A 56,634-nucleotide genomic window follows, 5' to 3' on the forward strand; every position below is an offset into this window, starting at 1 on the left:
ACGAGATCTTCCCGGTGCTGGGCGAGAAGCGGAACGTGCTCGCGGGCGACATGTCCGGCGGGCAGCAGCAGATGCTCGCGATCGGCCAGGCGCTGATGGCGGCGCCGAAGGCGCTGATGCTGGACGAGCCGTCCGGCGGCCTCGCGCCGGTGGTCGTGGCGCAGGTCATGGAGCAGGTGGCGCGGCTCAAGGAGCACGGCATCGGCGTGCTGCTGGTGGAGCAGGCGCTCGAAGCGTCGGTCCGGGTCGCCGACCACATCGTCGTCCTCGACATGGGACGTGTGCTGGTCGGCGTCCGCAAGGACGAACTGGACGACATCGCCACGCTGCGCGAGGCGTACTTCGGCGGGCGGGCCCGGCGGCCGCCGGAGCCTTCGCCGACGGAGCCGTGAGGAAGGAACGAGAGTCGGCGTTGCAGATCGATGTCGCGGGCCGCGTGGTCCCGGTGACCGGGGGCACCCGGGCGGCACGGCCGCATCGACGTTGCCGTGAACAACGCCGGTGGAGCGCCCTTCACCGGGTTCGCCTCGGCGTCCCCCGCTTCCACCGCGGGGTCACCGATCTCAACTTCCTCGCGGGCGTCTTCGTGGCGCAGGCGGTGCACCCCGTGATGAGCGCGCAGGACTCCGGAGGCGTCGTCCTCAACGTCACCTCGATCAGCGCGCGGCGGCCGAGCCCCGGGACGGCGGTGTACGGGGCGGCGAAGGCCGCGCTGGAGAGCCTGACCCGCAGCCTCGCCGTCGAGTGAGCGCTGCGGATCCGGGTCGACGCCGTCAGGCTCGCCGCCCACATCACCGGTGCCGTCCTCAACGTGGACGGCGGCGGTGCGTGGCCGGCGTTCCTCCGGCACGCGCCGGGCACCGAGAAGCCGCCGGGATCGGCGCCCTGAGCGCGGGCGGGGGCCGGGAGCGGGCCTCAGCCGCCGTCCGTCCGGGCGGCGGCGGCCCGCTCCCGCAGCACCGTCTTGAGGATCTTGCCGGACGCGTTGCGCGGCAGGCTCGCGGTGAGGACGATCTCGCGGGGCGCCTTGAACCCGGCCAGCCGGGCCCGGCAGTGCGCGACGAGCTCGCCGGGGTCGGGCGCGGCCCCCGGACGGGCGACGACGTGCGCGACCGCGACCGAGCCCAGGCGCGCGTCGGGGCGGGCCACGACGGCGGCCTCGGCGACGCCGGGGTGCGCGGCCAGGACGTTCTCCACCTCGGCCGGGTAGACGTTGAAGCCGCCGACGGTGAACATGTCCTTCAGCCGGTCGGTGATCTTGAGGCAGCCGTGCTCGTCGAGGCGGCCGACGTCGCCGGTGCGCAGCCAGCCGTCCGGATCGACGGCGGCGCGGGTGGCCTCCTCGTCCTCGAAGTAGCCGAGCATGGTGTTGCGTCCGCGGACCAGGATCTCGCCGTCCTCGCCCGGCGCCGCCTCCGTGCCGTCGCGCCCCACCAGGCGCAGCTCCACGCCGTCGACCGGCGGCCCGGTCGTCTCCGCGACGTGGCGCGGGTCCTCGTTCGGGCGGGACCGGGTGACCATCATGCACTCGGTCAGCCCGTACGCCTGGGCCACCTGGTCGAACCCGAGCTCCTCCCGCATCCGGGTGAAGAGGGTCTCCGGGACGGTCGCCGCGCCCGCGGTGGCGAAGCGCAGCGAGGACAGGTCGTGCTCCGCCAGCCGGGGGTGCGCCAGCAGCGACAGGAACAGCGTCGGCGTCCCGGGCATCACGGTGATGCGCTCGCGCTCGATCAGCTCCAGCAACCGGTCGCCGTCGAAGACCGGAACCGGGTGGACGGACGCTCCGGCGGTGAGCGCGGTGATCACCCCCGCCTTGTACCCGAAGCCGTGGAAGAAGGGGTTGACCACGGCGTAGCGGTCGTCCGGGGACAGGTTCGCGCCCGCGGCCCAGATGCGGGCGACGTCGACCGTCTGGCGGTGGGCGCTCATGACGCCCTTCGCCCGTCCGGTCGTGCCCGACGTGTACAGGATGTCGCACAGGTCGTCGGGCCTCACCCGGTCGGCGGCCTCCCGGGCGGCCTCCGCGGGGACGCCGTCCCCGGCGGCGAGGAAGTCCTCCCAAGGCAGCGCGCCGGCGGGCGCCCGCCCAGCGGGCACGTCGATGACGGTCCGCAGGTGCGGCAAGCCCGGGACGGGGCCGGTGTCTTCTGCGGCTTCCTCGGCGGCCGCCGCCCGCAGCATGCCCACGAGGTCGAGGTCGAGGAAGCCGTTCGCGGTGACCAGCGCGCGGGCGCGGGAGCGCGCGAGGATCGCCGCGGCCTCGTGGCCCCGGTAGCGTGTGTTCATCGGCACGACGACCGCGCCGACGGACTGGGCGCCGAGCAGCGCGACGACGAACTCGTACCGGTTCGGCATCCAGATCGCGACGCGGTCGCCGGACCGGACGCCGGTCGCGAGGTAGGCGCGCGCGGCTTGTTCGACGAGTTCTGCCAGGTCGCGGTACCGCAGGCGCACGTCCCCGTCCACGACGGCCGGGCGTGCGCCGTGGTCGCGGACGGCGTCGCGGAGCATTCCGGGGACGGTCGTCGACGGGCTCACGGCGTGCATGTCACTCCAGGGGTGCGGGGCGGATGCGGTGTCCGGTCGCGCCGTGCGCGACACTGGACCACCGAACGAACAAATACTTGGTCAACCAGAGGGAGACGCAGATGGCGGTGGCGAAGGCGGGCGGCCGGGCGCCGAAGAAGGAGGCGGTCCGGGCGGACGGCATCGACAGGCGCGCCCGCCTGCTGGCCGTCGCGGCCGAGCTTTTCGCGACCAAGGGCTACGCCGCCACGACGGTGCGCGACATCGCCGACAACTCCGGCATCCTGGCCGGCAGCATCTACCACCACTTCAGCTCCAAGGAGGCCATGCTCGACGAGGTCCTCCGGGACTTCCTCTCCCGGCTGTACGAGCGGTTCTCCGAGATCGAGCGGCAGGGCGACGACCCGCGCGAGGCGCTCGGCAAACTCATCCGCGTCTCCTTCGACTGGATCCACGAGGCCCCGCACGCGGTCGCGGTGTACCAGAACGAGAGCGACAACCTGATCGGGCAGGAGGGGTTCGCCTACGTCGGCGACTACAGCCTGAAGATCGAGCACATCTGGCTGCGGGTGCTCACCGCGGGCCAGACGTCCGGGGTGTTCCGCCCGGACCTCGACATCAAGGTGTCCTACCTGTTCGTCCGCGACGCCATCTGGTCGTCGGTGCGCTGGTACCGCCCCGGCGGGCAGCTGACGCCCGAGAGGCTCGCCGACGAGTTCCTCGCCCTGGCACTGAAGGGCCTGCTCTAGGGGCGCCGGCCGGCCTCCGCTCAACCGGCGACCTCGCGCGCCCGCGCCGAGGACGGGTCGATCACCTCGCGGATCAGCCGCAGTTCCTCGGGCGTGGGCGCGCGGGTCTCCGTCGCGTCCGTCCCGTCGATCGCGAAGCCGGTGTTCCGCCGGACCTCCTCGACGGTGACGCCCGGATGCACCGACCGGATGCGCAAGGTCCCGTCGGCGGCGTAGTCCAGGACGGCGAGGTCGGTGACGACGACGCCGAGGTCGTGGAACCGCAGCGCCGCGCCCCCGGCCGCCCGCGCCCGGTCGTTGCCCACGCCGGACACGATGTCGACGCACTCGACGAAGACCTTGGGCGAGTGGCGGGCCACCCAGTAGTTCGTCCGGTGGTTCACGGTGTTGCCCGGTGCGCCCCGCACGCCGATCAGCTGCCGCTTGGGGCGGCGCCAGTCCCCGATCGCGGAGATGTTCTGGTTGCCGTACCGGTCGAGCTGGCTCGCCCCCATCATGCTCTGGCGCCGGCCCGACTGAAGGACGTCGAAGACCCCGCGGAAGGGCGTCCACGCCTCGATCACGCCGCCGTGGGCGGCGGTCCGGCCGAGCGGCGGGGGCTCGCTCATGAAGAACGCCTCGCCGTCGGACAGCACGAGGTCGGGGGAGTGGGTCAGGCGGGCGAGGCGGGCGCCGATCACCGGGACGGTGCCCACGGCGTGCGCCAGCACCTCCCCGGCGCCGCGCCACGAATCGGACGCGGCGGCGATGCAGACCTCGGCTCGGGTGAACTCCACGGTCAGGCGCTCCTCTCGTTCGCGCCGGACGCGGCGGCGGCCGCGCGGCTCTCGACGGCGGCGCGGTAGCCGTCCTCGCCGGTGCTCAGGTACGTCTCCTGGAAAGCCCGCCAGGCGTCGGGGTCCTTGGCGGCGGTGGCGTACTCCTTCTGGAACGCCTCGTCGCGCTCGTAGGCGGGGGCGCAGGACGTGAAGTGGGCGCCGCCCGGCGCCTCGATCACGCCCGTCACGTACATGCGGCCGACGAGGAGCGACTGCACCGGTGCGGCGCGCCCGTCCGCGCCGGGCGCGAGCAGCCGCTCGGTCGGCACGACCTCCTCGCAGCTCAGGTAGCAGCGGTCCGCGCCCATGGCGTACAGGTCGTCGAAGTAGGGGTCCGGGCCGAGGTACTGCCCGTTGCCCGCGGCGTCCGCCCGGTCGAGGTGGATCAGCGCGGCGTCCGTCCGCAGCGCGGGCATCGCGACGTACTCCTCGTCGGAGTAGGGGGAGGCGACGGTGCGCAGGTCCGGGTTCATGGTGAGGACGTCGGAGGCCAGGCCGGCGCGCGTCGGCAGGAAGTCGAGGCGCTGCGCGGCGGCCCGCAGGCCCGCCACGTACATGCCCTCGTCGTACTCGGCGACCTCGACGGCGCCGCTCTCGCGGGCGGCGCGGAAGTGCGGGTCGAGGGGGATGCTGTCCAGCGACACGAAGCCGTAGACCAGCTTGCGCACCTTGCCGGCCGCGCAGAGCAGACCGACATCGGGGCCGCCCAGGGTCACGACCGTGAGGTCGCGCACGTCCGTCCGCAGCAGTGCGCGGACGAGCGCCATGGGCTTGCGGCGGGAGCCCCAGCCCCCGATGCCGATGGTCATCCCCGATTCGATCGTCCCGGCGAAGTCGTCCAGGGACATCGTCTTGTCCGTCAACGTGGTCGGTCCTCCTCGGTCTTCGGGGGCGCCCGGTGCTTGCCGGTGCACGTCGCGTCCCGCATACTCGTCGGACAGTATCAAAACAAACATTTGTTAGAGAGGGAAGGCCCCGCATGGCACAGCAGCCCGCCACGGCCTCGCCGACGCCCGACGAGAACGGCTCCGGGACGCGGAGGCACCCCGCGCTGAGAACCCGGGCGACGGAGCTGTTCGGCGTCGAGTACCCGATCGTCCAGACCGGCATGGGATACGTCTCGGACGCCCGCCTCACCGCGGCGACCGCCGAGGCCGGGGGCCTCGGCGTCCTCAGCGCCGGGCTGCTGTCCTACGAGGAGCTGTCGCGGGCCATCGACGGTGTGCGGTCGCGCACCGACCGGCCGTTCGGCGTCAACCTCCGCGCCGACCAGCCGGACGTCGTCAAGCGCGTCGACCTGCTGATCCGCAAGCAGGTGAAGGTCGCCTCCTTCGCGCTCGCCCCGCGCGAGGACCTGATCAAGCGGTGCAAGGACGGCGGGCTGGTGGTGATGCCCTCCACCGGCGCCCGCCGGCACGTCGAGAAGGTCGCGGCCTGGGGAGCGGACGCCGTCGTCGTGCAGGGCGGGGAGGGCGGCGGGCACACCGGACAGGTCCCGACCAGCCTGCTGCTGCCCCAGGCCCGCGACGCGGCCGGCGACGTCGTCGTCCTCGGCGCGGGCGGCTTCTTCGACGGCCGCGGCCTGGTCTCGGCCCTCGCCTACGGGGCCGACGGGATCGCGATGGGCACCCGCTTCCTCCTCACCACGGACTCGCCGGTGGCGCAGGTCGTCAAGGAGGAGTACCTCCGCCGCGGCGTCGACGACACCGTCCTCACGCGGCAGATCGACGGGGTGCCGCAGCGGGTCGTCCGCGGCCGCACCATCGACCGGCTCGAGCGCGGCACCGCCCCCGGCCGCCTGCTGCGGGCGGCCGGGAACGCCGTCGCTTTCCAGCGGATGTCCCGGACGCCCTGGAAGGAGATCGTCCGCGAGGGCCTGGCGATGAAGCGCAACCACGGCCTGAGCTGGAGCCAGGTCGTCATGGCGGCCAACGCCCCCATGCTCTACCGGACGGCGCTGCTGGACGGACGTCCCGACATCGGCGTCATGGCCACGGGTCAGGTCGTCGGCCTCATCGACGACCTGCCGAGCTGCCGCGAGCTGATCGCGCGCATCGTCGACGAGGCCGTCGACGTCCTCGAACGTTTCGAGCGCGGCGGGCGCTAGGGTCCCGCCGGGGCGGCCCCGGCCGCCCCGGCGGAGGCGGGCGGCAGCCGGCGGCGGTGCTCGTGCGGCTGCCCGAACAGCTGCGACGTCGCGTGCGCCCGCTTGAACAGCATCTGCGCGTCGTGCTCCCAGGTGATGGCGATTCCGCCGTGCAACTGGACGGTCTCCGCGGCCACCGCGTTCAGCGCGTCCGAGCACCACGCCTTCGCCATCGCCGCCCGTTCCCCGAAGTCCGGTGCGTCCCGGGACGCGGACCAGGCCGCCGCCCAGGACAGCGTCCGGGACGTCTCCACGTGCACGAGCATGTCGGCCATCCGGTGCTTGAGCGCCTGGAACGAGCCGATCGGACGGCCGAACTGCTCGCGCTCCTTGGCGTAGGCGACCGTCATGTCGAGACCGCGCTGGGCCGCGCCGACCTGCAGCGCGGTGACGGCGACGGCCGCGACGTCGCGCAGCCCGGCGAGCAGGCCGCGCGCGTCCGCGCACAGCGGGCGCGCGGGAACCGCGTCGAAGTCGATCCGCGCGAAGCGCAGGGTCAGGTCCAGGCCGGTCACGGGGGTGCGCCGGACGCCGCCCGCGCCGGGATCGACCTCGTACAGGCCGACCCCGCCGGTCTCCCGGGCGGCCACGACGAGCAGCACGTCGGCTTCGGCGCCGTCGAGGACGAGGTGGGACGTCCCGCTCAGCGCGGCTCCGCCTTCGACGTCCGCGGCCCGCACATCGGAGCCGTCCAGGCGCCAGTGCCCGTCGGAGGAGGCCCAGGCGAGCGCCGCCAGGGACGTGCCCGCCGCGATGCCGGGAAGCAGCCGCGCGCAGGCGCCGCCGTCGCCCGCGCGCAGGACCGCCTGCGCCCCCAGGACCGCCGAGCCGAGCAGCGGGGACGGCGTGAGGGCGTACCCGAGCCGCTCCAGCACGACGTGCGTTTCGAGCAGGGAGAATCCCGCGCCGCCGTACTCCTCCGGGATCGCCAGGGCGGCGGCGCCGATCTGCTCGCAGAGCGTCGACCACAGGTCCGGATCGTGGCCGCGCGGGCTCTCCACGGCGCGGCGGACGGCCGCGCCGTCGCCGCGCCGCTCCAGCAGGGAGCGGACCGCGGCGTCGAGCGCGGCCTGCTCCTCGCTCAGTGCGAAGTACACGAGACCCTCCTCCAAACGGACGAGACCGGGGCCGCGGGCGCGGCGGTGACGGCGGCGAGCACCCGGGACCGGTGGAACCCGGCGGTGCCCCAGGCGGAGACGAGGGCGCGGATCTTCGTGATCCACAGGCCGAGGTCGAACTCCTCGGTGTAACCGATGGCGCCGTGCGTCTGCAGCGCGGTGCGGGACGCGCGGTACGCCGCCGCTGATACCGCCGTCTTGGCCGCCGACACGTCGCGGGAGGCGTCCGCCGAGCCCGCACCGAGCGAGACGGCGGCGCCGTACAGCAGCGGACGGGCGAAGTCGAGCGCGACGCGGACGTCCGCGAGCGCGTGCTTGACCGCCTGGTACTCGCCGATGGCCCGCCCGAACTGCCGCCGGGACCCGGCGTAGCCGACCGAGTCGGCCAGCACGCGTTCGCCCGCCCCGAGCAGCTGGGCCGAGCAGGCCAGGACGGCCAGGTCGAGCGCTCGCGACGCCCGTTCGGGCTCCAGAGTGCCCAACTCCTCCTCCGGGTGCGCCTCGAAGAGCAGGCGGGAGCGGTCGACGGACGTGCGGGCGGCGCCGGTCCGCGCCGCGCTCAGCGCCGTCCCGTCGAGCAGCAGCACCCGGTCGGCCGCGTGGGCGTCCAGGGCGAGCGGCGCCAGCGGCGGCGCGGCGGCGGTCACGACGGTGCTCCCGTCGGCGATCCCCGCCAGGGGCGGCCCGCCGGGGACGGCGCCGAGCAGCGCGGGCGCCAGGACCGCCGACTCGACGTACGGGCCCGGTACCGCGTGGCGTCCGAGGGCCTCGAAAGCGACCACGAGGTCGGCGGGGTCGGCGTCCAGCCCGCCATGGGAGCCGGGCACGCGGAGGGCGGTGACCCCCAGGTCGGCCAGCCGCCTCCACAGCTCCATGCCCGGCCCGGTGTCGCCGTTCGCCCAGCTCCGCGCCACGGTCGGGACGCGCGCGCCGGCGAGCAGGTCGTCCAGCGCCCGGGAGAATGCGCGCTGCTCGTCGCTCAGGGCGAACCTCATCGGCGGCCCTTCGGCAGGCCGAGCAGGCGCTCGGCCACGATGTCGCGCTGGATCTCGTTGGTCCCCGCGTAGATGGGGCCCGAGAGCGCGAAGAGGTAGCCGTCCATCCAGGCGCCGCCGCCGGCCGCGCCCGCGTCGCGCAGCTCCGCCCCGGAACCGAGCAGGTCCAGCGCGGTCTCGTGCAGCCGCAGGTCCAGCTCCGACCAGAAGATCTTGTTGACGCTGCCGTCCGCGCCGACGGAGCCGCCCTCCGCGATGCGGCCGACGGTGCCGAACGTGTAGAGGCGGTACGCCTGGGCGGCGATCCACGCGTCGGCGACGTCCCCGCCGAGCGCCGCCGCCTCCGGCGCCGCCGCGTCCGCGCCGTGCTCGCGCCACAGGTCCAGGAGCCGGTCGGCGGCGGCGCAGAAGCGGCCGGGGGAACGCAACGAGAGGCCGCGCTCGTTGCCCGCGGTGCTCATCGCCACCCGCCACCCCTCACCGGGGGCCCCGAGGACGTCGGAGTCGGGCACGAAGACGTCCTCGAAGAAGATCTCCGCGAAGCCCGGATGACCGTCCAGCTTGTGGATCGGGCGCACGGTGATGCCGTCGGCGTCCAAGGGGAACATGAAGTAGGTCAGCCCGCGGTGGCGCTCCGCCTCCGGATCGGACCGAAACAGGCCGAAGCCCCGGTGCGCGAACGCGGCCCGGGAACTCCAGGTCTTCTGCCCGTTGAGCACCCACCCGCACCGAGACCCGTCGCGGGCGGCGGTGCCGCGCAGCGCCGCCAGGTCGCTGCCCGCCTCGGGCTCGGACCACGCCTGCGCCCAGATCTCCGAGCCGTCCGCCATCGGCCGCAGGTAGCGTTCCCGCTGCTCGGGGGTGCCGTACTCGAAGAGGACGGGCGCCAGGAGCGAGATGCCGTTCTGCGCCACCCGGGCCGGGCCGCCCGCGCGGTAGTACTCCTCCTCGAACAGCACCCACTCGAGGAGCGAGGCGTCGCGGCCGAGGTACTCCGCCGGCCAGGACACGACCGACCAGCGGCCCGCGGCGAGCGTCGCCTCCCATGCGCGGTGCGCCTCGAAGCCCTCGGCGGTGTCCATGCCGGGCAGGGGGACCGGCGGGACGTGCTCGCGCAGCCAGGCGCGGGCCTCGTCCCGGAACGCGCGCTCGCGGTCGTCCAGGTCGAGGTTCATCGGCCGTTCTCCGCGTTCGAGTCGCGCATCTTGCGGGCGTCCATCCCCGCCAGCGAGTCGACGCCGACCTCGGCGTTGTGCGCGTGCGCGGCGTGGTGCAGGCCGAACACCGAGTCCATCCCCGCCCGCATGCCCTGGAGGTCCTCGGCCTGGTTGATCGCCTTCTTGGTGAGCGCCAGCCCGAAGGACGGCATCTGGCCGATCCGCTCGGCGATCGCCAGGGTCTCGGCCTCCAGGTCCGCGCGCGGCACCACGTGGTTCACCATGCCGAGGTCGAGGGCGCGCTCCGCCGAGACGCGGTCGCCGGTGTACAGGAACTCCTTCGCCGCGCGCGGGTTCATCACCCACGGGTGGGCGAAGAACTCCACGCCCGGGATGCCCATGCGCACCACGGGGTCGGCGAAGAAGGCGTCGTCGGCGGCCACGATGAAGTCGCAGGACCAGGCCAGCATGAGCCCGCCGGCGATGCAGGCGCCCTGCACCATCGCGATCATGGGCTTGGGGATCTCCCGCCACCGGCGGCACATGCCGAGGTACACCTCGGACTCCCGGGCGATCCGCCGGTCGACCCCCTGCCTGCCGGTGTGGTCCCACCAGATCACGGCCTTGCGCTCGAAGGACTCGTCCACGTCGCGGCCGGGCGTGCCGATGTCGTGCCCGGCGCAGAAGTGCTTCCCGTTCCCGGCGAGCACGATGACCTTGACGTCGTCGTCGTCGACCGCCCGGGTGAACGCGGCGTCGAGGGCGTAGGTGACCTTCGAGTTCTGGGCGTTGCGGTACTCGGGGCGGTTGAGGGTCACGAGCGCGACCGTCCCGCGCCGCTCGTAGGTGACGACCTCCTCCTCGGTCCGTCCCCCGGCGGCGTTCTCCGCGTTGCTCATTCCGTCTCCCGATTCCTGTCCGGTGAGTGGCACGCGCCCTTGCGATCGCGTCCCTAACAAATGTTTGATTTATCTTGCTATGGTGCAGCCCGCGGCGGACGGCCGCAACCCCGGCACATCGATGAGGACGGCGGAGGGGCGGATGTGGATCTGACGTACTCGGCGGAGGACGAGGCGTTCCGGCGCGACGTCCGGGACTGGCTCGAGACCCACCTGCGCGGCGACTTCGCCGGACTGCGCGGGCTCGGCGGGCCCGGCCGGGAGGACGAGGCGTTCGGCGAACGGCTCGCATGGGACCGCCACCTCGGCGCGCACGGCTGGACCTGCCTCGGCTGGCCCGTCGAGCACGGCGGGCGCGGGCTGAGCCTGGCGCGCCAGGTCATCTTCCACGAGGAGTACGCGCGGGCCGGCGCCCCCGCGCGGGTCAACCACCTCGGCGAGGAACTGCTCGGCCCGACGCTGATCGCCTTCGGGACCGCGGAGCAGCGGCACCGGTTCCTGCCGGCGATCACCGCCGTCCGCGAGCTGTGGTGCCAGGGGTACTCCGAGCCCGGCGCCGGCTCCGACCTGGCCGCCGTGTCGACCCGGGCGCGGCTGGACGGGGACGAGTGGGTCGTCGACGGCCAGAAGGTGTGGACGTCGCAGGCGCACCACGCGGACTGGTGCTTCGTCGTGGCCCGCACCGTCCCGGGCTCGCGCCGCCACGACGGGCTGTCGTACCTGCTCGTCCCGATGCGCCAGGACGGCGTTGACGTCCGGCCCATCCACCAGCTCACCGGGACCTCGGAGTTCAACGAGGTGTACTTCGACGGCGCCCGCACCGAGGCGTCCCTCGCGGTGGGCGCCCCCGGCGACGGCTGGAAGGTCGCGATGGCGACCCTCGGCTTCGAGCGCGGCATCTCCACCGTGGGGCAGCAGGTCGGGTTCGCGCGCGAACTCGACGCCGTCGTCGACCTCGCGCGCCGCAACGGCGCCTTCGACGACCCGGTGATCCGGGACCGCCTCGCGCACGCCCGCACGGGCTTGGAGGCCCTGCGCCTGCACGCCCTGCGCACCCTCTCCGGCGACGGCTCGACCGGCGCGATGCAGGCGTCGGTGACCAAGCTGCTCTGGGCGAACTGGCACCGCGACCTCGGCGAGCTCGCCATGCGGGTCGCCGGGGCGACGTCCCTGGTCGTGGAGCGGGAGCCGTACGAGCTCGACGACCTGCAGCGCCTGTTCCTGCACAGCCGCGCCGACACCATCTACGGCGGCTCGGACGAGATCCAGCGCAACATCCTCGCTGAGCGCGTGCTCGGCCTGCCCAGGGAGGCCCGACCGTGACCACCGCCAGGACCGAGCAGCCCGCGCCGGACTACGTCCCGGGCCACGCCCTCCTGGAGGGCCGGACCGTCGTGGTCACCGCCGCCGCCGGCGCCGGCATCGGCTCGGCCGTCGTGCGCCGCTGCCTGGAGGAGGACGCCCGCGCCGTCGTCCTCGGCGACACCCACGAGCGGCGGCTCGACGAGGCGCGGGCGTCGCTGGCCGCGGAGTTCGGCGCGGACCGGGTGGCCGCGGTGCCGTGCGACGTGACCGACGAGGCGCAGGTGGCGGCGCTGCTGGACGCGGCCGACCCGTACGGCGGCGTCGACGTGATGATCAACAACGCGGGGCTCGGCGGCACCGTCTCCCTCCTCGACATGACCGACGAGCAGTGGAGCAAGGTCCTGGACGTCTCCCTGACCGGGACGTTCCGGTGCGTGCGCGCGGCCGGCCGCCGCATGGTCGCGGCCGGACGGCGCGGCGTCATCGTCAACAACGCCTCGGTCGTCGGCTGGCGCGCGCAGGAGGGGCAGGCGCACTACGCCGCCGCGAAGGCGGGCGTGATGGCGCTGACCAGGTCCGCGGCGATGGACCTCGCCCCGCACGGGATCCGGGTGAACGCCGTGGCGCCGAGCCTGGCGATGCATCCGTTCCTCGCCAAGGTCACCACGCCCGAGTTCCTGGCGGAGCTGAAAGGCCGGGAGGCGTTCGGCCGGGCCGCCGAACCCTGGGAGATCGCGAACGTCATGGTCTTCCTCGCCTCCGGCTACGCGTCCTACCTCACCGGCGAGGTCGTGTCCGCCAGCAGCCGGCACCCCTGATCCCGCCGCACCCCGACACCCGAGGAGGGTTCACATGGCCGAGGCCTACATCATCGAGGCGGTCCGGACGCCGGTCGGCCGCCGGGGCGGCGGGCTGTCCGGCGTCCACTCCGCCGACCTGGGCGCCCACGTCCTCTCCGCGCTCATGGACCGCGGCGGCGTCGACCCCGGACGGGTGGACGACGTCATCTTCGGCTGCACCGAGACCATCGGCTCGCAGGCCGGCGACATCGCCCGGACCGCCTGGCTGGTCGCCGGCCTCCCGGACCACGTGCCGGGGGTGACGATCGACCGGCAGTGCGGCTCCAGCCAGCAGGCGGTGCACTTCGCCGCGCAGGGCGTGATGTCCGGCACCGCCGACCTCGTCGTCGCGGGCGGCGTGCAGAACATGTCGGCGATCCCGATCTCCGCGGCGATGACGGTCGGGGAGCGGTACGGCTTCACCACCCCGTTCGCCGAGTCGCCGGGCTGGCTCGCCCGCTACGGGGACCAGGAGGTCTCCCAGTTCCGGGCCGCCGAGATGATCGCCGAGAAGTGGGACGTCTCGCGCGCGGACATGGAGGAGTTCGCGCTGCGCAGCCACCACCGCGCCGTCGCCGCGGCCGACGAGGGGCGGTTCGCCGCGGAGATCGCGCCGCTGGGCGGCGTCTCCGCCGACGAGGGGCCGCGCCGCGACACCGACCTGGCGACGATGGCCGGCCTGCGGACGCTGCGCGAGGGCGGCCGCATCACCGCGGCCGTCGCCAGCCAGATCAGCGACGCCGCGTCCGCCGTGCTGGTCGCCTCCGAGCGGGCCGTCCGGGAGTTCGGCCTGCGGCCCCGGGCGCGCGTCCACCACATCTCGGTGCGCGGCGACGACCCCGTCTGGATGCTGACCGGCCCCATCCCCGCCACCCGGCACGCCCTCGAGAAGACCGGCATGGCGATCGACGACTTCGACCTGATCGAGATCAACGAGGCGTTCGCGTCGGTCGTCCTCGCCTGGGTTGAGGAGACCGGCGCCGATATGGACCGCGTCAACGTCAACGGCGGCGCCATCGCGCTGGGCCACCCCATCGGCGCCACCGGGACCCGCCTGCTGACGACCCTGCTGCACGAACTCGAACGCCGCGGCGGACGCTACGGCCTCCAGACCATGTGCGAGGGCGGCGGCCAGGCCAACGTCACCATCATCGAGCGGCTCTGACCTGTCCGGACACCACCCACGCCTGCCGACAAGGGAGCAATCATGAACGACACCGGCCGCCGGATGCATCTCGCGGTCTTCGCCCGGGGACTGGGCGCGGCGCACTCGGTGTGGCGGTCCCCGCGCACGGAACCCGAGAAGGTCCACACCCTGGAGCACTGGACGCGCGTCGCCCAGGTCGCCGAGCAGGGCAAGTTCGACGCGGTGTTCGTCGCCGAGGCGCTCAACCTCAGCACCTCGATCGGGACCGACGCCACCGAGTGGCCGGACGCCGTGAGCCTCGTGGCCGCGCTGTCGGCGGTGACGTCCCGCATCGGACTCGTCGCCACCAGCTCGACCACCTACAGCCACCCCTTCACCGTGGCCCGCCAGTTCGCGACCATCGACCACCTCAGCGGCGGCCGCGTCGGCTGGAACATCGTGACCACCGCGATCGCCGCGGCGGCGGGCAACTACGGCTCCGCCGACCTGCCCGAGCACGAGTCCCGCTACGAGCGCGCCGACGAGTTCGTGGACATCGTCACCCGGCTGTGGGACGGCTGGCGGGACGACGCGATCGTCCTGGACCGGGACGCGGGCGTGTACGCCGACCTCGACCGGATCCGGCGGCTCGACCACGAGGGCGCCCACTTCACCGTCCGCGGGCCCCTGACGATGCCGAGGTCCCCGCAGGGCCGTCCCGCCCTGGTGCAGGCCGGATCCTCGCCGACCGGCATGAACCTGGCCGCCCGCTACGCGGACATGGTGTTCACCACGCAGTTCGACATCGGGGACTCCAAGGCGTTCGTCGACCGGATGCGGGAGCTGGTGGCCGCCAACGGCCGCGACCCGCGCGCGGTCGCCGTCATGCCGGGCCTCACCCCGATCATCGGCAGGACCGTGCGGGAGGCCCGGGACCTGGCCCGGGAACTCGGCGGCTTCGTGCACACCGACGCGACGCTCGCCTTCATGCAGCAAATGTTCGGCGGGATCGACTTCACCGCCTACGACCTCGACGAGCCGTTCCCCGACGTCGCCGGCCTGCTGCCCCCGCACGCCGGAGTGTCGCGGCCCCGCCTGTTCATGGACATGGCGAAGGAGGAGGGCCTGACCCTCCGCCAGGTCGCGCAGCGCATCGGGCTCAGCACCGGCCACCGCTCCATCGTCGGGACGCCCGACCAGGTCGCCGACGAGATGGCCGCCTGGTTCACCGCGGGCGCCGCCGACGGCTTCAACCTCCTGCCCGCCGACCTGCCCCGCGGACTCGAGGACTTCGTCGAGGAGGTCGTCCCGCGCCTCCAGGACCGCGGCCTGTTCCGCGAGGACTACACGGGCACCACCCTCCGCGAGCACCTCGGCGCGCCCGCGCCCGAGCCCGCACCCGGGGGCGCCCCCACCCTGAAGGAGGCCCGGTGAGCGCCCCGGCCGCGCCGTTCGACAAGCGGCGGTTCCGCGACGTCCTCGGCCACTACCCGACGGGCGTGGTCGTGATCACCGGCGTCGCCGCCACGGGGGAGCCGGTCGGGATGGTCGTCGGCTCGTTCTCCTCCGTGTCCCTCGACCCGCCGCTCGTCTCCTTCCTGCCGAGCAGGACGTCGAGCACGTGGGCGCGGCTGCGCACCGCCTCCTCGTTCTGCGTCAACGTGCTCGCCGCCGACCAGGAGCACGTGTGCCGGCAGTTCGCCGCCAAGAGCGGCGACAAGTTCGCCGACGTGCCGTGGCGGCCCGCCCCGTCCGGCGCGCCGCTGCTCGAGGAGGCCGTCGCCTGGATCGACTGCGGCTTCGACGCCGTCCACAAGGCCGGCGACCACCTGATGGTCCTCGGCCGGGTCCGCGACCTCGGGGTGCTGGAGCCGAGGTCCCCGCTGCTGTTCTTCCAGGGCGGCTACGGCGGGTTCTCGCCCGGCGCGCTCGTCGCCCCCTACGAGAGCGACCTGCTCGGCCACATCCGGGTGGCCGACATCGCCCGCGAGCACATGGAGGCCGTGTCGTCCGACCTCGGGCTCGAGTGCTACGCGCAGTGCATCGTGGCGGACGAACTCGTCGTCGTCGCCGGCTCCGCCGGAACCGGGCAGAGCACCGTCCACGGCCACATCGGCCGCCGGATGCCGTTCGCGCCGCCCTACGGCGCGCTGTTCGTCGCCGGACGCGACGACGCCGCGGTCGACGCCTGGCTCGCCCGCCGCAACCTCCCGCTCACCGAACGGGACCGGGACCACTACCGGCGAGCGCTGCGGCGGGCGTCGTCCCGCGGCTGGTCCATCGCCCTGCGCGCCCCCGAGCACGACGAGGTCTGGGACGAGATCGACGCGTTCTCCAGCACGCAGCGCACCCCCGAACTGGAACGCCGGGTCGGCGCCCTGCTCGAACGGCTGAAAGAGCACTACGAGCCCGCCGACCTCGACCCCGGCCGCCTCCACGACGTCCGCCTGCTGGGCGCCCCCGTCTACGGCCGGGACGGCGACGTCGTGCAGGTGCTCGCCCTGTTCCGGATGCCGCCGCGGGCGAGCGTCGAGCGGATCGCCGGCTGGCGGGACCGGCTGGTCCGCGCCGCCGACGCGGTCACCGCCGCGACCGGCGGCCGCCCGCCGCGGGACCGCTGACACACCGAAGAGGAGTTGAGCCCATGCCCGGAGAACAGGGCCCCCGAGAACACGCGGTCGTCACCGGCGGCAGCAGCGGCATCGGCCTGGCGGTCGTGCGGCGGCTGCTGAAACGCGGGCTCGCCGTGACCGTGCTGGACATGCAGGCGCCGCCGGACGACGTGCCGCGGGCGTTCCGGGTCGACGTGACCGACGAGGCGAAGGTGCGGGACGCGCTGGACGCCTCGGCCCGGGAGGCGGGGACCCCGACCCGCCTCGTGACCTGCCACGGCATCCGCGGCGAGTTCAAGCCCGCCCTGGAACTGGACCTGGACGCCTACCGGCGGGTGCTCGACGTCCACCTCGTCGGGACGCTCGTCACCGCGCGGTCGCTCGTCGCGGGAATGCTGGAGGCCGGTCTCCGCGGCGGGTCCGTCGTGACCATCTCCTCCACGACCGCGTACGGCGGGTGGCGCGACCAGGCCGACTACGGCGTCGCCAAGGCCGCGATCGAGCAGCTCACGCAGAACCTCGCGATCGAGTGGGCGCCGCACGGGATCCGCGTCAACGCGGTCGCGCCGGGGCACACCCTGACGCCCATGGTGCAGGAGATGGTCGACCAGGGATACGACCTGTCGGCCACCGAGGCGCGGATGCCCCTCGGCCGGCTGTGCTCCCCGGACGAGATGGCGGCGGCGATCGAGTTCATGCTGCTCGACGCCACCTTCTCGACGGGCGTCCGGATGCCGGTGGACGGCGGCTGGACCGTGGTCGGCAAATGACGGACGTTCCCCTCCGGCGGCTTGGGGACCTGCGGGTGTCCGCGATCGGCCTGGGCGCGATGACCTTGACCCAGGTTCCGGGCCACGACGAGGAACGCGGCATCCGGACGGTGCACGCCGCCCTGGACGCGGGCGTCACCCTGCTCGACACGGCCGACGTGTACGGCCCGGCGGGCGGGGACTACGGCGTCAACGAACTCGCGGTCGCCCGGGCCCTCCGGCGGTATCCCGGTTCCACCGACCACGTCGTGGTCGCGACCAAGGGCGGCCACGTCCGCTACTTCGACACCGACACCTGGTGGATCGACGGCCGTCCCGCATGGCTGCGCCGCGCGTGCGAGGCGTCGCTGCGCCGGCTCGGCCTCGACTCCCTCCCCCTCTACGTGCACCACCGCCCGGACCCGCGGGTCCCGTACGAGGAGAGCATGGGCGGGCTCAAGGAGCTCCACGAGAAAGGACTCGTGCGGCGCGTGGGCGTCTCGAACGCGAGCGTCGAGCAGGTCCGGACCGCCCACGACGTGCTCGGCGGCGCCCTCGTCGCGGTCGAGAACGAATACTCGCCGCGCGCGAGGGCCGCCGAACCCGTGATCGACCTGTGCGAGGAACTCGGCCTGGCGTTCCTGTCCTGGGGGCCGCTGGGCGGGATGCGCGGTGCCAAGGACCTCGGGTCGCGGTTCGCCGCCTTCGACTCCGTCGCGAAGGACCGGGGCGTCAGCCCGCAGCGGATCGCGCTCGCGTGGCAGCTCCACCGGTCCCCCTCGATCATCCCCATCCCCGGGGCGAGCAGGCCCGAGTCCGTCCTCGACTCGCTGGCCGCCGCCGACCTCGTCCTCACGTCCGACGAACTCGGACGGCTGAACCGGAAGTGAGAGCGAACCAGTGACCACAGAGAACACCGACGTGATCGTCGTCGGCTCCGGCGGCGCCGCCCTCGCGGCCGCCTACACCGCCGCCGCGAACGGGCTGCGCACCATCGTCCTGGAGAAGACGGCGCACTTCGGCGGCACCAGCGCCTACTCGGGCTCGGGCATCTGGCTCCCGGGCAACCAGGCGCAGCACCGCGCGGGAGTGCCCGACAGCGTCGAACTGGGGACGGAGTACTTCACCGCGGTCGTCGGGGACCGCACCCCGGCCGAACTGCAGCGGGCGTACCTGTCCACCGGCCCCGAGCTGGTCGAGTTCCTCGAACGCGACCCCGCCCTCCAGTTCCGGTACCAGCCGTTCCCCGACTACTTCGAGGCTCCCGGGCGCATCGAGAACGGCCGGGACATCTTCCCCGTGCCGCTTCCCGCCGCCGAACTCGGCGACCGTCTCACCCAACTCCGCCCGACCATCGCGCTCGACCAGCACGGCATCGAGCAGGACCGCGCGACCCTCACCGGCGGCCAGGCGCTCATCGGCCGGTTCCTGCTCGCGCTGGACAAGACCGGCAACGCCGACCTCCGCACCGGCACGCGGATGCGGTCGCTGATCCTCGACGAAGGACGGGTCACCGGTGTCGTCGCCGAAGGACCGGACGGGACCGTCCGGCTGCGGGCCGCTCGCGGCGTCGTGCTCGCGGCGGGCGGGTTCGAGCGCGACGACGAGCTGCGCGCTCGGCACCACGGCCTGCCCGGCGGTGGCTGGACGTCCGCCGCCGCGGGCACGAACACCGGCGACGCGCTCGCCGTGCTCCGGGCCGCCGGCGCGTCCGTCGACCTGATGGACGAGGCGTGGTGGTGCCCGGCGATCCCCTTCCCGAACGGGCGCGCCGAGTTCACCCTCGGGCTGCGCGGGGGGATCTTCGTGAACTCGGCGGGGGAGCGGTTCGCCAACGAGTCCCTGCCCTACGACCGGATGGGCCACGAGATCCGCCGCGGCCACGCCACCGGCGTCTCCCACCTGCCGGTCTGGTTCGTGTTCGACGACAGGTTCGACAACGTGCCCGCGCTGTGCGAGCCGCGCCCGGACCCGGCCGCGTTCCGCGAGGCCGGCCTGTGGCGCACCGCCGACACCATCGAGGGCCTGGCCGACCTGATCGGCGTCCCCGCGCCGGCCCTGGCGGGCACGGTCGACCGGTTCAACGGCTTCGCCGCCACCGGCGAGGACGCCGACTTCCGGCGCGGCGAGGACCCGTTCGACCGCTTCTTCGCCGCCGGCGACGGCCCGAACCCGTGCCTGGTCCCCCTCGACCGCGGGCCGTTCCACGCCGTCCAGATCGTCCTCGGCGACCTCGGCACCAAGGGCGGCGCCCGCATCGACGCCGACGCCCGCGTCCTGGACGCGTCCGGCGACCCGATCCCGGGCCTGTACGCGGCGGGCAACTCCGCCGCGTCCGTCGCCGGTCACGTGTACCCGGGGCCGGGCGTCCCGCTCGGCTCGGGGATGGTCTTCGGCTACCGAGCCGCCCGCCACCTCCTGACCGGCTGACCGTGCCGGTCCCGATCTCGGGAGAGAACCCGATGCAGATCACGAGGACGGCCCCGGTGCCGATGTCGGACGTTCGCGGCTGGTCGGCCGAGACGGACGTGCTGATCGTCGGCCACGGCTGCGCCGGGGCGAGCGCCGCGATCGAGGCGGCCCGTGCCGGGGCCGAGGTACTGGTCGTGGAGGCCGCGGGCGGCTGGGGCGGGGCCACGGCCATGTCCGGTGGGGAGATCTATCTGGGCGGGGGCACGCCCGTACAGATCGCCTGCGGTGTGCACGACACCCCGGAGGCGATGTACGACTTCCTTCAGATGGCCACCGGTCCGGGCCCCGACGAGGAAAAACTCGCTGCGTACTGCGAGGGGAGCCTGGAGCATTTCGACTGGCTCGTCGGGTGCGGTGTGCCGTTCGGGGCCGGGCTGTGGACGGAACCGAGCTGGGAGGCTCCGACCGGCTACGGGCTGATGTACACCGGCGGTGAGAACGCCCACCCGTTCGCCGACCGGGTGCCCGCCGCACCGCGCGGGCACATCGTCCACATGGAGGACAAGAGACCGGGCGAGCGGTCGGCCGGCTGGATGCTGATGAAGCATCTGGCGGCCACCGCGGAGCGGTCCGGGGCCTCGGTCCGGTACGGCGTCCGGACCGAGCGGCTCGTGGTCGACGGCGACCGCGTCGTCGGAGCCGAGACGGTGACGTTCGGCGAGCGCGCCTTCCTGCGGGCACGGCGCGGCGTCGTCCTCGCGGCCGGCGGCTTCGGAGCGGATCAGCGGATGCTCGCCCAGCACTCGCCGCGGCTGTCGCGCAACCGGCTGGTCGGCACCGACCACGACGACGGGGGCGCGATCCGCATGGGACAGGCCGCCGGCGCGGCGGTCCGGCACATGGATGCGGGCCAGGTCGCCTTCCCCGCCGATCCCGCGCTTCTCTTCCGTTCCGTGCTCCTGGACGCGCACGGGCGCCGGTTCATCAACGAGGACACCTATCCGGGACGCGTCGGGCAGGCCGCGCTCTTCCGACAGGACCGCCAGGTGTTCCTCCTCTACGATGAGGCGATCAACGAGGAGGTGGAGCGGACCGCCGGTCGTCCCGTCGAGCCGACCTGGGTCTCCGACGACCTCGCCGAACTCGAGGACCTGGCGGGCATCGCGTCGGGCGTGCTCTCGGACACCGTCGAGATGTACAACGCGCACGCCGGGAAGAGCGAGGACCCGCTGTTCCACAAGTCGGCGCGATGGCTCAGGACGCTCGCCCCGCCCTACGGGATGCTGGACCTCCGGAACACGCCCTTCGGGATCTTCACGCTGGGCGGGCTGCACACCTCCGTGCGGGGCGAGGTCCTCGGCGTCGACGGCGACCCGATACCCGGGCTGTTCGCCGCCGGTCGGACGACCGCGGGCATCCCCTCCTGGGGCTACTGCAGTGGTACCTCACTGGGCGACGGCACCTTCTTCGGCCGCCGCGCCGGCAGGAACGCGGCGGCGGTCTGACGTACGGCCGCCGACGGAAGCGAGGGAGGTGCCGCGTCGCGGCCACCTCCCTCGCGTGCGCGCCCCCGGCGGCGGCATGCTCGTCGACGAGGCCCACTGCACCGCGGAGGAGATCACCGCTGACAGCCGCCGGCCTCGGTGTGCGACAGCACGGAGACTTCGACGCCGGCCTTCTCGACGGCATCCCGGACGGCGGCGAGCGCGAACTGATCGCGCACCTCCCAGCCGACGGCCAGGACCCGGTCGGCGTCGTCCGGCAGGACGGCGAGGCGGTACCGGCGCTCGTCCATGCGCAGGTACAGGCCGTCGGAGACCGGGCCGGACTCCTCGGCCTCCTCGGATGTATGTAACTGTGCCTCCTGTGGCCAACGGATCCGCCGGAGTCGCCGGCGGTCTCTCCCGATCAGTGGGAGCGCGGGTCAGATCATCGAGCGCATCGGGCCCTGCGGAGGCTCGATGTCGAGGTCGGTGAGCGCGGACACGTGGTAGACCGCGCCGGGGACGTGGATGGCGTGCGCGAGGCCGACGTGGGCGTCCCGCCAGAACCGCTGGATCGGGTTGTCGACGCGCATGGCGTTGCCGCCCGAGCGCACCACCAGCTCGGTCACCGCGTGCACGGCCCGCCAGGCCGACCGGACCTGAAGGCGGCGCCCGGCCGCCCGCTCGCCGAACGAGACCTCCTCGCCCGCGGCGGCCTTGTCGTACATGCGGGAGGCGAAGTCGAGGAGACGGGTGCGGGACGCGGCGATCTCCTCGGCCGCCTCGCTCATCGCGTACAGGACGTACGGGTCGTCCTTGACCTTGGTGCCGACGATCTGCACCCGGTCGCGCTGGTATGCCATGTGGTGCGCGAGGACGCCCTCGGCCATGCCGATCACGGCGGAGGTGATGCCGAGGGGGAACGCGCAGGAGAACGGCACCAGGTAGGTCGGATTGGTCAGCCCCGCCTCGCGGGGCGCGGACCCGTCGATGACCTTGGCGAACTTCATGACGCGGTAGTCGGGCACGAAGGCGTCGCGGACGATGATGTCCTTGCTGCCGGTGCCCTTCAGCCCGGCGACCTCCCAGGAGCCCTCGACGATCTCGTAGTCGGAGCGCGGCAGGATCAGGTGAAGGCCCTCGAACGGTTCGACCGGCTTGCCGTCCTTGTCGCCCAGGATTCCGCCGAGGAAAATCCAGTCGCAGTGGTCGGTGCCGGAGGAGAACTGCCAGCGGCCGTTGAAGATGTAGCCGCCGTCCACGGGACGGGCCACGCCCATCGGCGCGTACGGGGACGCGATCCAGGTGTCGGGGTCGTCGCCCCAGATCTCCTGCTGCACCCGCGGGTCGGCCATCGCCATCTCCCACGGGTGCAGGCCGACGATCCCGGCGACCCAGCCGGTGGACCCGTCCAGGGAGGCGATCCCCATGACCGCCTCGGCGAACTCCCGCGGGTGCGCCTCCAGCCCGCCGTGCGTCCCCGGCTGCAGCATCCGGATCACGCCGGAGTCGCGCAGCACCTTGGCGGCCTTGTCGTCCAGCTTGCCGAGCCGCTCGTTGACCGGGCCCAGCTCGCGGATCTCCTCCGCCCGTTCCATGATCGTGTCGAGCACGCGGTTGGTCATCGCCTGTTTCTCCATTGCTGTCTCGAGCCGGCCGGGAGCCGGTCCGGGCCGGCGGCGCCGGGGGTGGGAAGGGAGCCCGTCACGCCGGCCCGGAGCCGTGCGACAGCAGCGGGGGGCTGTCTCCGGCCTCGTCGTACCGCGGCACGCCCTCGTCGGTGGCGAGCTTGCGCGCCGTGGACGCCCAGGTCAGCTCGGTGGTCATGGCCCTCGATCCGCTCGTGGCGGCCTATCGAGGAACGTAATCGCGGCCCTCCCACGGCCGCCTCGTGGTTTCCCAGCCAGTGGGAGGCCCGTGGGGTCAGGACGTGGTCGTGCCGCCGTTGAGGCCGATGGTCTGGCCCGTCATCCAGGACGCCTCCTCGGAGGCCAGGTAGGCGACGAGGTGTCCGGCGTCCTCGGGGGTGCCGAGGCGCCCCACCGGGATCGGGTCGGCGAGCTTCTTGACCAGCTCGGGGTCCTTGACGTTGCGGAGGACCAGGCCCAGCGCCACGGTGTTGGCGGTGACGCCGGACCGGGCGTTCTCCTTGGCGATGTGCCGCATGAACCCGATCGCGCCCGCCTTGGCCGCCGCGTAGGTGGACACGCCGATGTCGAGCCCGACCGTCCCGGCACCGGACGAGATGGTGATGATGCGGCCCCAGCCGTTCTCGACCATCGGGTCGAGGGCGGCCTTGCAGCAGTTGAGGACGCCGTACAGGTTGACGTCGATGATCTGCGACCAGTAGCCGACCGGCATCTCGCGGAACGGGTGCATCTCCATGGTCCGGTCCGGACCGCCCGTCCCGGCGTTGTTGACCAGGATGTCGACCGGCCGGCCGCGGTCGGCGACGGCGGCGAACCCGGCGGTGACGGCGTCGAGGTCGGTGACGTCGAAGGGCACCGGGAACGCGGCGCCGCCGGCCGCGGTGATCTCCTCGGCGACCCGTCGCGCGCGGTCGGGGTGGTAGTCGTTCACCGCGACCGTCGCGCCCTGGCCCGCCAGAGCGCGGGCGATCCCGGCGCCGACGTTCTGCCCGGCGCCGGTGACCAGCGCGACCTTGCCGTCCAGCTTGAACATGGATGCGTCTCCTGCCTGTCGAAATGTCGAAGTCGTAGGGATGCGGGCGCGGGTCAGTGCCAGTGCTCCGCGCCGGGGGCGGCCGACGCCTCGATCTCGGCGAGCAGCGCGTGCGGGTTCCGCGGCGGCGACCGGTGCGCCAGCTGGTCGGCGCGGGCCCGCAGGGAGGCGATGCCCGCGTCGTCGTCGGAGAAGACCCAGAAGTCGCCCGCGGCGAGGGCGTCGGTCATGTGCGCGGCGGCCTCCACCGGGTCCATCCCGGCGGCGACGTTCGCGGCCTGCATCGCCTCGAAGAGCCGGGCGGCGGCGGGATCGCCGGTCGGCGCGGACGCCTGCGCGCTCGTGAAGATCCGGCTCCTGACCGAGTACGGCAGGATCGCCGAGACCTGGATCGGCGCGCCGGTCAGCGCCACCTCCTGGTGCAGGCACTCGGTGAGCGCCAGCACCGCGTGCTTGCTGACGATGTACGGCGCCTGCAGCGGCGCCGACGACACCCCGCCGACCGAGGACATGTTGGCGATGACCGCGGGCCGTCCCGCCTCGATCATCCGGGGCAGAAACGCCCGGACCGTGTGAAAGATCCCGTCGATGTTGACCGCCATCACCTGCCGCCACCGGGCGGCCGGGACCTCCCACAGCGGCCCGGCGGTCTCGAGCCCGGCGTTGTTGACGAGCAGCTCCACCGACCCGAACCGCGCGAACGTCTGCTCGGCCAGCATCGACACGGCCTCGGGGTCGGTGACATCGGCCTCGGCGGCGATCGTCCGTCCCGGGGCGGAACCGAGTGCGCCGGCGAGCCGCCGGGCCCCGTCCGCGTCGAGGTCGGCGATGACGACGTTCATGCCGATCGCGGCGAGGTGGCGGACGAAGCCCTCGCCGATTCCGGAGGCGCCGCCGGTGACCACGGCGGTCCCTCCGGTGAACCGCTCCCGCGCGGTGCGGCGCGTCCCGTCCGGTGGTCCTGCGGTCGGCCCTGTCATGACGGCTCCTGGAACTTGGCGCGGGCGAGCGCGCCGATCTCGGTGAAGGCGGTCCGGGCCCGGCGCAGGTGCGCGGCCTGCGACAGGAACCCGTGGCACACGCCGGGGTAGCGCAGCAGCGCGGTCGGGACGCGGGCCTCCCGCAGCCGGCGGCCGTAGTCCTCGGCCGCGTCGCGGAGCGGGTCGGCCTCGGCCGTGACGACGATCGCGTCGGGCAGGCCCGCCAGGTCGCGGGCCAGCGCGGGCACGCCGTACGGGGTGTCGGCGGACTCGTCCGGCCCGAGGTACTGGTTCTTCATCCAGACGACGTCGGCGCGCGTCAGGATCGGCCCGTCGGCGAACTCCGCCATGGACGGGCGGTCGGAGGCGCGTTCCAGGCCGGGATAGAAGAGCATCTGCGCGCGGATCGGGGGGCCGCCCTCGTCGCGGGCGCGCAGGGCGGCGCCCGCCGCCAGCGACCCGCCCGCGCTGTCCCCGGCGACGGCGATGCGCGCCGGGTCGACGCCCAGCTCGCCGGCGGCGGCGTGGGCCCAGCCGACCGCGGCGAACGCCTCGTCGCTCGCGACCGGGTAGCGGTGCTCGGGGGCCAGCCGGTATTCGACGCTGAGCACCGCCGCGTCACAGGAGGCGGCCAGGCGGCGGGCGAGGGCGTCGAAGGAGTCGAGGGTGCCCATGATCATGCCGCCGCCGTGGAAGTAGACGATCGCCGGGCCGCCCCGCTCCGGCCTCGGCCGGTACAGCCGGACCGGGACCGTGCCGTGCGGCCCCTCGAACGCCAGGTCGGCGACCTCCGCCATCTCGGGTGCGGGCGGCCGGGGGGCCGCCTCCATCCGCGCCCGCACCGCCTCGATGCCGATCTCTCCGTACGGCTTCGCTCCCGCCGCCTTCGCGGCGTCGACGAGCGCCTGCGCGTCCGGGTCGAGAACCACCATGCCGGGTCTCCTTTCCATGTCGGCGCGGTCGGACGTCAGCGCAGCTCGAAGCAGGACGGGTCGGGGGTGCGGCACATGTGCCAGTAATCGACCATCCGCCAGGGCTGGGGCAGGAGCACCCGGCCCGAGGCGTTGCGGTAGTAGGTGTGGGCCCGGTCGGAGTTCCGCCAGATCGATCCCTCCATCTGGGCGTCGACCCGCGCCACGAACCCGTCCAGCGCCTCCGGCGTCACCTCGATGGAGCGGGCGCCGCGCTCGACGAGCAGCTGCAGGCACTCGGTGATGTAGTGGACGACGACCTCGGTCATGAAGTTGTGGCCGCCGCCGTGCCCGTTGCTGGAGTTGGGGCCCGAGGTGACGAACAGGTTCGGGAAGCCCGCGACCGTCCCGCCGAGGTACGCGCGCGGGTCGTTGTCCGCCCACGCGTCGGCCAGCCGGACGCCGTCCCGCCCGACGATCTCGATCGTGGACAGGAAGTCGAGGGTGAAGCCGGTGGCGTAGATGATGACGTCGAGTTCGACGAAGGCGCCGTCCTCGGTGCGGACGCCCCGCGGGGTCACCTCGGCGAGCCCGCCGGTGACGACGTCGGCGCGGTCGCCGGCGAGCGCGGTGAAGTAGCCGCCCGGGTCGCGGATGATGCGCTTGCCGTGCGGGGGGAAGTCCGGGGTCATCTTCTTCAGCAGGTCCGGGTCGTGGCCGAAGGACGCCTCGAGGTGCCCCAGGCACATCCGCAGATACCGGTCGTTGGCCTCGGAGATCGACAGCGGGTGCGCCGCCATCCACTCCGGGTCGGCCCGCACGGTCGGATAGTTGTTGTCCGTGACGAACCAGTAGGTCTTGGCGCGCTGCCAGCGCTCGTAGAACGGGACGTGCCGTTTGAGCCACCGCTCGCGTTCGGGGACGATCCCCTCGCCGAGGTTGTTGGGCATGACCCAGTGGGGCTGCCGCTGGAACAGCGTCAGATGCTCGACCTCGTCGATGATCGCGTCGACGACCTGCACCGACGTGGCGCCGGCGCCGACGACGCCCACGCGCTTGCCGGTGAGGTCGATCGACGGGTCCCAGGCGGCCGAGTGCACGCTCGTCCCGGCGAACGTCTCGCGGCCGGGGACGTCCGGGTACTTCGGGCGGTTGAGGAACCCGGCGGCCGTGATGACGGCGTTGGCGCGCGAGGTGACCTTCCGCCCGCCGCTGTCCGCGGTGATGACCCACACCTGGTCGTCGTCGTCCCACACCAGGGACTCGATCGCGGTGTTGAAGCGGATGTTGGGCCGGACGCCGTACTTGTCCACGACGCGCCGCAGGTACTCCTGGTACTCGGTGCCGACGGGGTAGTACCGGGACCAGCCCGCCTCCGGTTCGAACGAGAACGAGTAGTAGACGCTCGGGGTGTCCACGGCGACGCCCGGGTAGGTGTTGACGCGCCACGTCCCGCCGATGTCGTCGGCGCTCTCGAAGATCTCGTAGGCGAACCCCGCGTCGCCCACCGCGATGGCGGCGCCGATCCCGCTCATGCCCGCGCCCAGGATCGCCACGGTGAAGCCGGCGGGCGGCGGCGTGCGCCGCTCGATCACGGGCGTGCTCGGCACGAACCCGGCCTGCTCCTTGATGACGCCGACGAACTCGTCGGCGACGTCCTCACCGGTGGCCAGGCCGATCATCCGGCGGAACAGCGCGTCGTCCGGTACCTGGAGGTACTCCGGCTGCGCGGTCGCGGAGAGCGCCTCGACGAGCAGCTTCTTCAGCTCCGCGAACGCCTGCTCGGGGAGGCGTCCGGCGGGCAGCAGGCGGAGGTCGCCCTTGTGGGCGGGCTGCTCGACGCCGATGAGAGGCCCGAAGCGGTCCAGCGGCGAGACGTCGCCGGTGATCTGCACCAGGCTCATCAGCAGCAGGGCGGGGTCCCCGGCGTCCAGGTTCTCTTCGAGGTCGGCGGGGTCGAGGCGGCGGGGCGGGACGTGCAGGTCGAGGAGGCGGTGGGGCTTCGGTGTCATCGACGGCTCCTGCCGGAGGATCCGGGCCGGTGAGAGGGCGGGAGGAGAGGGAGGTGATCGGGGTCACCCATTGAACGGCTCCGCCCCAGGGCTTGTCAACAATCCTGTTTTTCAAGATAGGATCCAATTCCATCGTCGAACGTGAGGAAGAGCGGTCACGTGACACTGAGGATCACGGCGGTCGACGAGCCGCCCGGGGCGCTGCACGCGCTGAGACGCGAGGTCGCGGAATTCCTGGACCGGGAGATCGCCGAGGGCGGTTTCGAGCCGGAGGCCGACGCCTGGATGTCGGGCGTCGATCCGGCCTTCAGCAGGCGGCTGGCCGGTCGCGGCTGGGTGGGGATGACCGTCCCCGCCCGGTACGGAGGGCACGGCCGTTCCGCACTGGAACGGTACGTGGTCACCGAGGAGCTGCTGGTGGCGGGCGCCCCCGTGGCCGCCCACTGGATCGCCGACCGCCAGATGGCGCCCGGCATCCTGCGCAACGGCACCGAGGAGCAGAAGCGGCGCTACCTGCCCGGGATCGCGCGCGCCGAGCAGTTCATGGCGATCGGCATGTCCGAGCCGGACTCCGGTTCCGACCTCGCCTCCGTCCGCACCCGCGCCGTCGAGGCCGACGGCGGCTGGCGGCTCACCGGCACCAAGGTCTGGACGAGCGGCGCGCACATCGCCACCGCGATCGTCGTGCTCGCCCGCACCGACGACGGCGGCGGCGACCGGCACGCCGGGCTGTCGCAGTTCATCGTGGACCTGCCGTGCCCCGGCGTCACCGTATCGCCGATCATCACCATCGACGGGGCGCACCACTTCAACGAGGTGGTGTTCGACGACGCCCTCGTGCCGCCGGCCGCGCTCCTCGGCCGCCGCGGCGACGGCTGGCGGCAGGTCACCGCCGAGCTGGGCAACGAGCGGTCCGGCCCGGAACGCGTCCTCAGCACGATGCCGCTGCTGCGGGCGTGGGCGCGCTCCGGCGCGTGGCGGGACGACCCCGTCGCGCGGGCCGACCTCGGACGGCTGGTGTCCCGGCTGACCGCGCTGCGGCGGCTCTCCCTCGGGGTGGCCGGGCGCCTGGCGGCGGGGGAGGACCCCGCCCTCGAAGCCGCCCTGGTCAAAGACCTGGGCACCGCCTTCGAGGGCGAAGTCGTGGACGTCGTCCGGCGGCACGCCGCCCAGGACGCCGGCGCGCCGCCCGACGGGTTCGCGGCGATGCTCGCCAAGGCCGTCCTGCACGTGCCGGCCTTCACGCTCCGCGGCGGCACCAACGAGATCCTGCGGACCATCGTGGCGAAGGGAATGGCCGGGCGATGAGCGATCACCTGACGGACCTCGCCGAGGCCGTCCGCGGAGTCCTGTCCGCGCGGCGGGCCGTCGACGCCGCCGCCCCGCCGGGCGTCGACACCGCCCTGTGGGACGGGCTCCAGAGCCTCGGGTTCGTCTCCCTCGCCGTCCCCGAGGAGCTGGGCGGAGGCGGCGGCACGCTCCGCGACGCGGCCGTGCTCGTCCGGGAGGCCGCCGCGGCGGGCGCCGCCGTTCCGGTCGCGGAGGCCGCGTTCATCGCGGCGCCGCTGCTGGCGGCCGCCGGGGCGCCGCTCCCGGACGGCCCGTTCACCGCGGCCCTCGGCGACCTGCGGGCGGAGCCCGGGCCCGGAGGCGGTCGGCGGGTCGACGGCGCCCTGCCGCGCGTGCCCTGGCTGCGGTCCGTCGAGCACGTCGTCACCCTCGTCCGGACGCCGGACGGGCCGGCGGTCGCGATCGTGCCGGCCTCGGCCGCCGGGCTGCGCCCGGCCGACCGGCCGGACCCGGCGGGCGGGCACGACCCCGGCGCCGTGCTGGAGGCGGTCGAGCCCGCAGGGGTGCATCCGCTCCCGGCGGGGGAGTGGGACCGCGAAGCCGAACTGCTCGGCGCGGCGGCCCGTTCGGTGCAGATGGCGGGCGCGGCCCGCGCGGCGCTCGACGCGACCCTGCGGCATGCGGGGGAGCGGGAGCAGTTCGGCCGCCCCCTGGCGCGGTTCCAGGTCGTGCAGCATCGCCTCGCCGCCATGGCCGCCGACGTCGTGACCATGGAGGTCGCGGCGGACGCGGCGGTCTTCTCGCTGTCGCGCCGGGATCCGGACCGCGAGCTCGCGGTGGCGACGGCCAAGGCGGAGACGTCCGCGCTCGCCCGGTCGGTGGCCGCCGCCGCGCACCAGCTGCACGGCGCGATCGGCTTCACGATGGAGCACCGGCTGGGCGCGTTCACTCGCCGCCTGTGGTCCTGGCGGGACGAGTACGGCAACGAGCTGTACTGGCACCGCCGGATCGCCGACCTCGTGGACGGCAACGGCGGCGACGTGTGGGGGCTGGTGTCCGGCGCGGGCCGGCCGCCCGCGGAAGCGAGGGCCCGTGTCGACGACTGAGCCGGTGGCCGAGACGCCCGAGGCGTCCAAGACGCCCGAGGCGTCCGGGGAGTTCGCGGCCTGGGCCGTCCCGGAGCGACCGGCCGGCATCCTGCACGGGCTGCGCGTCCTCGACCTCAGCCGGGTGCTCGCCGGGCCGTACTGCGCCCAGATGCTGTCCGACCACGGCGCGAGCGTCATCAAGGTCGAGGGACCGGCCGGCGACGAGACCCGCGGATGGGGGCCGCCCTTCCACCCGGACGGGACGAGCGCCTACTTCCACGGGCTCAACCGCAACAAACGCAACATCGGGCTGGACCTGTCGACCGGGGCCGGGCGGGCGGTCCTCGCCCGCCTCATCGCCGAGGCCGACGTCGTCGTGGAGAACTTCAAGATCGGCACGATGGCGCGCTGGGGCCTCGGGTACGAGGAGACGCTCGCCGCACGGCACCCCGGGCTCGTCTACTGCCGGATCAGCGGGTTCGGCGCCGACGGGCCCATGGGCGGGCTGCCGGGCTACGACGCCGTCCTGCAGGCGTACGGCGGGCTGATGAGCGTCAACGGGTACCCGGACCGCGAGCCGCTGCGGGTCGGCGTGCCCATCGTCGACCACGTCGCCGCCAATCTGGCCTTCAGCGGGATCCTGCTCGCGCTGCACGCCCGCCGCGACGACGGCCGCGGCCAGCTCGTCGACATCGCGCTGCTCGACGCCGTCGTCTCCGTCCTGCATCCGCACGGTGCGAGCTGGGCCGCGGACGGGCGGGCGCCCCGGCGGACCGGCGGAGCGCACCCGATCGTCGCGCCGTACCAGGTGTTCCGTACCCGCTCGGGCGACTTCTTCATCAGCGCCGCCAACGACCGGCAGTTCAGGGCGCTGATGACCGTGCTCGGACGCCCGGAGGTCGCCGACGACCCCCGGTTCGCCGACAACGTGGCGCGCATCACCCGCCTGGACGAGCTGGTGCCGCTGCTGGAGGACCTGATCGGGGCCCGCGACGGCGGCGAACTGGCCCGGGAGCTCATCGCGGCGGGCGTCCCCGCCGGACCGGTCAACGACGTCGGCGAGGCGCTGCGGACGGCCCAGGTGCTGCACCGCGGACTGTTCGTCGACACGGACGACTACCGCGGCGTGGGCGTGCCCATCTCGTTCGGGCGCTCCCCGACGCGGAAGCCCACCGCTCCCGTGGCCCGCGGGACGGACACCGAAGCGATCCTCAGCGGGCTCGGCTACGACCCGTCCGACATCGTCCGGCTGGGTGCGGAGGGCGCCGTCGACGGCCGCTGACGGACGGCCGCGGACGCGGTCCCGCGAGCGCCGCCGGGCACGGACGCCCGGCGGCGCCGCGCCATGCCCGCCGGTCTCGGCGTGCGTTCGTCCAGCTCGGAGGGGGATTCTGAATAGGGCAGATATTTCGGACCAACTCTTGTAACCAAGATTGGATCCTGTCACGATGAGACCCGCATCACAGCGGTGTCCACCGTCGACGGCCTTTCACCGGCCCGTCCGGGGACGTGCCGAGGAAGGACCGAACATGAGCGCCGAACCGATGTCCCCCCGGCTGCTGGGGGCGGGGCTGCTGACACTCGCCCTGCTGACCGCCGGCTGCGTGAGCGAGTCCGGGGCCGGGAAGCCCGAGTCCGGCAAGATCGCGGGCGACCTCGTCCGGGGCGGCGACGAGGGCGAGTGCACCCCGGACAAGGCGGGCGGTTCCGTCACCATCGCCGAGCAGAACGAGTACGCCACCCTCGACCCGGCCGGCGGGTCGTTCCTCTTCAACCCCGCCCAGCAGATCTACTCCAGCCTGATGCGCTGGAACCCGGGCGCCGCCGAGCACCGGCCGCTGCTGGCCGAGTCGCTGAGCGCCAACGACGACCACACCGTCTGGACCCTCGGACTCCGGCGGGGCGCGGCCTTCGGCGACGGGACGCCGCTGGACGCCGACGCGGTCATCGCCTCGATCGACCGGCACCGCGCCGACGACTCGCTGTCGACGTGGGCGCAGCGCGCCCGCTCGATCTCCGCGATGAAGGCGGTGGACGACCGCACCGTCGAGTTCACCCTCGACGGCCCCTGGACCGAGTTCCCCTGGCTGCTCGGCACCGGGGTCGGCATGATCACCAACCCGGAGGTCGACGAGAAGGCCCTGGCCGCCGAGCCTCCGGCCGCCGCCGGGGCGGGCGCGTTCGTCTTCGACCACTGGACGCCCGGCAACGAACTGGTGGTCACCAAGAAGTCCGACTGGTGGAACGGGCCCGTCTGCCTCGACTCGGTCCGGGTGATCGCCCAGGTCGACAGCAAGGCCCGCAAGGACGCCTTCGACAAGGGCGAGGCGCAGGTCTTCCTGGGCACCGCGGACCTGGACGTCTCCCAGAAGATCATCGACGAGGGCGCGAACCACGCGAAGTACCCCCTCCGCCTGGGGCTCACCCCCAACTTCGGCGTCGGCGAGGACGCGAAGACGACCGACGGCGCGAACAGGACGATCCGGCGGGCGCTCCAGCTCGCCATCGATCCCGAGCTGATGACCGACCGGGTCACCGGCGGCGTCGCCGAACCGGTGACCACCCTGGTCTCCGGCGACAGCCCGCTCAACGACGGCCTGCAGGGCGTCCCCCACGACCGCGCGGAGGCAAAGCGGCTCGTGGACCGGGCCAAGGCGGACGGCTGGGACGGCCGGCTCGCGGTGATGGCGCTCAACCAGCCCAACAACATCGCCATCGGCAACCAGGCGATCGCCCTGTGGAAGGCCATCGGCATCGAGGCCGAACTGGAGACCGTCGAACTCTCCGAGTTCGTCAAGGCGTCCTTGATGGGCGGCGGCGGATTCGACGTCCTGGTGTCCGGCGGCGGCAACCACCCGCTGCCCGAGTGCGTCTCGTGCGACCTGGACCAGTACGCCACCGAGGGGGCCGGCAACCGCGTCGGCTACAGCAACCCCGAGATCGACGACCTGGCCGAGCGGCTGAACGCCGCCGCCCCCGACCAGCGCCCGGCGCTCCTCAAGGAAGTGCAGGCCGTCTGGAACGAGGACATCCCACGCATCCTCTACGGCCAGCAGTACTACATGGTGGCCTGGACGCCCGAGCTGAAGGGCGCGAAGCCCGGACGGCTCCTCACCATCGACCTCTCCCGCGCATGGCTGGCCAAGTGACCGTCGCCGAGACGCGCCCGGCCGGGAAGTCCGCCGTCCCGGCCGGGCGGGGCCGCACCCGGCGCGCGAAGACCGCGCGCTACGTCCTCTCCCGCGTCGTCCGGCTGCTGAGCATCATCGCGGGCGTCACGTTCATCAGCTTCTTCCTCCTCAAGCTGACGCCGGGAGACCCGGTGGCCACCGCCCTCGGGCCGGAGGCCACCCCCGAGCAGGCCGCACGGCTCCGCGCGTCGCTGGGACTCGACCGTCCGGTCTGGGAGCAGTACCTCGACTGGCTGCGCGGCGTCGTGACCGGGGACTTCGGCGACACGCTCGCCCAGCCGTCCCGGCCGGTGAGCGGCGAGCTGGCCGCGCGGCTGCCGGTGACGCTCCAGCTCATCGGCCTGACGGTCGTGCTGAGCCTGGCCGTCGCGATCCCCCTCGCGGTGTGGTCGGCGCACCGGGCCGGCCGGACGTTCGACCGCGCCGTGTCGTCCGTCCTCTACGGCTTCGTCGCGATGCCGGGCTTCGTCGCGGCCCTGCTGCTGGTCATGCTCTTCGTCTTCCACGCCGGCGCCGTGCGCACGGCCGGGCTCGCGCTCGCCTGCGCCGCGCTCGTGCTCGGGTTGGTCGCGGCGTTGCGCGCCCGGCGGCGGGAGGCGTCCCCGCTGCCCGCGCTCATCGGCGGCGGCGCGGCCGCCCTGGTCGGGGCCGCGGTGCACACGCTGCTGCCGGAGTTCCCGCGGCAGGGCTTCGTGCCCGTGAGCGACGGGCTCGGCGCCAACCTCACCAGCGTGGCGCTGCCGGTCCTCGCGCTGACCTTCGTCGACATCGCCGTCTTCACCCGGTTGCTGCGCGGCGACCTCATCGGCGAGCTGGCCAAGCCGCACGTGCTCGCCAGCCGCGCCAAGGGCATGTCCACCGCCCACGTGCTCGTCCGGGAGTCCCTGCGCCCGTCGATGTTCTCGCTGATCACCGTGGTCGGCCTGACCATCGGCCAGCTCATCGGCGGCACCATCATCGTCGAGCACGTCTTCCGGCTGCCCGGCGTGGGCTCGCTCCTGGTCACCAGCGTCCGCAACGGCGACTACCCCGTCGTCCAGGCCGCCATCTTCGTCATCGCGGCCGTCTACGTGACGGTGAACTCCCTGATCGACATCGCCTACACGTACCTCGACCCCCGCGTGAGGCAGGTGAACCCCGTATGAGCCTCCCCCTGGCCAAGGCCGGCGGCGCGCGCGTGCCGGACGCCGCCGGGCGCTGGGCCCTCGTGCTGCTGGGCGCGGTCCTCGTCGGAACCGCGCTGTCCACCCCGATGGTGCTGCCGGCGGTGCGGCTCCTGCTGGGCGCCCTCGGGCTGGTGTTCGCCTACGCCGGTGCGTCGCGCCTCCTGCGCGCGCGCTTCGGCCCGGGCTTCGACCCCGGGGTGTGGCTCGCCGGAACCTGGCTCGCCGCGATCGTCCTCGCCGCCGCGACGGCCGACCTCCTGCCGCTGCCCGAGTCGCTGGACCCGTCCGAGGCGCTGACCGAGCCGACCTACGCCGCCCCCTCGGCCGCCCACCCGCTCGGCACCGACCAGTACGGGCTGGACGTCCTCGGACAGATCATCTACGGCGCCCGCGTCTCCCTCGTCGTCGGCCTCGGCGGCGTCCTCATCGGCGGGACGGTCGGCACCCTCCTCGGGCTCACCGCGAGCTACCTGCGGGGCCGCGTCGACGGCGCCGTCGGCTGGGGCACCGACGTGCTGCTCAGCTTCCCGCCGCTGGTGCTCCTCATGGCGCTGGCCGCGGTGCTCGAACCGCGCACCCGCAACATCTGCCTCGCCCTCGGGATCCTCGTGATCCCGTCGTTCGTCCGCCTGTCCCGGGCCGCCGGGCTCAAGGTCGCCGGGCAGCCGTTCGTCCTGACGGCGCGGGCGATGGGCGCGACCCGCCGCCGGATCCTGTTCCGCGAGATCCTGCCGAACATCCTGCCGTCCGTGCTGTCGTACGCGCTGCTGGTCGTCGCGATCCTCATCGTCGCCGAGGCGTCCCTGTCGTTCCTCGGGCTCAGCGTCCAGCGGCCCGCGCCGACCTGGGGGAACATGATCGCCGAGGCCGAGGCGGAGTTCCAGACGCACCCGTTCCTGCTCGCGCCGGCCGTCCCGCTCTTCCTCACCGTCTACTCCATCAACCGCATCGGCGACTTCCTGCGCGCCGGCAAGGAGGGGGACTAGCCGATGACCGGCGACACCACCGACCTTCTCGTCGTCCGCGGCCTGCGGACGACGCTGCGCACCCCGCGCGGCCCCGTCACCGTCGTCGACGGGGCGGACCTGCGGGTCCCGAGGGGTTCCACCGTGGGCGTGGTGGGGGAGTCCGGCTCGGGCAAGAGCATGCTCGCCAGGTCGCTGATGAACCTGCTGCCCGCCGGCGCCGACGTCACCGCCGACGAACTCGCCTTCGACGGGCGGGAACTGGACCCGCGGCGCCCACCGGACCGCCACTTCTGGGGCACGGAGATCGCGATGGTCTTCCAGGACCCGATGACCGCGCTCAACCCCGTCCGGACGGTCGGCGCCCAGATCTGCGACCCGCTGCGCGTCCACCGGCGCATGAACCGCCGGGACGCCCGCGCCCGCGCCGCCGAACTGCTCGCCCACGTCGGCATCCCCGCCCCGCACTCCCGGCTCCGCCAGTACCCGCACGAACTGTCCGGCGGCATGCGCCAGCGTGCGATGATCGCCGTCGCGATCGCGTGCGAACCCCGCCTCCTGATCGCCGACGAACCCACGACCGGCCTCGACGTCACCGTCCAGCGGCAGATCCTCGCCCTGCTCCGCAGGCTCAAGGACGAGCACGGCATGGCGATGGTGCTCATCAGCCACGACATCGCCCTGCTCGCCGACGAGGTCGACGAGGTCACCGTCATGTACGCGGGCGAGGTCGTCGAGCGCACCGGCGTCGAGCGGATCCGCGACGCGGCCGTCCGGCACCGCTACACCGCGGCGCTCCTGCGGGCCCACCCCGACGTGGACGCGCCCGCCCGCACCCGCCTGGAGAGCATCCCCGGCGGCCCGCCGGACCCGCTCGCCATGCCCGCCGGATGCCGGTTCGCCCCCCGCTGCGGCCACGCCCGGGACGTCTGCGCGACCGAGCCGCCGCGGCCGGCTCGCGACCCGCGGACCGGCGCCGCCCACGCCTGCCACTTCCCCGCCGAGCCGGCCGAGGAGCTCGTATGAGAACGATCGACGCACCGGTCCGCGACCCGCTCCTGCGCGTCGACGGCCTCGTCGTCGAATACCCGACGAGCGACGGGACCGTCCACGCGGTGTCGGGCGCGACCTTCGAGGTGGGCGGGGGCGAGACGCTCGGCATCGTGGGGGAGTCCGGTTCCGGCAAGTCGACGCTCCTGCGCGCGATGCTGCGGCTCACCTCCCACAGGGGCGGCTCGGTGCGCCACGGCGACACCGTGCTGACCGACCTCGACGAGAAGCGGATGCGCCCGCTGCGGCCGTCCCTCCAGATGATCATGCAAGATCCGATCGCCTCGCTGAACCCCCGGCGCCGCGTCCGCGACATCGTCGCCGAGGGCCTGCGCATGTGGCCCGACCGCGTGGTCACCTCGGTCGGGCAGCAGGTCGCGGAAGGGCTCGAGGCCGTCGGCATGGACATCGGCACCGTCGGCGACCGGCGGCCCGGCTCGTTCTCCGGCGGCCAGTGCCAGCGCATCGCGATCGCCCGCGCACTCGCCCTGCGGCCGGACGTCCTGTTCTGCGACGAGCCCGTGTCCGCGCTCGACGTGTCGGTGCAGGCACGGGTGCTCAACCTGATCCAGGACGCCAAGGAGGCCCTCGGGCTGACGGTCCTGTTCGTCTCCCACGACCTCGGCGTCGTGAAGAGCGTCAGCGACCGCGTGATGGTGATGTATTTGGGGCGGATCTGCGAGATCGCGCCGGTCGAGGCGATCTACGACGCCCCGGCCCACCCCTACACGAACCTGCTGCTGTCGTCGGCGCCGGGCTCCCGCCGCCCACCGGTGCCCGACCCCACCGGGGAGACGCCGTCCCCGCTCGACCCGCCGTCCGGATGCCGGTTCCGGACCCGCTGCCCGCTCGCCCGCGACCGCTGCGCCGCCGAGACCCCGCCGCTCCGAGACCTGCCCGGCGGCCGAAGCGTCGCCTGCCACTTCCCACTCGACTCCGAGAACGAGGCCGGTGCCACAGCATGATCGAGACGTCCTTCGACCGGGGAACCGCCCGGCTGACCCTGAACAACCCGGGACGCAAGAACGCCATCACCCAGGAGATGGCGTCCGCGATGCAGGCGTTCTGCGCCCGCGTCCACGCCGACGACGCGATCGGCGCCGTCATCGTGGACGCCGAGGGCGGCTACTTCTGCAGCGGCGCCGACACCCGGGACCTCGCGACCTCCTCGTCCGACCCCGCCTCGCCGGAGGCGGTGGCGCGGACGTCGGCCGTCTACGACGCGTTCGTCGGCGTCGGACGGCTGCCGGTGCCGACGGTCTCCCTGGTGGCCGGCGGCGCGGTCGGCGCGGGCCTCAACCTCGCGCTCGCCACCGACCTCATGCTCGTCACGCCCGACGCGGTCCTCGACAGCGGATTCCTCGCCCGCGGCATCCACCCCGGCGGCGGGCACCTGGCGCTGCTCGGCCGCGCGGCCGGCCACCGGCAGGCCGTCGCCCTCGGCGTCCTCGGCGTCCCCCTCTCGGGCACCGAGGCCGTGCGCCGCGGACTCGCGTGGGCGGCCGTCGAACCCGGCGACCTGCTCGGCACGGCGAACCGGCTGGTCGAGAAGGCCGCGGCCGACCCCGCCCTCGCCCGCCGCGTCAAGAACAGCGCCACGCTCGAACTCGGCCCCCCGGCGGTCCCGTGGACCGCGGCGGTCGAGATCGAGCGCGGCGTCCAGATGTGGTCGCTCGGCCGCAAGGGACACGACGGCTGGGCGCGCAAGCCGTCCAAGCCCGGCGTCCGGGACGGCGGGCCGTGACCGGAGCCGGCCCGTACGCGGGCCCACCCGCCTACGACGACACCAGCCAGGCGGCGTCCGGGCTCGCCTGGCTGCAGAGCCGCGATGGCTCGGTGACCCGTGACCGAGACTGAATCCACTATCGTATTCCGAGGATCGCGGACAGGCGGATGGGAGCAGAGGATGCCGGCCGAGAAACTCGCGACCGGCGGACGGTCCCGGGCCGTGGAACGCGTGGTCGAGGAGCTCCGCCGCATGATCACCGTCGGCGAGCTGCTCCCCGGCCAGCAGATCCGCCAGGAGAACATGGCCGAGCGCCTAGGCGTCAGCCGGCTCCCCATCCGCGAGGGCCTCCGCCAGCTCACCGCCGACGGCCTGGTCAGCCACACCCCCAACATCGGGTACACGGTCACCAGGCTGAGCCAGGCCGAGTTCGACCAGATCTACCTCATGCGCAACCTGCTGGAGACCGAGGTCATCGGCAGGCTCCCCGAGCCGACCCCCGAGCAGCTGCAACGCGTGAGCGACCTCAACGCCGAAGTCGCCGCCGCCGCCGAGCGCGTCGACCTGGTCGAGATGCGGCTGCGCAACCACGAGTTCCACTTCGAGATCTTCCGCCTCGCCGGCCTCGACCTGGTCATCGACGAAATCGAACGCCTGTGGAACTGGGCGGCCCCCTACCACGCCGTCTACCTCGTCTCACCGGAGAGCCGCCGCGCGATCCTGCACGAGCACGACCAGATGGTCGAAGCGCTCCGCGACGGCGACAACGCCCGCCTCGCCGACCTGATGAACCAGCACAGGCACGGCTCGGAGACCGTACTCGGCTCGATGCTCGGCGGCGCCCCCATCGTCCGCCCCACCTGACGGCGATGTAACCCGCACCCGCCGCGCCGACCGTCCGGGACGGACACTTTCCCACCCAGCCTCGGCGGGGGACTCCCCGTGAAGCCGTAGAGAGGGTCCATCAAGTCGTCTCATGAGTGCGCTTCCGTGTGTTGAGGCGCTGCGTCCGTGAGATGCGGACAGCGCATCCGAGGGTGATGAGGGTCGCCGCCGCGCACAGCCAGGCGAAGACGTCGCCGACGACGCGGTAGACGGTCGTCGTGCCGTTCGTGGGAACGTCCACGATCCAAAAGGGAGTGTCGCCGGGCGTGGTGTCCTGCTGGGAGAGGACGTGGCCCTGGTAGTCGAATGCCTGCGACGAGCCGTTGAAGTCCTGCCGCACGAGGGTGTAGCCGTTCTCGATCGCCCGCAGGCTCGCCATCTGGGTATGGATGCGTCCGATCTCCGGCCAGTCGCCACCGGGGACGAGCATGATGTCGGCGTCCACCTTCATCATGGCCGGGAAGTCCGCGTCGTAGCAGATGACGTTGCTGAGGCGGCCGTACGGCGTCTCCACCACGGGCACCGGCCCCTCGCCGGGCGTGTTGGGCTCCAGCCCCGGGATGGGGTGGTGCTTCTCGTACGTCCACAGCACGTTGCCGTCGGGGCCGACCAGGACCGTCTGATCCCGGACGTAGGGAGGGTCGGGCAGGTAGATGTTCATGGCCATGTTGAGGTAGATGCCTTCTTGCCGGGCCAGTTCGACGGCCTCGGCCTGGAAGGCCGGCACGTCCGAGGACAGCAGGCGCGCCGCGTTCTCCGACCAGAAGACGATCTTCGCGCCGGTCCGGGCCGCCAGGCGCGTGTCGGCGAACAACTGGTCGGCGATCACATCGGTGCCCGCGCGCATCGCCGCGGGGTCGGCGGTCCGGGAGACGGCCTCGAAGTCGTCGAGGTCCGTTCCGGCCAGCCGTGCGGCCTCCGCGTTGACGGCCATGTCCGGGTTGATGCCCGCGATGCGCACGGTGGGGGAGGTCGAGGCGGGGGCGAACGCGAGCCTCGCCTGTCCGCCGATGACGACCACGGCGAGGACGACCGCCGCGGCGAGGGCGGGCCTGGCGGCGTGCCGGGTGAGGCCGCGCTCCCAGAGGTGGTTCACCGCGGTCGCGACGCCGCCGATGAGGAACCCGATCGCGTACGGCCCGGCGACGGCGAGTACTTGGAGCAGCGCCAGGTTGGTGTGCTGGGTGACCGCCGGCAGCCCGTAGGCGGTACCGAACGGGTTGAAGGTTCCGACCAGGAACGAGGTGGCGGTCAGCGCGGCCGGGAACGCGAGCAGCCGTCCGAGCGATCTCAGTCGCGTTGAGACGAAGCGGTCCACCGCGAAGGGCACGAGGCCGCCGGACGCGAGGCTCAGCACGCCGACGAACGTCAGGAGGGTCAGCGGCACAGCGAGCTGTACTGCCCAGAACAGTCCGCCGGCGACGCCCACCAGCCACACCAGCGGGAGGCCCACCTGCGGCCGGCTGGTCCGCAGGAACCTGAGCAGGAAAATCTGGAAGACCCATGCGAACAGCGTGAGATCCCACCGGCCACCGACGGCGAACAACTGGAAGAACAGCCCGAGGCCCAGCCAGAGATACCGGCGGCGCTCGGGCGGGGACCGGTGTTCGGAGTCGTTGCCGTGCCGGAGTGCGGGGGCCGTTTCCTCGTTGGAGTCCGGACCTGGTCCGGTGCCGGCGGTTCTTCCACCCATGATTCCTCCGCTCACCGCTCTGCCGGCCTGAAGGCCGTGACCACGGCGGCGCCGCCGAGGCCGATGTTGTGCGCGAGCGCGACGCCCGAACGGGACGCGGCCGCCGGCACCTGGCGGGCACCGGCCGCGCCGCGCAACTGCCAGGTCAGCTCCGCGCACTGCGCCAGCCCGGTGGCACCCAGAGGGTGCCCCTTGGAGATCAGGCCCCCGGACGGGTTGACGACCCAGCTGCCGCCGTAGGTGGTCTCCCCCGCATCGATGAGCCCGCCGCCCTCACCGGGCGCGCACAGGCCGAGGGCCTCGTAGGTGAGCAGCTCGTTGGTGGAGAAGCAGTCGTGCAGCTCGATGACGTCCACATCCTCCGGGCCGATGCCCGCCTGCTCGTATACCTGCCTGGCCGCGGTCCGGCTCATGTGCGCCCCGACGAGCGCGGCGGCGGTGCCGTCGAAGGTGCCGTCCAGGTCGGTCACCACGGATTGCCCCACGATCTCGATCGCCTGGCCGGCCAGTCCATGCCGGTCGACGAACTCCTCGTCCGCGAGCACCGCCGCCGCCGAGCCGTCGGACGTCGGCGAGCACTGCAGCTTGGTGAGCGGCTCGGCGATCGTCGGCGCCTCCAGAATCTCGTCGAAGGAGAACGCGCGGCGGAATTGGGCGTAGGGGTTGTTCACCGAATGCTCGTGGTTCTTGTGCGCGATCCGCGCGAACTGCTCCGCGGTCGTGCCGTAACGCTCCATGTGTTCCCGGCCGGCCGCGGCGAACATCCACGGCGCCGTCGGCGCGCCCGGTCCGCGCAGCTCGGCGAGAGCGCCGATGTGCCGCTCCAGCGGTCCCTCCCGGTCGGTCCAGACCTCCGAGAGCGAACCGGGGGACATTCTTTCGAACCCGACCGCGAGCACGCAGTCGGCGAACCCGCCGGCGACGGCCCGGGCCGCGAGCCACAGCGCCGAGGATCCGGTGGCGCAGTTGTTGTTCACGTTGACGATCGGCGCGCCGGTCATGCCCAGCTCGTACACGGCCCGCTGGCCGCTGGTGGAGTCGCCGTACACGTACCCGGCGTACGCCTCGCGCACGTCGGTGAACGCGATCCCGGCGTCCGCCAGCGCCGCCGACCCGGACTCGGCGACCATGGCCGGGTAGTCCCAGCCTTCGCGGCGGCCCGGCTTCTCGAACTGCGTCATCCCGACCCCGATGACGAACACCTTGCGTGGCATGGAATCTCCTCTGCTGCGAGGGTGGTCAAGCGGTGAACTCGGCGCGGCCGTCGGTGATCACGCGGGCGCCGCCGTCGTCGACCGTCTCGAAGACGCACCGGTCCGTCCCGGCCGTCCACACGGTCGTGGTGATCGCCCGGCCGGGACGCGCGGGAGCGCTGAACTTCACGGCCAGGCGCCGCAGTCGGCCCGGGGCGTCCGGGGCGACGTGCCCGATCAGCGCGTGAGATGTGAAGGCCATCGTGCACAGGCCGTGGACGATGATCCCCGGCAGACCCGCCCGGCGGGCGGCGTCCTCGTCGAGGTGGACGGGCATGGTGTCCCCGGACGCCTCCGCATAGCGGAAGGTCTGGTCGGCGTCGAACTGCTGCACCACCGTGGCGGCGGGCTCACGGTCGCGTACCTCGCTCCGCAGGCCGTGGTCGGGGCCCGTGCGCCCGGTGTCGCCGCCGGTGTGCTCCGCTCCGCGGAAGAAGCCGGTGAAGTACTGCTCGTTGACCGGCTCCGCCGCCGCGTCCCGCGTCTCCACCAGGGTCGTGACCAGGACACCGGAGCTGCGCGCGTGGACGCCGATGACCTGCGCGCGGGTGCTCAGCACGTCGCCGGGCACGATCGGCCGGCGGATGTGCAGATCGTGCCGACCGTGCAGGATCGTGCCGGCCGCCGACTCCGGGGCCGCCGCCAGTGTCCGCCGCGCCATGACGGAGAAGCCCGGTACGACGGCGAACACCGGGGGTGCCAGGGTGCCGTCGAGGTGTGCGGTGACGGGGTCGTTGGTCGCCTCGGCATAGCCGACCGTGCGCTCCGCCGTCACCGCGAACTCGACGGACTCGCTCCACCGCCCGACCTGCTGTGTGTTGAACATACCGGGGAAGCTACGGGGCCTTCCCCGGTCCGTCCGAGCACCGTGCCTCGCAGATCTCATGACCGCCGCGCGCATGCGGTCCGTACGTGGTACGGGCACCGAACCGGGCGTTATGGTGCGCTTGTGACCAGTTCAACGCTGCCGGGAGACGTTACCCGGCGGCTGGCGCGCATCGGCGAGCGGCAGGGATTGGACTCGGCCTCCCTGCTACGGCGCGCAGGTATCGCCGCCGACGTCGCGAGCCCGACCACGGGCGCCGGTGTGACGCTCTCCCAAGCGGCCGAACTGACGCAGGAACTGTGGATCCTGACCGGAGACGAGCTCTTCGGGCTGGGACCGGCCGTCCCGCTCGGCTCGTTCCAGCTCATGATGCGTTCGGTGATCCACGTTCCCGACCTGCGGGCGGCGCTCCAGCGCCTCGCCGAGGCCAGCGAGGCCATGACCGGCATGCCGCGGCTCCGCGTGACGGTGCGTGAGACGCTCGTCGAAGTGGAGATCGATGTCAGCCGGCTGGACGATCCCGACCATCTGGGCGGCGACATCCTGGCCACGCTGATCCACCGTGTGCTGGGTTGGCTCATCGGACCGCGGATCGGTCTGCGCGAACTGCGCCTGCCGTGGCCGGAAACTCCGTATGCCGCGGACTACGAGATCGTCTTCGGCCGGCACCCGGTGTTCGGCGCCGACCGGCTGGCCTTGGCCTTCGACCGTCGGCTCCTGACCGCGCCCCTGGTGCGGGACGAGCAGCAACTCGCCGACTACCTGGCAGACCAGCCGAACGTGTGGTTCGCCACGCGTGACTACGGGACGACGGTCGCCGACCGGGTGCGCAAGATCCTCGAGCGCGGACTGCGAGGGCACTGGCCGACGCCCGACGACATCGCCGCACAGCTCAGCGTGAGCACGCAGCATCTGCGCAGACTGCTGCGAGCCGAACACACCTCGATCCGCCAGCTCAAAGAAGATCTGCTGCGCGAGGCCGCCGTCGCCAGCCTGGCCCGCGGCGAGGAGTCGGTCGAGGAGTTGGCGAGGCGGCTGGGCTTCTCCGAGGCCAGCGCCTTCCGCCGCGCCTTCCGCCGGTGGACCGGGCGGCCGCCCGGTGCCTACCGCGGCGCGGACGGGGCCGCGCCCGCCGCCGCCCGCGAGTGAGCGGGCGCCGTCAGCCGGACGGGTCCGGCTGCCGCTGCCGCCGGTAGAGGGCCTCGATCTCCTCGGCGTACCGCTCGACGATCGCCGCCCGCCGCAGCTTGCCGGTCGGGGTCAGCTCCGCGCCGCCCGGGAGCCAAAGCACCGGCAGGATTCGGAAGTGCTTGATCTGCTCGACCCGCGACAGCGTCGCGTTCGCGCGTGCCACTCCGGCCTCGACCGCCGCCTGGACTTCGGGCCGCTCCGCGAGCACGGAGACGTCCTGGCCGGTGGAGGGTCCGCCGACGAGGGCCGCCGCGGCCACCGGGTCGAGGGTGATCAGCGCCACCACGTAGGGACGGCGGTCGCCCACGGCGAGCACGGAGGCGACCAGTGGGCAACAAGCCAGCACGGCGCTCTCGATATTGGCCGGTGACATGTTCTTGCCCGAGGAGTTGATGATCAAGTCCTTCTTGCGGTCGACGATGGTCACGTACCCGTCGGCATCGACGGTGCCCACGTCTCCGGTATGAAGCCACCCCTCGACGTCGATCGCCCGGGCGGTTCCCGCCGGGTCCCCGCGGTAGCCGCGCATGAGGGTCGGGGCGCGGAGCAGTAGTTCACCGTCATCGGCGACCCGCACCTCGACGCCGCTCATCGGCCGGCCGACCGTCCCGGGCCGGATCTCGCCCGGACTGTTGATCGTCCCGGCGGCGGCCGACTCCGACATCGCCCATCCCTCGCAGAGTTCGACGCCCAGTGACTGGAAGAAACGGACGACATCGGCGGCGATCGGGGCGGAACCGGTGATGACCGCCCCGGCCCCGTCCAGGCCGATCCTCGCCCGGAGCCGGTCCAGCACCAGCCCGTCGGCGGCGGCCAGCCGGATCGCCAGGTGGAACGGCAGCGGGTGGCCCGACATCCGCAGTTCCGCGGCCTTCCGGCCGGTCCCGACCGCCCAGCGGGCGAGACGTCCGCGGGCGCCGGTCCGGGCGGTGATCGCCTGGGTGAGCGCCGCCTGCAGCTTGTACCAGAGGGCCGGCACGCCCATGAAGATCGTCGGCCGCACCGCCGGCAGCACCTGGGCGACGGTCTTCGGGTCCGCCACGGTGGTGATCGAGGAGCCGCCGGCCATCGCCAGGTAGTGGCTGAAGTACCGGTTGGCCACGTGCGCGTCGGGGAGGTAGGAGATCAGGCGCCCGGCCTGCGCGGCCGGCCCCAGATGGGGGAGGAGGAGTCCGCTGCGCAGGCACGCGAGGATGGCGCGGTGCTCCACCTCGACGCCTTTCGGTGGTCCTGTCGTGCCCGACGTGTAGATGAGTGTGGCCAGGTCGTCGGGACGTACGGACCGCCAGGCGGCCTCGAAGTCGAACCCCTGCGGCCGTCCGGTCTCGAGGCCGCTCAGCGGCACGGTGTTCTCGGCCGCGCCGTCCACGCAGACGACGTGTTCCACCGTCCCCCCGGCCGCCCGGACCGTGTCCACCCACCGCTGTTCGGTGACCACGACCCGGTTGCCGGCATTGGCGAACAGGTGGGCGATCTGCGTCGGCGGACTCGTGTTGTAGACCGAGAAGGGCGTGGCGCCGAGGTGCAGCGCCGCCGTGTCCACGAGGTGGTACTCGGGCCTGTTGGTGAGCATGAGCGCCACGGTGTCCCCGCGGCGGACGCCGAGCGACGCCAGGCCCCCGGCGATGCGTCGCACACGCTCGGCGTACCGGCCCCAGGTCAGTTCCGCTGCGCCGTCCGAACTGCGCAGCGCCGTCCGGTCGCGGTGTGCTTTCGCGGTGTGCTGGAAGAGTTCGGCGAGGCTTTGCGCCGACTGCAGCGCGTCCATGGCATCCATCGGGACCTGGCTCCTGTCTCCGGGCCGTCCTGACTCCTGCCGGGTCATCGTCGACCGCCCGGACACCCGCCATCATCGGCTCGGCCGCGCGGACCGCCCAGGACCCTCCCGCGCTCGTTGCGGGACCCCCGCGCGCAGGCTCCGAGGCTCACGGCGGACCGGCAGGTATGTGGGTTTTCCAATTAATGGATTTTCCATGTATCTTGCCGGTCATGGACGACCGGCGCCTGAACGAAGAGCTGCACGACTACCTGTTCGCGATCCGCACCCAGGTGCATTCCGACCTCAGGGAGCTCGCCCGGGAAGCGGGGCTGACCGACACCCAGACCGGTGCGCTGTGGAGGCTGAGCCGCGGGCGGGAGATGACGGCGCGGCGGCTGGCGGACCTCCTGCAATGCGACGCCTCGACCGCCACGGCGATGATCGACCGGCTGGAGAAGCGCGGACTGGTCCGCCGCGTGCCCCACCCCACCGACCGCCGCGCGAAGGTCGTCCAGCTCACCCCCGAGGGATGCGCGCTGCGCGATCGCGTCGTCCGGCACACCACCGAGCACTCGCCCTTCGCCCGCCTCGACCGCGAGAGCAGGCTGCGCCTGCACTCGCTTCTCCGCGAGGCGATCGACGGCACCGGCTCGGCGGGCGAGGCCGCCGGCGGCAAGGACACCATGGAAAAGGAGCAGCAGTGAGCGTCAAGACCGCAGTCATCACGGGCGGAGCCTCCGGCCTGGGCCTGGTGATGGCACGCCACTTGATCAAGGCCGGTCAGAACGTCGTCCTCGTCGGCCGGGACGAGGCGCGCACCCGGGCCGCCGCCGACGGCCTGCGCACCCTGGCCTCCGCGAGCGGTGACGCGGTTCCGCCGCGGACGTACATCGCCGACCTGGAGCAGAGGGCGCAGGTACGGGCACTGGCAGCGAAACTGGCCGCCGATACCGTCCCGGTGGACGTCCTCATCAACAACGCGGGGGCGGCCTTCCCCCGGTACGAGCAGACGGTGGACGGTGTCGAACGCACATACGCGCTCAACCACCACGCCCCGTTCCTGCTCACGCACGCCCTCCTGGCCGAAGGGGCGCTCACGTCCGGGGCGCGGATCATCAACATGTCCACGTTCGTGGAGAAGCGCGGCAGGCTCGACGTCGCCGACCCGGACGTCGCGGGGACCTCGTGGCGTGAACGTTTCTACAACCAGATCAACGTCTATGCGACGAGCAAGCTCGTCGGCCTCCTGGCGGCGCGAGAGCTCGCGAACCGCTTGCCCGGCGGTATAAGCGTCTACAACGCCAACCCCGGCATGGTGAAGGGCACCGCGATCAACAGCAACGCCGGTGGCCTGATGCGGCTGACCGCCCCGTTGTTCCGTCCGTTCGCCATCGGCCCGGACGAAGGCGTGCAGACCCCGGTCTGGCTCGCCACCGCCGCGTCCGCCCCGCAGCCCAGTGGCGGCTTCTTCAGTAAGTCCCGGCCGGACACACCTTCGCGCCGGGCAATGGACGACGATCTCGCCCGCACCGTCTACACCAGAACCGCGACTCTCCTCGGAGTGGAACCCCTCGTGAGGTAGAGCCGTCCGTGAACGATTCTCTGAAGTAGCCAATAAGCCCAGAGACACGATGGGGGTGTCCGGGGCTCCCACCCGACGCTCGCGCGGTCGCCCTGTCTCCTGCTTTGACTGCGTCTGGATCGTGCCGGTGGATGTGTTCAGGGGGTGGCTGGTTTGCGGGCGGTGAGCAGGCGGGTCGGGACCCACGGGCTGCCCCACCACGCGCGCCAGCCGAGGCCGCGCACGCGGATGTCCTGGGCGTTCAGCCGGGCCAGCACCGCGGCGTACTCGCGGGGGGTCCGCGCCAGGTCGGCGATCAGGAGGCGGCCGCCCGGCCGCAGCACCCGGTACGCCTCGGCGATCGCTTGGGCGCGGGCGTCCGCGCCGAAGATGGTGTGCACCGTCAGGCTGGACACGACCAGATCGAAGCTCGCCTCCGCGTACGGGAGTCTGCGCAGGTCGCCCCCTTGCACGCGGACGCGGTCGGCGACGCCTTCGGCGCGGGCGTTGCGCAGCGTCGCCGCCGGGGTGTTGCCGGACTGGTCCCGTCCGCGCCACAGGTCCAGGCCGACCGCCCGGCCCCGCGGGAGGCGGCGGGCGGCGGCCAGCAGGACGGCGCCGCGCCCGCAGCCGAGGTCGAGCAGCCGTTCGTCGCCGCGCAGGTCCAGCTCGTCCAGCACGTCCCGCCAGACCAGGAACTTGCCGCGCAGCGTGGCGTGCAGGCTCAGGGCCAGGCATCCCGCCAGCAGGGTGCCGGAGACCAGCGCGGGCAGTGCGGCGGCCAGATCGGCGGTGACCGCCATCACCAGCCCGGTCGCCCAGAACCCCAGCACGACCAGGCCCATGAAGCCGAACCCGTAGGGCGAATCCATCCCGTACCGCGCGCCAGGCATCCCGCCACTCTGCCACGAATCAGCCGCTCGGGGGACGGCTGCGACGCACTGGTCCACCGCCGTGTGCGGCCGCGGGCTCGGCGAAGCCGTCCGCGCCCCGGCGGGGCCGGCCGTCGGGGCGCGGATAGCGTACGGGGGCGCATCGCGGTCGGCGCATGCGCTTCGCGCGGCTCTACCAGAGTTCGGGGTCGTGCTTGGTGCGGACCGAGGGGTTGAAGGCGTCCCGGAGCGCGTCGCCGAGCAGGTTGAACGCGACCACGATCGCCATGATCGCCAGGCCCGGGGCCACCGTCGCCCACCAGGCGAGCTGGAGGGTGTTGCGGGAGTCGGCCAGCATGCTGCCGAGCGAGAACTGCGGCGGCTGCACGCCGAGGGACAGCAGGCTGAGCGCGCTCTCCACCAGGATCAGGACGCCGGCGCTCGTCGACCACAGGATGATCACCGGCCCGAGGACGCTCGGCGCGATGTGCCGCAGCAGGATCGCCGGGGTGCGGGTGCCGATGGTCCTGGCGGCGGTGACGAACTCCATCCGCTTGACGCGCGCCACGGAGTCGGCGATCGTCCGCGCGTAGTTCACCCAGCCCCAGAGCGCGAGGACGATCATCATCTTGGTGATGCCCGGGCCGACGACCGCGGCCAGAGCGACGCCGACCGCGACGAACGGGATGGCGAACTGGATGTCGGCGAGCCGCATCAGGACCATGCCGACCGTGTTCTCGTAGTAGCCGGCGATGAGACCGAGCAGCAACCCGAAAAGGGCGGAGGCCGTGGCGGTGACGACGCCGATGAGCAGGCTGAGCCGCAGTCCGTACATCAGCCTGCTGAGGACGTCCCGGCCCAGCGGGTCCGTGCCGAACGGGTGCGACCAGGAGGGGGCGCGGCTCGCCTCCTGCAGATGCTGCGCGGTCGGGTCGGCGGGGGCCAGCAGCGGTGCGAGCAGCGCCACGAGGACGAGCAGCCCGAGCAGGACGATCGCGAAGCGTCCGGTGGCGTCCCCCCAGACGCGGCGGGCGGTCTCGGCCGCGCGGGAGCCGCCGCTCACGGTCTCCGAGGGCCGCGCGCCGGTCTGCTTCCGTAGGGTCGTGTTCACGCTCATGTCGCCGCCTTCGCGCGCAGCCGGGGGTCCACCAGCCGGACGATCACGTCCACGCCGATGTTGACCAGGGTGATCAGCATCGCCATGCAGAACACGCTGGCCTGGACCAGCGGGAAGTCCTGATTGGTCACGCCGCGGATCAGCAGCGCGCCGAGCCCCTCGTAGCCGAGGATCGGCTCCAGGACGAGCAGCGCGCTGAACAGGAACGAGAACTCGATGCCGAGCCACGCCAGCATGGGCGGCAGCGCCCCGGGGAGCGCGTGCCCGAGCAGGATCCGCCAGGGGGCGACGCCCTTGGAGCGCGCCGTCAGCACGTAGCCCTCGCCGAACGAGTCGAGCAGCTGGCCGCGCGCCATCCGGGCGCTGGTCGACATCGCCGTGATGGTCAGGACGGTCACCGGGACGACGAGGCTCGCGTAGCCGGTGCTGCCGGTCGCCGGCAGCCAGCCGAGTTCGACGGCGAACAGCAGGACGAGCAGCAGGGCGAGCCAGAAGTACGGGACGCTGCCCGTGACGAACGTGACCGCCATGACCAGCCGTCCGCTGGGCCGGCTCGGGCGCAGCGCCGCCAGCACGCCGATGCCGAACGACAGCAGGACGGCGAGCACGATCGAGGGCACCACGATCCACAGGCTCGGGCCGATGCGCTCGAACACCATCTGCGCGGCGGGCTGCCCGAACGCGAACGAGTCCCCGAAGTCGAGGGTGAACGCTCCGCGCAGCGCGTCGAAGTACTGGACGATCGCCGGCGCGTCCAGTCCGAGGCGTTCGCGGGTCGCGGCGACCACCTCGTCGGACGCCTCGGGCGGCGACAGCAGCGCGGCCGGGTCGCCCGCGAGTCTGGACAGGGCGAACAGGAACGTCGACACCCCGCAGGCGACCATGATCACCAGGAGCAGCCGACGGACGATGTAACCGATCACCGGGCGGCCACCGACTCCATGAGCCGTTCCAGGAAGCGGGCCCGCTCCGCGGCGAGGCGCTCGCGCAGTTCCGGGCTCGGCCGGTGCAGCTCGATGTCCTCGCGGGTGACGGCGCCGCGCTCGTCCAGGAGCTCCTCCAGGACGGCGAAGCGGTCGCGCAGCACCCACACCTCGGAGGCGACCTCCATCAGCGCGTTGAACACCCCGTCGAGGGGGACGGAGCCGTCCAGGTAGACCGGACGGTCGGCGGCGAATCCGGGCATGGGTCACCCGTCTTTCTGTGCGAGGGCCGGGGCCACCAGCGGTGGCGCCGCCGGCGCGTGGACATGGACGTCGGCGCCGCCGACGCCGAGTTCTCCGGGGAAGTGGCAGGCCGCCGTGCGGCCCGGCGCGATCTCCGCCGGCGGTGGCGCCTCGGCGGCGCAGCGCTCCCGCGCGATCGGGCACCGGGTGCGGAACACGCAGCCGGACGGGCGGTCGACCGGCGACGGGATGTCGCCCGCCGGGACGATCCGGTGCTCGGCGTCGCGGCGCATCGAGACCAGGGACGCCGTGTACGGGTGGGCGGGGTCGGCGAACACCCGCGCGGTGTCGCCGACCTCCATGAGCCGCCCCAGGTACATGACGGCGACGCGGTGGCTGAAGTGCCGGACGAGGCCGAGGTCGTGCGTGATGAACAGGTACGACAGCCCGAGGTCGCGCTGCAGGTCCTGGAGCAGGTTCACCACCTGCGCCTGGACGGAGACGTCGAGGGAGGCGGTCGGCTCGTCCGCGACGATGAGGGACGGGTCGAGCATCAGCGCGCGCGCGATGCCGACCCGCTGGCGCTGCCCGCCGGACAGCTCGTGCGGGTACCGGCCGGCGAACGCCGGGTCGAGCCCGACCCGTTCCATCATCGCGGTCGCGGCCGCCCGGCGGGACGCCTTGTCACCGACCTTGTGCGAGCGCAGCGGTTCGGCGAGGACGTCGCCGATCCGCTGGTAGGGGTTGAGCGAGGTCGACGAGCTCTGGAACACCATCGCCATCCGGCGCCGGACCCGGCGGCGCAGCTCGGCGCCGCGCGCCCGGGTGACGTCGGCGCCTTCGAACTCGACCGTCCCGGCGGTGGGACGTTCCAGGCGGATCAGCATCCGCGCGAACGTGGACTTGCCGCTGCCGGACTCGCCGACGAGGCCGAGCGTCTCGCCGCGCCCCACCGACAGGGACACGCCGTCCACGGCGCGGAGGGTCCGGCCGCCCGGCACGCGGTAGTCCTTCACCAGCCCGGTGACCCGGGCCACGGTTTCGTCGGTCACGGGCGGCCTCCTGCCGGGTCGGATTCGTAGCCCTCCGCGCGGATGCACGCCACCATGCGTCCCGGCCGGACCTCCCTGGGTTCCGGACGGACGGTCGTGCACGCGTCGTGGACGCCGGGGCAGCGGTCGGCGAACGCGCAGCCGGGCGGCTCGTCCGACGGGGCCGGCGGACGTCCCGCGATGGCCTGCAGGCGGCCGTCCCCGGCGAGGCCGGGCGCCGCGCGCAGAAGGGAGTAGGTGTAGGGGTGGCGGGGCTCGGCGAGGACCTGCGCGGTCGGTCCCTCTTCCACGACCTGGCCCGCGTACATCACGACGATCCGCCCGGCGATGTCGGCGATCACCTCGAGGTCGTGGGTGGCGATCACGACGGAGATGCCGAACTCGCGGTTGAGGTCGCGCAGCAGTTCGAGGACCTGGGCCTGCGTGGTGACGTCCAGCGCGGTGGTCGGCTCGTCGCAGAACAGGACGTCGGGCCGGGCCACGAGCGCCATCGCGATGACGATGCGCTGCGCCTGCCCGCCGGAGATCTCGTGGGGGTGGCTGCGCATCCGTGCCGCGGGCTCGGGGATGCCGACGCGTTCGAGGGTCCGCTCGGCGAGCTCGCGGGCGTCGGCCGCCGACAGGCCGGGGTCCGCGGTCCGCGCCGACTCGACGAGCTGCGCACCGATCCGCTTCATGGGGTGCAGCGCCCGCCACGGGTCCTGGAAGATGATCCGGGCCCGGCGCGCCCGCAGCCGGCGCAGCTCGCGCCGGGGCATGGCCAGGACGTCCGCGCCGGCGCACTCGATCGAGCCGGTCACCCGTGCCCCGGGCGGCAGCAGCCGCAGCGCCGCCAGGATCGAGGTGGACTTGCCCGAGCCGGACTCGCCCGCGACGGCGACGATCTCGCCGCGCCCGACCGTGAACGTCACGCCGCGCAGGATGCGCAGGTCGCCGCGGGCGCCCGGGAGCGACACCGAGACGTCCCGCATGCCGAGGGCCGGGGTCGCGGCGGTCCCGGCGGCCGCCGGGACCGCGTCGCGGGACCGCAGCCTGCCGATCATGAGCCGTCCTCCGTGCCGGGTTTGCGGGCGGTGGTCACCCACGGGTAGGAGCCGGGGCCGAGGGCCGCCTGCCGGACGTCGCCGAACCCGGCCGCCTCGGCGACGGACACCAGGTCGGCCTGCGCGGCCGGGCGCCACCACGGCTCGTGCCCGTGCTCGGCGTCCCAGTCGTCCAGCCATGCCTGGTAGGCGCCGCGGCGGCGGTAGGGGGCGACGTCGGAGAACACCAGGTCGCCGCCGGGCCGCAGCAGGCGGTACGCCTCCGCGAACACCGCGGCGACGGCGTGCGGCGGCATCTCGTGCAGCAGGATGAAGGACGTCACCAGGTCGTGGCCGTCCGCGGGGAGGCCGGTGTCCTCGGCCGGAGCGCGCAGCAGGTGCCAGCTCAGGCCGCGGTCGGCGGCCCGCCGCTGCGCGTAGCGGAGGGAGGCGGCCGACAGGTCCACGCCGGTGATCCGCGCGTCCGGGTACCGCTCGGCGAGCTTGAGCGTGTACTGGCCCGTCCCGCACCCCAGGTCGCAGATCGCCCGGTAGCGGTCCCGCGGCGCCGCGTCGGCGACCGCGGCGCGCTGCGCGAAGATGTCTCCGTACACGGGTACGAGCAGGTGGCGGTAGACGAGTTCGTGGTGGACGAAGCCCATGTGCTCGTGGCCGTCCCAGCCGCCGCGGGTCCCGTGGAACTCGTACTTCCAGTAGCGCGGGACGGCCGCGTCGCCGCGGTCGGCGATCGCGCCCGGGTCGGGCGCGGCGGCGAGGTCTTCGAGGACGTCGCGGCGCGCGTCGAACGCGTCCTCCGCGCGCGGGGTGAGCATCCGCCTGCTCCAGCGGAGCGCGGCGCCGATGACGGCCTGCTCGGGCATGCCGTCCAGTTCCGCCGCCACCGCCGCGCGCAGCCGGGTGATGTCGGCCCCGCCGTCCTGCTCCCAGCGGGCGGCTTCGGGCGACGCCTCGATCCGGTCGCGGACGCGGGCGCGCAGCGGCGCCAGCGACGCGCGGGCCGCCGCGAGGAACTCCAGTTCCGCCCGGCCGCGCTGGGCCAGGACGACCGACGGGTTCATGCCGTCGGGCACGTGTTCTGCGGTCGGCACCTCAGCCTCCCTGCTTGGTGACGCCGTCGAGCAGCAGCATCAGGCCGTTGCTGTTGTCGAAACCGGAGACGCCTGCGCGGTGCCCGCCGACCGTCGGCGCCCCGTAGGTGTAGAGCACGTAGGACCGTTCCAGCAGGTGCTGTCCGCACGCGATCAGCTTCTGCTCGCGCTTCGCCTGATCGAGCTCGGTGCTCTGCGCGTCCATCAGCTCGTGCCAGGTGGAGTCCTCCACGAACGGCTTCTTGGACGACGAGACGTGCGCGTAGGGGCGGTCCGCGTCGAAGATGCCGGTGTAGGACGCGCCCCGGTAGAAGATGTCGGCGTCGGAGCCGCTGCGGAACGTCTTCACCCAGATCGGCACCTCGACAGCGTTGATCTTGGGGCGGAACCCGGCCTGCTCGAGCTGGGCGCCGATCGCCTCGTACAGCTTCTTGTAGAGGGACATGCCGAAGATCTCGACCTCGGCGCCCTCCGCGCCGGCGGACTTCAGCAGGCTCTTGGCCTCGGCGAGGTCGTACGCCGGGCGGGTGACGTCGGGGGAGTGGCCGAACACCCCCTTCACCGGCAGCTGCCCGTCCTCGAGGATCCCCGAGCCGTAGGTGATCGTGTCGATCAGCGCCTGCGCGTCGACCGCCTTGATCGCCGCCTGCCGGACGCGGATGTCGTCGAAGGGAGCCTTGGTGGTGTTGAGCTGGAACATGTTCTGGTTGCCGCTGAAGTCGGTGCTGACCGTCAGGTCGTCCCGGTTCGCGAGCGTTTTGATCGATTCGGCGCCGAGGTTCTGCGCGGCGTCGATCTGCCCGGCCTGCAGCGCCGACGCCATCGCGCCGGGGTCGCTGAAGTAGCGCAGGGTGACTTGGGACGACTTCGGCCGGTCGCCCCAGAAGCCGTCGAACGCGGTGAACTCGATGCCGCTGTCGACGGCGAAGTTGGTGATCCGGAACGGTCCGGAGCCGATGGGCGCCTTGGCGAACCCGTCCGGGCCCTTCTGGGTCCACTCCTTCTGCGGGACGATGAAGATCTGGCCGACGCGGTTCAGGAGCAGCGGGTCGGGCTTCTTGGTCTCGATCTCCACCGTGGTCGCGTCCACCTTGCGGACGTCCTTGATCGTGGAGATCACGGTGGCGAGCGGGTACTGCTCGCGGAGGACCTCGGTGAGGCTGAACACCACGTCGTCGGCGGTCACCGGCGCGCCGTTGTGGAACACGGCTCCCGAGCGGAGCCTGAACCGCCACACGGTGTCGCTGCTGCGGCTCCACTCGCTGGCGAGCCGCGGCGTCGCCTCGGTGTCGCCGCGCAGTTGCCGGACCAGCGCGTCGAACGCGTTGAACTGGAACGTCGTGTACTGCTCCTGCATCGGGTTCAGCGTGTCGTCGACGACGACCGTGCCGATCGTCAGGCCCTTGCGTCCGCTCCCCGAGGCGGAGCCGGGGCCGCCGCAGGCGCCGAGCAGACTGGCGCCCGCCACCGCACCGCCCAGGGCGATGCCCGCTCGCAGAAAGCTCCGGCGGTCGAGCGCGGGTCCGTTCTTGAACACAGAACTCTGGCCCACTGGCCTGCTCCTTTGGGTCGTTCGTTCGCCCTCCGCGTGACGGCGCGGCGGGCGTGAGGGTGGGTGGTGATGCGGGGGGCGGCCCCCGGGCGGTGTCCGGCGGCCGGCTCGGCGGCCGTGCGGCTTCGCCCGGGAGCCGCCGGGAGCGGTGCGGAGGCGGTCGGGGGACGCCGGTCGGGAAGGTCGGTCGGGGCGGTTCGGGTCAGGCGGCGGGACCGGTGCGGGCGGTGGCCGCGGCCACCCGCGCGTCGGGGTCGAGGACGGCGCCGAACACGCGCCCGACGAAGTCGCCGCGCTCGCGCCCCAGCCGTTCGAGCAGGTCGCCGGACGGCCGCAGCGCGTCCACCGCCTCCTCGTCGAGGCAGCCGCGCTCGCGGAGCAGGTGCTCCAGCACGAGGGTGCGGTCGCGCAGGATCCACACCTCCGACGCCAGTTCGGTGAGCATCCGGGTGATCTCGTCGAGCCGCTCGGACCCGAGGTACGCGTTGTCGCCGCTCATCACCGCTCCTTCCGGGCCCGCACGACCCAGGGATAGTCGCCCGCGCCGAGGCCGTACGCCTCGACGTCGCCGAAGCCGGCCTGCTTGACCAGGGCCGGCAGATCGAGTTGCAGGTAGGACCGCATGAAGGGTTCGCCCCGGTGCTCGGTCTCCCAGTCCAGGACGACGGAGCGGAAGGCGTCGTTGCGCTCGACCGGCGCGATGTCGCCGATGACGAGGTCCCCGCCGGGCTCCAGCACCCGGAACATCTCCGCGAGGATCGCCTCGGTGGCCTTCGGCGGCGTCTCGTGGAAGAGCGTGAAGATCGCGACGAGGTCGACCGAGGCGTCCGGCAGGCCGGTGTCCTCGGCCGCCGCCTGGATCAGCTCCCAGGCGTTCCCCTCGTGCACGCAGCGCGCCCGCGCGTACTCCAGCTGCGTCCTCGACAACTCGACGCCGGTGTACCGCGCGTCCGGGAACTCCCTGGACAGGACGGACGCGAACCGCCCGTTGCCGCAGCCCGCCTCGAGAACGCGGCGGTAGTCGCGGCGGGGGGCCTCCAGGGCGACCTGCGTGCGCTGGTCCATCAGGTTCTCGCCCGCCCGGACGGCGCCGACGCCGCCCGGCATCAGGACGTACCGGTAGCCGAGGTCGTGGATGACCACGCCCATGAGGTCGTGGCCGTCCCAGCCGCCCGTCGTCAGGTGGAAGCCCTCGCGGTAGTAGGCGGGCGGGACGAGCGACGGGTCCAGGGTCAGCGACCCGGGGGCGTCGGCGGGGACGTCCAGCCATTCCTCGATGCCGGCCCGGGAGTGTTCGGCCGCCGGGATCGCCCGCACGTAGATCTCCTCGGCCACGTAGCGGGTCAGCAGCCGGTCGAGCAGCCAGGGGCCGTGGTCGCCCAGCGTCTCGGCCACCGAGCGGCGGCGTCCGGGCAGGTCGGCCGGCGGGTCGTCGACCAGCTCGGCGTAGCGGCGCCCCGCCGCCGGCTGGAGGACCCCTCCGGTGTGGTGCTGCAGGGAACCCAGGAACTCCAGCCCGGCGCGGTCGCGCTGCGCCACGGGTACGTCCATGTCCGTCTCCTCTCCGATCGTCGTTGTGC

Annotated in this window: 54 protein-coding genes (1 of these 54 running past the window's edge); 26 read left to right on the forward strand and 28 right to left on the reverse strand. The window is 73.2% G+C overall.

What is annotated here, in order from left to right:
- Together H505_RS43095 and H505_RS52905 are read left to right on the forward strand one after the other, a co-directional pair.
- Positions 1–392 carry the final stretch of an ABC transporter ATP-binding protein gene (locus tag H505_RS43095; protein WP_051300914.1) on the forward strand. It extends 394 nt beyond the left edge of the window, so the window shows 392 of its 786 coding nt (coding positions 395–786); its start codon lies off the left edge, out of view; the stop codon is at positions 390–392.
- Between the two features lie 53 nt (positions 393–445).
- Complete coding sequence (locus H505_RS52905) at positions 446–748, forward strand: SDR family NAD(P)-dependent oxidoreductase (protein WP_281173469.1); 303 nt, start codon at positions 446–448, stop codon at positions 746–748.
- A 167-nt stretch (positions 749–915) separates the two neighbouring features.
- Here H505_RS52905 and H505_RS43105 read toward each other — a convergent pair whose 3' ends face one another.
- Positions 916–2,538, reverse strand: a complete 1,623-nt coding sequence (locus H505_RS43105) for an AMP-binding protein (protein WP_425248262.1) — start codon at positions 2,536–2,538, stop codon at positions 916–918.
- A gap of 110 nt (positions 2,539–2,648) precedes the next feature.
- On the opposite strand from H505_RS43105, the gene H505_RS0119890 reads away from it, so the two are divergent.
- A complete protein-coding gene (locus tag H505_RS0119890; RefSeq protein ID WP_051300916.1) occupies positions 2,649–3,275 on the forward strand; it encodes a TetR/AcrR family transcriptional regulator in 627 nt (208 codons plus the stop codon).
- Positions 3,276–3,295: 20 nt separating this feature from the next.
- Here the strand turns inward: H505_RS0119890 and H505_RS0119895 are convergent, their stop codons facing one another.
- On the reverse strand, positions 3,296–4,051 hold the full coding sequence (locus tag H505_RS0119895) for a CoA-transferase subunit beta (protein ID WP_245592578.1): 756 nt from the start codon (positions 4,049–4,051) through the stop codon (positions 3,296–3,298).
- A 2-nt stretch (positions 4,052–4,053) separates the two neighbouring features.
- Complete coding sequence (locus tag H505_RS0119900) at positions 4,054–4,941, reverse strand: CoA transferase subunit A (RefSeq protein ID WP_051300947.1); 888 nt, start codon at positions 4,939–4,941, stop codon at positions 4,054–4,056.
- A gap of 131 nt (positions 4,942–5,072) precedes the next feature.
- Between H505_RS0119900 and H505_RS0119905 the strand changes: the two genes are divergently transcribed.
- Positions 5,073–6,200, forward strand: coding sequence for an NAD(P)H-dependent flavin oxidoreductase (locus H505_RS0119905; protein WP_084550537.1), 1,128 nt, complete (start codon positions 5,073–5,075; stop codon positions 6,198–6,200).
- Here H505_RS0119905 and H505_RS43110 read toward each other — a convergent pair.
- Genes H505_RS43110 through H505_RS0119925 form a run of 4 tightly spaced genes read right to left on the reverse strand, consistent with a single transcriptional unit; the run spans position 6,197 to position 10,408 of the window.
- Complete coding sequence (locus tag H505_RS43110; RefSeq protein ID WP_051300917.1) at positions 6,197–7,336, reverse strand: acyl-CoA dehydrogenase family protein; 1,140 nt, start codon at positions 7,334–7,336, stop codon at positions 6,197–6,199. The two genes, H505_RS0119905 and H505_RS43110, sit on opposite strands and share 4 nt — an antisense overlap.
- Entirely contained in the window at positions 7,321–8,352 is a 1,032-nt protein-coding gene (locus H505_RS0119915; protein WP_026403391.1) for an acyl-CoA dehydrogenase family protein, read from the reverse strand. Before H505_RS0119915 ends, H505_RS43110 begins: the two co-directional genes overlap by 16 nt.
- Entirely contained in the window at positions 8,349–9,527 is a 1,179-nt protein-coding gene (locus tag H505_RS0119920; RefSeq protein WP_026403392.1) for an acyl-CoA dehydrogenase family protein, read from the reverse strand. The genes H505_RS0119915 and H505_RS0119920 overlap by 4 nt, the downstream gene beginning before the upstream one ends.
- Positions 9,524–10,408: an enoyl-CoA hydratase gene (locus H505_RS0119925; protein ID WP_026403393.1), complete on the reverse strand. Its 885-nt coding sequence runs from the start codon at positions 10,406–10,408 to the stop codon at positions 9,524–9,526. Before H505_RS0119925 ends, H505_RS0119920 begins: the two co-directional genes overlap by 4 nt.
- A 150-nt stretch (positions 10,409–10,558) precedes the next feature.
- Between H505_RS0119925 and H505_RS0119930 the strand changes: the two genes are divergently transcribed.
- Genes H505_RS0119930 through H505_RS0119970 form a run of 9 tightly spaced genes read left to right on the forward strand, consistent with a single transcriptional unit; the run spans position 10,559 to position 20,956 of the window.
- Complete coding sequence (locus H505_RS0119930; RefSeq protein ID WP_245592584.1) at positions 10,559–11,731, forward strand: acyl-CoA dehydrogenase family protein; 1,173 nt, start codon at positions 10,559–10,561, stop codon at positions 11,729–11,731.
- Positions 11,728–12,531 carry an SDR family oxidoreductase gene (locus H505_RS0119935; protein ID WP_026403395.1) on the forward strand — a complete coding sequence of 268 codons (804 nt, stop codon included), beginning with the start codon at positions 11,728–11,730 and terminating at the stop codon, positions 12,529–12,531. Before H505_RS0119930 ends, H505_RS0119935 begins: the two co-directional genes overlap by 4 nt.
- 34 nt (positions 12,532–12,565) lie before the next feature.
- Complete coding sequence (locus H505_RS0119940; RefSeq protein ID WP_026403396.1) at positions 12,566–13,717, forward strand: acetyl-CoA C-acetyltransferase; 1,152 nt, start codon at positions 12,566–12,568, stop codon at positions 13,715–13,717.
- Between the two features lie 42 nt (positions 13,718–13,759).
- Positions 13,760–15,112: an LLM class flavin-dependent oxidoreductase gene (locus H505_RS43115; protein ID WP_034518824.1), complete on the forward strand. Its 1,353-nt coding sequence runs from the start codon at positions 13,760–13,762 to the stop codon at positions 15,110–15,112.
- Complete coding sequence (locus H505_RS43120) at positions 15,109–16,299, forward strand: flavin reductase (RefSeq protein ID WP_034518827.1); 1,191 nt, start codon at positions 15,109–15,111, stop codon at positions 16,297–16,299. The genes H505_RS43115 and H505_RS43120 overlap by 4 nt, the downstream gene beginning before the upstream one ends.
- A 23-nt stretch (positions 16,300–16,322) precedes the next feature.
- Positions 16,323–17,060: an SDR family NAD(P)-dependent oxidoreductase gene (locus H505_RS0119955; RefSeq protein ID WP_026403397.1), complete on the forward strand. Its 738-nt coding sequence runs from the start codon at positions 16,323–16,325 to the stop codon at positions 17,058–17,060.
- Positions 17,057–17,929 carry an aldo/keto reductase gene (locus tag H505_RS0119960; protein ID WP_026403398.1) on the forward strand — a complete coding sequence of 291 codons (873 nt, stop codon included), beginning with the start codon at positions 17,057–17,059 and terminating at the stop codon, positions 17,927–17,929. Before H505_RS0119955 ends, H505_RS0119960 begins: the two co-directional genes overlap by 4 nt.
- 10 nt (positions 17,930–17,939) lie before the next feature.
- On the forward strand, positions 17,940–19,469 hold the full coding sequence (locus H505_RS0119965) for an FAD-dependent oxidoreductase (protein ID WP_026403399.1): 1,530 nt from the start codon (positions 17,940–17,942) through the stop codon (positions 19,467–19,469).
- A 32-nt stretch (positions 19,470–19,501) separates the two neighbouring features.
- On the forward strand, positions 19,502–20,956 hold the full coding sequence (locus H505_RS0119970; RefSeq protein WP_034518917.1) for an FAD-dependent oxidoreductase: 1,455 nt from the start codon (positions 19,502–19,504) through the stop codon (positions 20,954–20,956).
- 113 nt (positions 20,957–21,069) lie between these two features.
- Here H505_RS0119970 and H505_RS52740 read toward each other — a convergent pair whose 3' ends face one another.
- The 7 genes from H505_RS52740 to H505_RS0120005 form a co-directional block, all read right to left on the reverse strand.
- Positions 21,070–21,363, reverse strand: coding sequence for a VOC family protein (locus tag H505_RS52740; RefSeq protein ID WP_425248263.1), 294 nt, complete (start codon positions 21,361–21,363; stop codon positions 21,070–21,072).
- Between the two features lie 12 nt (positions 21,364–21,375).
- Positions 21,376–22,560, reverse strand: a complete 1,185-nt coding sequence (locus H505_RS0119980; protein ID WP_026403401.1) for an acyl-CoA dehydrogenase family protein — start codon at positions 22,558–22,560, stop codon at positions 21,376–21,378.
- A gap of 79 nt (positions 22,561–22,639) precedes the next feature.
- On the reverse strand, positions 22,640–22,762 hold the full coding sequence (locus H505_RS52450; protein WP_281173467.1) for a hypothetical protein: 123 nt from the start codon (positions 22,760–22,762) through the stop codon (positions 22,640–22,642).
- A 96-nt stretch (positions 22,763–22,858) separates the two neighbouring features.
- Positions 22,859–23,617 carry an SDR family NAD(P)-dependent oxidoreductase gene (locus tag H505_RS0119990; protein ID WP_026403402.1) on the reverse strand — a complete coding sequence of 253 codons (759 nt, stop codon included), beginning with the start codon at positions 23,615–23,617 and terminating at the stop codon, positions 22,859–22,861.
- Between the two features lie 53 nt (positions 23,618–23,670).
- Complete coding sequence (locus H505_RS43125; RefSeq protein WP_051300918.1) at positions 23,671–24,597, reverse strand: SDR family NAD(P)-dependent oxidoreductase; 927 nt, start codon at positions 24,595–24,597, stop codon at positions 23,671–23,673.
- Positions 24,594–25,529 carry an alpha/beta hydrolase gene (locus H505_RS0120000; RefSeq protein WP_026403403.1) on the reverse strand — a complete coding sequence of 312 codons (936 nt, stop codon included), beginning with the start codon at positions 25,527–25,529 and terminating at the stop codon, positions 24,594–24,596. The genes H505_RS43125 and H505_RS0120000 overlap by 4 nt, the downstream gene beginning before the upstream one ends.
- A 35-nt stretch (positions 25,530–25,564) precedes the next feature.
- Complete coding sequence (locus tag H505_RS0120005; protein ID WP_051300919.1) at positions 25,565–27,520, reverse strand: flavin-containing monooxygenase; 1,956 nt, start codon at positions 27,518–27,520, stop codon at positions 25,565–25,567.
- Positions 27,521–27,679: 159 nt separating this feature from the next.
- Between H505_RS0120005 and H505_RS0120010 the strand changes: the two genes are divergently transcribed.
- From H505_RS0120010 to H505_RS0120055, 10 genes are all read left to right on the forward strand, one after another.
- Positions 27,680–28,828 (forward strand): acyl-CoA dehydrogenase family protein, encoded by a 1,149-nt coding sequence (locus H505_RS0120010; protein WP_051300920.1) that lies wholly within the window; start codon positions 27,680–27,682, stop codon positions 28,826–28,828.
- Positions 28,825–29,916 (forward strand): acyl-CoA dehydrogenase family protein, encoded by a 1,092-nt coding sequence (locus H505_RS43130; protein ID WP_051300921.1) that lies wholly within the window; start codon positions 28,825–28,827, stop codon positions 29,914–29,916. The genes H505_RS0120010 and H505_RS43130 overlap by 4 nt, the downstream gene beginning before the upstream one ends.
- A complete protein-coding gene (locus tag H505_RS0120020) occupies positions 29,903–31,180 on the forward strand; it encodes a CaiB/BaiF CoA transferase family protein (RefSeq protein ID WP_211238518.1) in 1,278 nt (425 codons plus the stop codon). Before H505_RS43130 ends, H505_RS0120020 begins: the two co-directional genes overlap by 14 nt.
- A 247-nt stretch (positions 31,181–31,427) precedes the next feature.
- A complete protein-coding gene (locus H505_RS0120025; protein WP_026403407.1) occupies positions 31,428–33,047 on the forward strand; it encodes an ABC transporter substrate-binding protein in 1,620 nt (539 codons plus the stop codon).
- On the forward strand, positions 33,032–34,234 hold the full coding sequence (locus H505_RS0120030) for an ABC transporter permease (protein ID WP_084550543.1): 1,203 nt from the start codon (positions 33,032–33,034) through the stop codon (positions 34,232–34,234). Before H505_RS0120025 ends, H505_RS0120030 begins: the two co-directional genes overlap by 16 nt.
- Complete coding sequence (locus tag H505_RS43135; protein ID WP_026403409.1) at positions 34,231–35,241, forward strand: ABC transporter permease; 1,011 nt, start codon at positions 34,231–34,233, stop codon at positions 35,239–35,241. Before H505_RS0120030 ends, H505_RS43135 begins: the two co-directional genes overlap by 4 nt.
- A 3-nt stretch (positions 35,242–35,244) precedes the next feature.
- Complete coding sequence (locus tag H505_RS43140; protein WP_034518831.1) at positions 35,245–36,246, forward strand: ABC transporter ATP-binding protein; 1,002 nt, start codon at positions 35,245–35,247, stop codon at positions 36,244–36,246.
- On the forward strand, positions 36,243–37,235 hold the full coding sequence (locus H505_RS0120045; protein WP_026403410.1) for an ABC transporter ATP-binding protein: 993 nt from the start codon (positions 36,243–36,245) through the stop codon (positions 37,233–37,235). The genes H505_RS43140 and H505_RS0120045 overlap by 4 nt, the downstream gene beginning before the upstream one ends.
- Positions 37,232–38,014, forward strand: coding sequence for an enoyl-CoA hydratase-related protein (locus H505_RS43145; protein ID WP_051300923.1), 783 nt, complete (start codon positions 37,232–37,234; stop codon positions 38,012–38,014). The genes H505_RS0120045 and H505_RS43145 overlap by 4 nt, the downstream gene beginning before the upstream one ends.
- Positions 38,015–38,176: 162 nt before the next feature.
- Positions 38,177–38,860 (forward strand): GntR family transcriptional regulator, encoded by a 684-nt coding sequence (locus H505_RS0120055; protein ID WP_026403411.1) that lies wholly within the window; start codon positions 38,177–38,179, stop codon positions 38,858–38,860.
- A 100-nt stretch (positions 38,861–38,960) separates the two neighbouring features.
- On the opposite strand, the gene H505_RS43150 is transcribed toward H505_RS0120055, so the two are convergent.
- The 3 genes from H505_RS43150 to H505_RS0120070 are packed head-to-tail and all read right to left on the reverse strand — an operon-like array spanning position 38,961 to position 42,653.
- Positions 38,961–40,574, reverse strand: coding sequence for a carbon-nitrogen hydrolase family protein (locus H505_RS43150; protein WP_051300924.1), 1,614 nt, complete (start codon positions 40,572–40,574; stop codon positions 38,961–38,963).
- Positions 40,575–40,585: 11 nt separating this feature from the next.
- Entirely contained in the window at positions 40,586–41,788 is a 1,203-nt protein-coding gene (locus H505_RS0120065) for a lipid-transfer protein (RefSeq protein WP_026403412.1), read from the reverse strand.
- Positions 41,789–41,813: 25 nt separating this feature from the next.
- Complete coding sequence (locus H505_RS0120070; protein WP_026403413.1) at positions 41,814–42,653, reverse strand: MaoC/PaaZ C-terminal domain-containing protein; 840 nt, start codon at positions 42,651–42,653, stop codon at positions 41,814–41,816.
- A 123-nt stretch (positions 42,654–42,776) separates the two neighbouring features.
- Between H505_RS0120070 and H505_RS49085 the strand changes: the two genes are divergently transcribed.
- Positions 42,777–43,802, forward strand: a complete 1,026-nt coding sequence (locus tag H505_RS49085) for an AraC family transcriptional regulator (protein WP_026403414.1) — start codon at positions 42,777–42,779, stop codon at positions 43,800–43,802.
- Positions 43,803–43,812: 10 nt separating this feature from the next.
- On the opposite strand, the gene H505_RS0120080 is transcribed toward H505_RS49085, so the two are convergent.
- On the reverse strand, positions 43,813–45,621 hold the full coding sequence (locus H505_RS0120080; protein WP_026403415.1) for an AMP-dependent synthetase/ligase: 1,809 nt from the start codon (positions 45,619–45,621) through the stop codon (positions 43,813–43,815).
- Positions 45,622–45,833: 212 nt separating this feature from the next.
- Between H505_RS0120080 and H505_RS52455 the strand changes: the two genes are divergently transcribed.
- A complete protein-coding gene (locus H505_RS52455; protein WP_034518837.1) occupies positions 45,834–46,307 on the forward strand; it encodes a MarR family winged helix-turn-helix transcriptional regulator in 474 nt (157 codons plus the stop codon).
- The gene (locus tag H505_RS0120090) at positions 46,304–47,185 is read left to right on the forward strand and encodes an SDR family NAD(P)-dependent oxidoreductase (protein WP_026403416.1); all 882 of its coding nucleotides are present in this window, start codon (positions 46,304–46,306) and stop codon (positions 47,183–47,185) included. Before H505_RS52455 ends, H505_RS0120090 begins: the two co-directional genes overlap by 4 nt.
- A 137-nt stretch (positions 47,186–47,322) precedes the next feature.
- Here the strand turns inward: H505_RS0120090 and H505_RS0120095 are convergent, their stop codons facing one another.
- From H505_RS0120095 to H505_RS47860, 10 genes are all read right to left on the reverse strand, one after another.
- On the reverse strand, positions 47,323–48,057 hold the full coding sequence (locus H505_RS0120095; protein WP_064743677.1) for a class I SAM-dependent methyltransferase: 735 nt from the start codon (positions 48,055–48,057) through the stop codon (positions 47,323–47,325).
- A 172-nt stretch (positions 48,058–48,229) separates the two neighbouring features.
- Positions 48,230–49,153 (reverse strand): ABC transporter permease, encoded by a 924-nt coding sequence (locus tag H505_RS43160; protein WP_084550546.1) that lies wholly within the window; start codon positions 49,151–49,153, stop codon positions 48,230–48,232.
- On the reverse strand, positions 49,150–50,076 hold the full coding sequence (locus H505_RS0120105) for an ABC transporter permease (protein WP_026403418.1): 927 nt from the start codon (positions 50,074–50,076) through the stop codon (positions 49,150–49,152). The genes H505_RS43160 and H505_RS0120105 overlap by 4 nt, the downstream gene beginning before the upstream one ends.
- On the reverse strand, positions 50,073–50,339 hold the full coding sequence (locus tag H505_RS43165; protein WP_034518841.1) for a hypothetical protein: 267 nt from the start codon (positions 50,337–50,339) through the stop codon (positions 50,073–50,075). Before H505_RS43165 ends, H505_RS0120105 begins: the two co-directional genes overlap by 4 nt.
- 3 nt (positions 50,340–50,342) lie before the next feature.
- A complete protein-coding gene (locus H505_RS43170) occupies positions 50,343–51,371 on the reverse strand; it encodes an ABC transporter ATP-binding protein (RefSeq protein WP_064743678.1) in 1,029 nt (342 codons plus the stop codon).
- Positions 51,368–52,414, reverse strand: a complete 1,047-nt coding sequence (locus H505_RS43175; RefSeq protein ID WP_051300927.1) for an ABC transporter ATP-binding protein — start codon at positions 52,412–52,414, stop codon at positions 51,368–51,370. The genes H505_RS43170 and H505_RS43175 overlap by 4 nt, the downstream gene beginning before the upstream one ends.
- Positions 52,411–53,502, reverse strand: coding sequence for a class I SAM-dependent methyltransferase (locus tag H505_RS47855; protein ID WP_051300928.1), 1,092 nt, complete (start codon positions 53,500–53,502; stop codon positions 52,411–52,413). Before H505_RS47855 ends, H505_RS43175 begins: the two co-directional genes overlap by 4 nt.
- A 1-nt stretch (position 53,503) precedes the next feature.
- Positions 53,504–55,054, reverse strand: coding sequence for an ABC transporter substrate-binding protein (locus H505_RS0120130; protein ID WP_157433064.1), 1,551 nt, complete (start codon positions 55,052–55,054; stop codon positions 53,504–53,506).
- Between the two features lie 202 nt (positions 55,055–55,256).
- Positions 55,257–55,553 (reverse strand): hypothetical protein, encoded by a 297-nt coding sequence (locus H505_RS0120135; RefSeq protein ID WP_026403421.1) that lies wholly within the window; start codon positions 55,551–55,553, stop codon positions 55,257–55,259.
- Entirely contained in the window at positions 55,553–56,605 is a 1,053-nt protein-coding gene (locus H505_RS47860; protein WP_051300929.1) for a class I SAM-dependent methyltransferase, read from the reverse strand. The genes H505_RS0120135 and H505_RS47860 overlap by 1 nt, the downstream gene beginning before the upstream one ends.
- Positions 56,606–56,634: the final 29 nt, after the last annotated feature.

The organism is Actinomadura rifamycini DSM 43936 (assembly GCF_000425065.1).
Lineage (GTDB): Bacteria > Actinomycetota > Actinomycetes > Streptosporangiales > Streptosporangiaceae > Spirillospora > Spirillospora rifamycini.

Coding starts and splice junctions, on each gene's coding strand:
- H505_RS0119890 (WP_051300916.1), top strand. CDS start 2,649: ATGGCGGTGGCGAAGGCGGGCGGCCGGGCGCCGAAGAAGGAGGCGGTC.
- H505_RS0119900 (WP_051300947.1), bottom strand. CDS start 4,941: ATGTCCCTGGACGACTTCGCCGGGACGATCGAATCGGGGATGACCATC.
- H505_RS0119905 (WP_084550537.1), top strand. CDS start 5,073: ATGGCACAGCAGCCCGCCACGGCCTCGCCGACGCCCGACGAGAACGGC.
- H505_RS0119915 (WP_026403391.1), bottom strand. CDS start 8,352: ATGAGGTTCGCCCTGAGCGACGAGCAGCGCGCATTCTCCCGGGCGCTG.
- H505_RS0119920 (WP_026403392.1), bottom strand. CDS start 9,527: ATGAACCTCGACCTGGACGACCGCGAGCGCGCGTTCCGGGACGAGGCC.
- H505_RS0119925 (WP_026403393.1), bottom strand. CDS start 10,408: ATGAGCAACGCGGAGAACGCCGCCGGGGGACGGACCGAGGAGGAGGTC.
- H505_RS0119940 (WP_026403396.1), top strand. CDS start 12,566: ATGGCCGAGGCCTACATCATCGAGGCGGTCCGGACGCCGGTCGGCCGC.
- H505_RS43115 (WP_034518824.1), top strand. CDS start 13,760: ATGAACGACACCGGCCGCCGGATGCATCTCGCGGTCTTCGCCCGGGGA.
- H505_RS0119955 (WP_026403397.1), top strand. CDS start 16,323: ATGCCCGGAGAACAGGGCCCCCGAGAACACGCGGTCGTCACCGGCGGC.
- H505_RS0119960 (WP_026403398.1), top strand. CDS start 17,057: ATGACGGACGTTCCCCTCCGGCGGCTTGGGGACCTGCGGGTGTCCGCG.
- H505_RS0119970 (WP_034518917.1), top strand. CDS start 19,502: ATGCAGATCACGAGGACGGCCCCGGTGCCGATGTCGGACGTTCGCGGC.
- H505_RS0119980 (WP_026403401.1), bottom strand. CDS start 22,560: ATGACCAACCGCGTGCTCGACACGATCATGGAACGGGCGGAGGAGATC.
- H505_RS52450 (WP_281173467.1), bottom strand. CDS start 22,762: ATGACCACCGAGCTGACCTGGGCGTCCACGGCGCGCAAGCTCGCCACC.
- H505_RS0119990 (WP_026403402.1), bottom strand. CDS start 23,617: ATGTTCAAGCTGGACGGCAAGGTCGCGCTGGTCACCGGCGCCGGGCAG.
- H505_RS43125 (WP_051300918.1), bottom strand. CDS start 24,597: ATGACAGGGCCGACCGCAGGACCACCGGACGGGACGCGCCGCACCGCG.
- H505_RS0120000 (WP_026403403.1), bottom strand. CDS start 25,529: ATGGTGGTTCTCGACCCGGACGCGCAGGCGCTCGTCGACGCCGCGAAG.
- H505_RS0120005 (WP_051300919.1), bottom strand. CDS start 27,520: ATGACACCGAAGCCCCACCGCCTCCTCGACCTGCACGTCCCGCCCCGC.
- H505_RS43130 (WP_051300921.1), top strand. CDS start 28,825: ATGAGCGATCACCTGACGGACCTCGCCGAGGCCGTCCGCGGAGTCCTG.
- H505_RS0120025 (WP_026403407.1), top strand. CDS start 31,428: ATGAGCGCCGAACCGATGTCCCCCCGGCTGCTGGGGGCGGGGCTGCTG.
- H505_RS0120030 (WP_084550543.1), top strand. CDS start 33,032: ATGGCTGGCCAAGTGACCGTCGCCGAGACGCGCCCGGCCGGGAAGTCC.
- H505_RS43135 (WP_026403409.1), top strand. CDS start 34,231: ATGAGCCTCCCCCTGGCCAAGGCCGGCGGCGCGCGCGTGCCGGACGCC.
- H505_RS43140 (WP_034518831.1), top strand. CDS start 35,245: ATGACCGGCGACACCACCGACCTTCTCGTCGTCCGCGGCCTGCGGACG.
- H505_RS0120045 (WP_026403410.1), top strand. CDS start 36,243: ATGAGAACGATCGACGCACCGGTCCGCGACCCGCTCCTGCGCGTCGAC.
- H505_RS43145 (WP_051300923.1), top strand. CDS start 37,232: ATGATCGAGACGTCCTTCGACCGGGGAACCGCCCGGCTGACCCTGAAC.
- H505_RS0120055 (WP_026403411.1), top strand. CDS start 38,177: ATGCCGGCCGAGAAACTCGCGACCGGCGGACGGTCCCGGGCCGTGGAA.
- H505_RS43150 (WP_051300924.1), bottom strand. CDS start 40,574: ATGGGTGGAAGAACCGCCGGCACCGGACCAGGTCCGGACTCCAACGAG.
- H505_RS0120065 (WP_026403412.1), bottom strand. CDS start 41,788: ATGCCACGCAAGGTGTTCGTCATCGGGGTCGGGATGACGCAGTTCGAG.
- H505_RS0120070 (WP_026403413.1), bottom strand. CDS start 42,653: ATGTTCAACACACAGCAGGTCGGGCGGTGGAGCGAGTCCGTCGAGTTC.
- H505_RS0120080 (WP_026403415.1), bottom strand. CDS start 45,621: ATGGATGCCATGGACGCGCTGCAGTCGGCGCAAAGCCTCGCCGAACTC.
- H505_RS52455 (WP_034518837.1), top strand. CDS start 45,834: ATGGACGACCGGCGCCTGAACGAAGAGCTGCACGACTACCTGTTCGCG.
- H505_RS0120095 (WP_064743677.1), bottom strand. CDS start 48,057: ATGCCTGGCGCGCGGTACGGGATGGATTCGCCCTACGGGTTCGGCTTC.
- H505_RS43160 (WP_084550546.1), bottom strand. CDS start 49,153: ATGAGCGTGAACACGACCCTACGGAAGCAGACCGGCGCGCGGCCCTCG.
- H505_RS43165 (WP_034518841.1), bottom strand. CDS start 50,339: ATGCCCGGATTCGCCGCCGACCGTCCGGTCTACCTGGACGGCTCCGTC.
- H505_RS43175 (WP_051300927.1), bottom strand. CDS start 52,414: ATGATCGGCAGGCTGCGGTCCCGCGACGCGGTCCCGGCGGCCGCCGGG.
- H505_RS0120135 (WP_026403421.1), bottom strand. CDS start 55,553: ATGAGCGGCGACAACGCGTACCTCGGGTCCGAGCGGCTCGACGAGATC.
- H505_RS47860 (WP_051300929.1), bottom strand. CDS start 56,605: ATGGACGTACCCGTGGCGCAGCGCGACCGCGCCGGGCTGGAGTTCCTG.